The sequence below is a fragment of the Agromyces sp. GXQ0307 genome, assembly GCF_044769845.1.
Lineage (GTDB): Bacteria > Actinomycetota > Actinomycetes > Actinomycetales > Microbacteriaceae > Agromyces.
Window position 1 is genome coordinate 512,124 of record NZ_JBIZVY010000001.1, and the last position, 56,724, is coordinate 568,847.

52 protein-coding genes, 2 tRNA genes and 1 other RNA gene (2 of these 55 running past the window's edge) are annotated in these 56,724 nt (G+C 71.2%); 20 read left to right on the forward strand and 35 right to left on the reverse strand.

Translation table 11 applies throughout. The annotated features are described in order from the left end of the window. Positions 1-773, forward strand: partial view of an acetate--CoA ligase gene (gene acs / locus ACIQH8_RS02365; RefSeq protein WP_400994303.1) — the final stretch only. It extends 1,183 nt beyond the left edge of the window; 773 of the gene's 1,956 nt are visible here — the last part of the coding sequence; its start codon lies off the left edge, out of view; the stop codon is at positions 771-773. A gap of 155 nt (positions 774-928) precedes the next feature. Here acs and ACIQH8_RS02370 read toward each other — a convergent pair whose 3' ends face one another. The 3 genes from ACIQH8_RS02370 to ACIQH8_RS02380 form a co-directional block, all read right to left on the reverse strand. Further along, a complete protein-coding gene (locus tag ACIQH8_RS02370) occupies positions 929-1,693 on the reverse strand; it encodes an endonuclease domain-containing protein (RefSeq protein WP_400994306.1) in 765 nt (254 codons plus the stop codon). A 485-nt stretch (positions 1,694-2,178) separates the two neighbouring features. Then, positions 2,179-2,655, reverse strand: coding sequence for a RidA family protein (locus ACIQH8_RS02375; RefSeq protein WP_400994309.1), 477 nt, complete (start codon positions 2,653-2,655; stop codon positions 2,179-2,181). After that, a complete protein-coding gene (locus ACIQH8_RS02380) occupies positions 2,655-2,882 on the reverse strand; it encodes a hypothetical protein (RefSeq protein WP_400994312.1) in 228 nt (75 codons plus the stop codon). The genes ACIQH8_RS02375 and ACIQH8_RS02380 overlap by 1 nt, the downstream gene beginning before the upstream one ends. Before the next feature lie 134 nt (positions 2,883-3,016). Between ACIQH8_RS02380 and ACIQH8_RS02385 the strand changes: the two genes are divergently transcribed. The 3 genes from ACIQH8_RS02385 (at position 3,017) to ACIQH8_RS02395 (ending at position 6,755) form a co-directional block, all read left to right on the forward strand. Next, a complete protein-coding gene (locus tag ACIQH8_RS02385) occupies positions 3,017-5,620 on the forward strand; it encodes a transglycosylase domain-containing protein (protein ID WP_400994315.1) in 2,604 nt (867 codons plus the stop codon). Further along, positions 5,620-6,594 (forward strand): metallophosphoesterase, encoded by a 975-nt coding sequence (locus tag ACIQH8_RS02390; RefSeq protein WP_400994317.1) that lies wholly within the window; start codon positions 5,620-5,622, stop codon positions 6,592-6,594. Before ACIQH8_RS02385 ends, ACIQH8_RS02390 begins: the two co-directional genes overlap by 1 nt. Positions 6,595-6,681: 87 nt before the next feature. Continuing rightward, positions 6,682-6,755: transfer RNA gene (locus ACIQH8_RS02395), tRNA-Pro, on the forward strand. Between the two features lie 79 nt (positions 6,756-6,834). Here ACIQH8_RS02395 and ACIQH8_RS02400 read toward each other — a convergent pair. From ACIQH8_RS02400 to ACIQH8_RS02410, 3 genes are all read right to left on the reverse strand, one after another. Next, positions 6,835-7,959 carry a DUF418 domain-containing protein gene (locus ACIQH8_RS02400; protein WP_400994319.1) on the reverse strand — a complete coding sequence of 375 codons (1,125 nt, stop codon included), beginning with the start codon at positions 7,957-7,959 and terminating at the stop codon, positions 6,835-6,837. A gap of 102 nt (positions 7,960-8,061) precedes the next feature. Continuing rightward, complete coding sequence (locus ACIQH8_RS02405; protein ID WP_400994321.1) at positions 8,062-9,618, reverse strand: hypothetical protein; 1,557 nt, start codon at positions 9,616-9,618, stop codon at positions 8,062-8,064. Continuing rightward, positions 9,615-10,379 (reverse strand): glycosyltransferase family 2 protein, encoded by a 765-nt coding sequence (locus tag ACIQH8_RS02410; RefSeq protein ID WP_400994324.1) that lies wholly within the window; start codon positions 10,377-10,379, stop codon positions 9,615-9,617. Before ACIQH8_RS02410 ends, ACIQH8_RS02405 begins: the two co-directional genes overlap by 4 nt. 60 nt (positions 10,380-10,439) lie before the next feature. On the opposite strand from ACIQH8_RS02410, the gene ACIQH8_RS02415 reads away from it, so the two are divergent. Then, the gene (locus ACIQH8_RS02415) at positions 10,440-10,937 is read left to right on the forward strand and encodes a GtrA family protein (protein ID WP_400994327.1); all 498 of its coding nucleotides are present in this window, start codon (positions 10,440-10,442) and stop codon (positions 10,935-10,937) included. 52 nt (positions 10,938-10,989) lie between these two features. Here ACIQH8_RS02415 and ACIQH8_RS02420 read toward each other — a convergent pair whose 3' ends face one another. From ACIQH8_RS02420 to ACIQH8_RS02465, 10 genes are all read right to left on the reverse strand, one after another. Continuing rightward, the gene (locus ACIQH8_RS02420; RefSeq protein ID WP_400994329.1) at positions 10,990-12,420 is read right to left on the reverse strand and encodes a sugar nucleotide-binding protein; all 1,431 of its coding nucleotides are present in this window, start codon (positions 12,418-12,420) and stop codon (positions 10,990-10,992) included. Beyond that, entirely contained in the window at positions 12,417-13,427 is a 1,011-nt protein-coding gene (rfbB, locus tag ACIQH8_RS02425; RefSeq protein WP_400994331.1) for a dTDP-glucose 4,6-dehydratase, read from the reverse strand. The genes ACIQH8_RS02420 and rfbB overlap by 4 nt, the downstream gene beginning before the upstream one ends. Beyond that, positions 13,424-14,299 carry a glucose-1-phosphate thymidylyltransferase RfbA gene (gene rfbA, locus ACIQH8_RS02430; protein WP_400994334.1) on the reverse strand — a complete coding sequence of 292 codons (876 nt, stop codon included), beginning with the start codon at positions 14,297-14,299 and terminating at the stop codon, positions 13,424-13,426. Before rfbA ends, rfbB begins: the two co-directional genes overlap by 4 nt. A 26-nt stretch (positions 14,300-14,325) precedes the next feature. After that, on the reverse strand, positions 14,326-16,167 hold the full coding sequence (locus tag ACIQH8_RS02435) for a DUF4012 domain-containing protein (protein WP_400994336.1): 1,842 nt from the start codon (positions 16,165-16,167) through the stop codon (positions 14,326-14,328). Between the two features lie 67 nt (positions 16,168-16,234). After that, the gene (locus tag ACIQH8_RS02440) at positions 16,235-17,713 is read right to left on the reverse strand and encodes a sugar transferase (RefSeq protein ID WP_400994339.1); all 1,479 of its coding nucleotides are present in this window, start codon (positions 17,711-17,713) and stop codon (positions 16,235-16,237) included. A 177-nt stretch (positions 17,714-17,890) separates the two neighbouring features. Continuing rightward, a complete protein-coding gene (locus ACIQH8_RS02445; RefSeq protein ID WP_400994342.1) occupies positions 17,891-18,508 on the reverse strand; it encodes a thymidine kinase in 618 nt (205 codons plus the stop codon). Further along, positions 18,508-19,188, reverse strand: a complete 681-nt coding sequence (locus tag ACIQH8_RS02450) for a response regulator (protein WP_400994345.1) — start codon at positions 19,186-19,188, stop codon at positions 18,508-18,510. Before ACIQH8_RS02450 ends, ACIQH8_RS02445 begins: the two co-directional genes overlap by 1 nt. Then, positions 19,178-20,326, reverse strand: coding sequence for a hypothetical protein (locus tag ACIQH8_RS02455; protein WP_400994347.1), 1,149 nt, complete (start codon positions 20,324-20,326; stop codon positions 19,178-19,180). Before ACIQH8_RS02455 ends, ACIQH8_RS02450 begins: the two co-directional genes overlap by 11 nt. Beyond that, complete coding sequence (locus ACIQH8_RS02460) at positions 20,323-21,654, reverse strand: sensor histidine kinase (protein ID WP_400994349.1); 1,332 nt, start codon at positions 21,652-21,654, stop codon at positions 20,323-20,325. Before ACIQH8_RS02460 ends, ACIQH8_RS02455 begins: the two co-directional genes overlap by 4 nt. Before the next feature lie 85 nt (positions 21,655-21,739). Next, entirely contained in the window at positions 21,740-23,836 is a 2,097-nt protein-coding gene (locus ACIQH8_RS02465) for an intein-containing Rv2578c family radical SAM protein (RefSeq protein WP_400995681.1), read from the reverse strand. Positions 23,837-23,927: 91 nt separating this feature from the next. Here ACIQH8_RS02465 and ACIQH8_RS02470 point away from each other — a divergent pair, with 91 nt between their 5' ends. After that, a complete protein-coding gene (locus tag ACIQH8_RS02470; RefSeq protein WP_400994351.1) occupies positions 23,928-24,419 on the forward strand; it encodes a VanZ family protein in 492 nt (163 codons plus the stop codon). Here ACIQH8_RS02470 and ACIQH8_RS02475 read toward each other — a convergent pair. The 3 genes from ACIQH8_RS02475 to ACIQH8_RS02485 form a co-directional block, all read right to left on the reverse strand. Next, positions 24,367-26,175 (reverse strand): ATP-binding cassette domain-containing protein, encoded by a 1,809-nt coding sequence (locus tag ACIQH8_RS02475; protein ID WP_400994353.1) that lies wholly within the window; start codon positions 26,173-26,175, stop codon positions 24,367-24,369. The genes ACIQH8_RS02470 and ACIQH8_RS02475 overlap by 53 nt on opposite strands. Before the next feature lie 320 nt (positions 26,176-26,495). Continuing rightward, the gene (locus ACIQH8_RS02480; RefSeq protein WP_400994356.1) at positions 26,496-27,974 is read right to left on the reverse strand and encodes a malate:quinone oxidoreductase; all 1,479 of its coding nucleotides are present in this window, start codon (positions 27,972-27,974) and stop codon (positions 26,496-26,498) included. A gap of 85 nt (positions 27,975-28,059) precedes the next feature. Beyond that, positions 28,060-28,506, reverse strand: a complete 447-nt coding sequence (locus tag ACIQH8_RS02485; RefSeq protein ID WP_400994358.1) for a hypothetical protein — start codon at positions 28,504-28,506, stop codon at positions 28,060-28,062. Between the two features lie 60 nt (positions 28,507-28,566). On the opposite strand from ACIQH8_RS02485, the gene ACIQH8_RS02490 reads away from it, so the two are divergent. Next, entirely contained in the window at positions 28,567-29,187 is a 621-nt protein-coding gene (locus tag ACIQH8_RS02490; protein WP_400994360.1) for a MerR family transcriptional regulator, read from the forward strand. Between the two features lie 165 nt (positions 29,188-29,352). Here the strand turns inward: ACIQH8_RS02490 and ACIQH8_RS02495 are convergent, their stop codons facing one another. From ACIQH8_RS02495 to ACIQH8_RS02515, 5 genes are all read right to left on the reverse strand, one after another. Then, on the reverse strand, positions 29,353-30,408 hold the full coding sequence (locus ACIQH8_RS02495) for an aspartate-semialdehyde dehydrogenase (RefSeq protein ID WP_400994362.1): 1,056 nt from the start codon (positions 30,406-30,408) through the stop codon (positions 29,353-29,355). 164 nt (positions 30,409-30,572) lie between these two features. Then, entirely contained in the window at positions 30,573-31,847 is a 1,275-nt protein-coding gene (locus ACIQH8_RS02500) for an aspartate kinase (RefSeq protein WP_400994364.1), read from the reverse strand. Positions 31,848-31,970: 123 nt separating this feature from the next. Beyond that, positions 31,971-32,324, reverse strand: coding sequence for a nuclear transport factor 2 family protein (locus ACIQH8_RS02505; RefSeq protein WP_400994365.1), 354 nt, complete (start codon positions 32,322-32,324; stop codon positions 31,971-31,973). 62 nt (positions 32,325-32,386) lie between these two features. Next, the gene (gene recR / locus ACIQH8_RS02510; RefSeq protein ID WP_166548388.1) at positions 32,387-32,983 is read right to left on the reverse strand and encodes a recombination mediator RecR; all 597 of its coding nucleotides are present in this window, start codon (positions 32,981-32,983) and stop codon (positions 32,387-32,389) included. Positions 32,984-32,986: 3 nt separating this feature from the next. Beyond that, entirely contained in the window at positions 32,987-35,389 is a 2,403-nt protein-coding gene (locus ACIQH8_RS02515; RefSeq protein WP_400994368.1) for a DNA polymerase III subunit gamma and tau, read from the reverse strand. Positions 35,390-35,581: 192 nt separating this feature from the next. On the opposite strand from ACIQH8_RS02515, the gene ACIQH8_RS02520 reads away from it, so the two are divergent. Further along, a complete protein-coding gene (locus ACIQH8_RS02520; RefSeq protein WP_400994370.1) occupies positions 35,582-35,956 on the forward strand; it encodes a TraR/DksA family transcriptional regulator in 375 nt (124 codons plus the stop codon). A gap of 7 nt (positions 35,957-35,963) precedes the next feature. Here the strand turns inward: ACIQH8_RS02520 and ACIQH8_RS02525 are convergent, their stop codons facing one another. The 4 genes from ACIQH8_RS02525 to pta all read right to left on the reverse strand — a co-directional run bounded on the left by ACIQH8_RS02525 (position 35,964) and on the right by pta (position 41,578). Then, positions 35,964-37,409, reverse strand: a complete 1,446-nt coding sequence (locus tag ACIQH8_RS02525; protein ID WP_400994372.1) for an MFS transporter — start codon at positions 37,407-37,409, stop codon at positions 35,964-35,966. Then, entirely contained in the window at positions 37,406-37,996 is a 591-nt protein-coding gene (locus ACIQH8_RS02530) for a helix-turn-helix domain-containing protein (protein WP_400994375.1), read from the reverse strand. The genes ACIQH8_RS02525 and ACIQH8_RS02530 overlap by 4 nt, the downstream gene beginning before the upstream one ends. Positions 37,997-38,166: 170 nt before the next feature. Continuing rightward, a complete protein-coding gene (locus ACIQH8_RS02535; RefSeq protein ID WP_400994378.1) occupies positions 38,167-39,360 on the reverse strand; it encodes an acetate/propionate family kinase in 1,194 nt (397 codons plus the stop codon). 58 nt (positions 39,361-39,418) lie between these two features. Next, positions 39,419-41,578, reverse strand: a complete 2,160-nt coding sequence (pta, locus tag ACIQH8_RS02540; RefSeq protein WP_400994380.1) for a phosphate acetyltransferase — start codon at positions 41,576-41,578, stop codon at positions 39,419-39,421. A gap of 151 nt (positions 41,579-41,729) precedes the next feature. On the opposite strand from pta, the gene ACIQH8_RS02545 reads away from it, so the two are divergent. From ACIQH8_RS02545 to ACIQH8_RS02575, 7 genes are all read left to right on the forward strand, one after another. Continuing rightward, entirely contained in the window at positions 41,730-43,139 is a 1,410-nt protein-coding gene (locus ACIQH8_RS02545) for a flavin-containing monooxygenase (protein WP_400994383.1), read from the forward strand. Beyond that, positions 43,136-44,107 carry a bile acid:sodium symporter family protein gene (locus ACIQH8_RS02550; protein WP_400994385.1) on the forward strand — a complete coding sequence of 324 codons (972 nt, stop codon included), beginning with the start codon at positions 43,136-43,138 and terminating at the stop codon, positions 44,105-44,107. The genes ACIQH8_RS02545 and ACIQH8_RS02550 overlap by 4 nt, the downstream gene beginning before the upstream one ends. After that, on the forward strand, positions 44,104-45,066 hold the full coding sequence (locus ACIQH8_RS02555; protein WP_400994388.1) for an NAD-dependent epimerase/dehydratase family protein: 963 nt from the start codon (positions 44,104-44,106) through the stop codon (positions 45,064-45,066). The genes ACIQH8_RS02550 and ACIQH8_RS02555 overlap by 4 nt, the downstream gene beginning before the upstream one ends. A gap of 6 nt (positions 45,067-45,072) precedes the next feature. After that, positions 45,073-45,169: signal recognition particle sRNA small type (ffs, locus tag ACIQH8_RS02560), an RNA gene on the forward strand. Then, a tRNA-Ser gene (locus tag ACIQH8_RS02565) sits at positions 45,167-45,254 on the forward strand. The genes ffs and ACIQH8_RS02565 overlap by 3 nt, the downstream gene beginning before the upstream one ends. A gap of 168 nt (positions 45,255-45,422) precedes the next feature. Beyond that, on the forward strand, positions 45,423-46,004 hold the full coding sequence (locus tag ACIQH8_RS02570) for a hypothetical protein (RefSeq protein ID WP_400994390.1): 582 nt from the start codon (positions 45,423-45,425) through the stop codon (positions 46,002-46,004). Positions 46,005-46,202: 198 nt separating this feature from the next. After that, a complete protein-coding gene (locus ACIQH8_RS02575; RefSeq protein WP_400994392.1) occupies positions 46,203-46,703 on the forward strand; it encodes a hypothetical protein in 501 nt (166 codons plus the stop codon). Positions 46,704-46,729: 26 nt separating this feature from the next. Here ACIQH8_RS02575 and ACIQH8_RS02580 read toward each other — a convergent pair whose 3' ends face one another. Together ACIQH8_RS02580 and ACIQH8_RS02585 are read right to left on the reverse strand one after the other, a co-directional pair. Continuing rightward, positions 46,730-47,371 (reverse strand): GNAT family N-acetyltransferase, encoded by a 642-nt coding sequence (locus ACIQH8_RS02580; protein ID WP_400994395.1) that lies wholly within the window; start codon positions 47,369-47,371, stop codon positions 46,730-46,732. After that, on the reverse strand, positions 47,368-49,251 hold the full coding sequence (locus ACIQH8_RS02585; RefSeq protein ID WP_400994397.1) for a helicase HerA-like domain-containing protein: 1,884 nt from the start codon (positions 49,249-49,251) through the stop codon (positions 47,368-47,370). The genes ACIQH8_RS02580 and ACIQH8_RS02585 overlap by 4 nt, the downstream gene beginning before the upstream one ends. Positions 49,252-49,300: 49 nt before the next feature. On the opposite strand from ACIQH8_RS02585, the gene ACIQH8_RS02590 reads away from it, so the two are divergent. Then, the gene (locus tag ACIQH8_RS02590) at positions 49,301-50,152 is read left to right on the forward strand and encodes an aminoglycoside phosphotransferase family protein (RefSeq protein ID WP_400994399.1); all 852 of its coding nucleotides are present in this window, start codon (positions 49,301-49,303) and stop codon (positions 50,150-50,152) included. Positions 50,153-50,168: 16 nt separating this feature from the next. Here the strand turns inward: ACIQH8_RS02590 and ACIQH8_RS02595 are convergent, their stop codons facing one another. After that, a complete protein-coding gene (locus ACIQH8_RS02595) occupies positions 50,169-50,594 on the reverse strand; it encodes a rhodanese-like domain-containing protein (protein WP_400994402.1) in 426 nt (141 codons plus the stop codon). Positions 50,595-50,638: 44 nt separating this feature from the next. Between ACIQH8_RS02595 and trxA the strand changes: the two genes are divergently transcribed. From trxA to ACIQH8_RS02615, 4 genes are read left to right on the forward strand one after another with little or no spacing between them, the layout of a single operon-like run. Continuing rightward, positions 50,639-51,019 carry a thioredoxin gene (trxA, locus tag ACIQH8_RS02600; RefSeq protein ID WP_400994404.1) on the forward strand — a complete coding sequence of 127 codons (381 nt, stop codon included), beginning with the start codon at positions 50,639-50,641 and terminating at the stop codon, positions 51,017-51,019. After that, positions 51,016-51,291, forward strand: a complete 276-nt coding sequence (locus tag ACIQH8_RS02605) for a DUF2892 domain-containing protein (RefSeq protein ID WP_400994407.1) — start codon at positions 51,016-51,018, stop codon at positions 51,289-51,291. Before trxA ends, ACIQH8_RS02605 begins: the two co-directional genes overlap by 4 nt. Positions 51,292-51,331: 40 nt before the next feature. Then, positions 51,332-52,213, forward strand: coding sequence for an endonuclease/exonuclease/phosphatase family protein (locus ACIQH8_RS02610; RefSeq protein ID WP_400994409.1), 882 nt, complete (start codon positions 51,332-51,334; stop codon positions 52,211-52,213). Then, positions 52,213-52,821, forward strand: a complete 609-nt coding sequence (locus tag ACIQH8_RS02615) for a hypothetical protein (RefSeq protein WP_400994411.1) — start codon at positions 52,213-52,215, stop codon at positions 52,819-52,821. The genes ACIQH8_RS02610 and ACIQH8_RS02615 overlap by 1 nt, the downstream gene beginning before the upstream one ends. Before the next feature lie 22 nt (positions 52,822-52,843). Here the strand turns inward: ACIQH8_RS02615 and menC are convergent, their stop codons facing one another. From menC to pucL, 4 genes are all read right to left on the reverse strand, one after another. Further along, positions 52,844-54,163, reverse strand: a complete 1,320-nt coding sequence (gene menC, locus ACIQH8_RS02620; RefSeq protein ID WP_400994413.1) for an o-succinylbenzoate synthase — start codon at positions 54,161-54,163, stop codon at positions 52,844-52,846. Between the two features lie 75 nt (positions 54,164-54,238). Further along, positions 54,239-55,060 (reverse strand): hypothetical protein, encoded by an 822-nt coding sequence (locus tag ACIQH8_RS02625; RefSeq protein ID WP_400994415.1) that lies wholly within the window; start codon positions 55,058-55,060, stop codon positions 54,239-54,241. Positions 55,061-55,203: 143 nt separating this feature from the next. Beyond that, positions 55,204-56,481, reverse strand: coding sequence for a saccharopine dehydrogenase family protein (locus ACIQH8_RS02630; protein WP_400994418.1), 1,278 nt, complete (start codon positions 56,479-56,481; stop codon positions 55,204-55,206). 78 nt (positions 56,482-56,559) lie between these two features. Further along, positions 56,560-56,724: the end of a factor-independent urate hydroxylase gene (pucL, locus tag ACIQH8_RS02635; RefSeq protein WP_400994421.1), read on the reverse strand. 735 nt of this gene lie beyond the right edge of the window; only the last 165 of its 900 coding nucleotides appear in the window; its start codon lies off the right edge, out of view; its stop codon occupies positions 56,560-56,562.

Below are 56,724 nucleotides of genomic sequence, written 5' to 3' on the forward strand. Positions count from 1 at the left end.
CCGAGGCCTGGATCTGGTACCGCCACGTGATCGGCGGCGGTTCGATCCCGGTCGTCGACACCTGGTGGCAGACCGAGACGGGCGCGATCATGATCTCGGCGCTGCCGGGCGTGACAGACCTGAAGCCCGGGTCGGCGCAGGTGCCCGTGCCCGGAATCTCGATCGACATCCTCGACGACGACGGCACCGAGGTCGAGGGCGAGGGCGGCGGGCTCCTCGTCGCGACCGAGCCGTGGCCGTCGATGCTCCGCGGCATCTGGGGCGACCCGGAGCGCTTCAAGGAGACGTACTGGGAGAAGTTCGGCGACAAGTACTTCGCCGGCGACGGCGCCCGCCGCGACGAGGACGGCGACATCTGGCTGCTCGGCCGCGTCGACGACGTCATGAACGTCTCGGGGCACCGCCTGTCGACGGCCGAGATCGAGTCGTCGCTCGTCGCCCACCCCTGGACGGCCGAGGCCGCCGTCGTCGGCGCGTCCGACGAGACCACGGGGCAGGCGGTCGTCGCGTTCGTGATCCTCAAGGCCAGCCAGGTCTCGCACGTGACCGACCCGCTCGAGGCCAGCGAGGAGCTGCGCAGGCACGTCGCGACCCAGATCGGTGCGATCGCGCGTCCGCGTCAGGTGTTCATCGTCAACGAACTGCCGAAGACCCGCTCGGGCAAGATCATGCGGCGCCTGCTGCGCGACCTCGCCGAGGGCCGCGAGGTCGGCGACACGACGACCCTCGCCGACACGTCGATCATGGAGGTGATCAGCGCCCAGGTGCGCTGACCCGTTCGAACAGCGGATGCCGCGGCCGGGGGTTCCGGCCGCGGCATCCGTCGTTGGCGGCGCGGGCGCGGCACCGCGCGGCGCCGCCCGCCGCCCCGCCGCCCGCCGCCCCACCGCCCCACGAGCGGTTTACAGGAGCATCAGCGATGCACAGGTCAGCGGAGGCCAGGACCTCCTGTAATTCGAAGGATCTCCTGTGAAGCCGGTCGCAGCTCGAGCGGCCCGGACCACAGATGCAGCCGTTGCGCGACCGCCGAGAGGATCTGGCGCTCCGCCGACTCCCACGTCTGCATCACGTCGTGGGTACCGAACCGGAGGACGGTGAATCCCTGCAGCACCAGTCGAGCGTCCTCGACGCGATCTCGCTGCCGCTGCTCCGTCGTCGAGTGGAATCCATCACCGTCGAACTGGAGGACGAGCCGCTCGCCGACGAGCCCGTCGACCTTGTGATCATCGACACGGACCTGCGGCACCATCGTGACCCCACGCCGAGCGAGCCGAAGCCTCGGCAGGGTCTCGAGTCCGCTGTCGGCGCGAGCATCGGAGGCGGCGACCGCATCGGCGAACGAGCCCCCGATCCTCTCAGCCAGCCGCAGCAGCTGCGACCTCCTGGCCTTCTTCGCATTGAGCGCGGAATCGATGACGGCGACGGCGTTCTCGTGCGGCTGGCATCGGGCGATCGCCACGAGCACGTTCTCCAACGGGTCGATCGCCATGCGGTTGGTCACGTCGACGGGCGGTTCGGACCAGTGCACCGTCTCCGCCGCCGGCCGACCCGACGCGTGCGGGGTCAGCTTCAGTCGGCTCGCCGTCGAGGGTACCGAGACATGGAACCTGCCGTCGTCGATCCTCCAGAGTTTCAGGTGCTCGGCCGCGGAGAGGCAGCTCAATCGACCGCCGATGCGGACGGCGCGAGTCAAAGCGGGATCGCACCCCGGCGTTGCGACCCAGTCTCGGCGGACCCGTATCAGGGTTCCCTTTCGGATCGATGCCTGGACGGAGTCTCGCCTCACGCCCGCTTCGTAGAGATCCGCTCGGTGCGCGATGCCTCCGAGTCGCTCGACGAGGGCACGTGGAGTGATTCGCGTCATCCGCAGATCGTCGCGCCTGCCGGATGCGACCGTATCGACCGCTGGGCACGCTGTGTGCCACCCCGGCTCGATCGGACGTGTGGAGGACACGCGCCCCGTCGCGGCCGCCGCGCCGCGGCATCCGCTCGCCCGCAACGGTTCACAGGAGATCCTCCGATCCACATGACGTTTCCGTGGATACCGTCCTGTAGATCGCGGATTCTCCTGTGAACCGAAGAACCCGGGTGCGGGAGCCCCGGGGCGGGGCGGCGGCGGCGCGGGGCGGAGCCCCTGCCCGCGGCGGGGCGGGCGCGGGGCGGAGCCCCGCCCGCGGGCTACGCGAACTCGACGACGAGCTCGATCTCGACTGGCGCGTCGAGTGGGAGCACGGCGACGCCGACGGCCGAGCGGGCGTGACGGCCGGCATCCGCGAAGACCTCGCCGAGGAACTCCGACGCGCCGTTGACGATGCCCGGCTGCCCGGTGAAGGCCGGATCGGACGCCACGAAGCCGACGACCTTGACCACACGGGTCACGCGATCCAGCGAACCCAGCTCGGCCTTCACCGCGGCCAGGGCGTTCAGCGCGCAGAGTCGGGCGTACTCCTTCGCATCGGACGCGGACACGCGCCCGTCGCCATCGCCGACCTTGCCGGTCGCGGGCAGCGCGCCCGCGACGAACGGCAGCTGGCCCGAGGTGAAGAGGAGGGTGCCCGTCGTGACGGCGGGCACGTAGGCGGCCACGGGGGCCGCGACATCCGGCAGCTCGATACCGAGCTCGGCGAGGCGGGCCTCGGCGGAGACGGCGGCCATCAGGCGTCGCCCTCGAACTGCTTGGCGGCCTGCGCGGCGGCGGCCTGGCCGGCGGATGCCGCAACCGATGACTCCTCGCCGACCGGACGCTTCAGGTAGGCGACGAGCCCGCCCTCGGGCCCCTGCACGACCTGCACGAGCTCCCACCCCTCCGAGCCCCAGTTGTTCAGGATCGCGGCGGTGTTGTGGATGAGCAGCGGGGTGGTGATGTACTCCCATGCGGGCATGGCGACTCCTCGGTGTCGGGACGGGCGGCTATCCTGAGGCTCAGCCGGCCGTGGGCGCTGCCGCCCTGCGGCATGCCGGATTTTGCCAGCCTTCCTCAGTTAGGCTCCACTCTATGTCTGCCCAAAATCGAACGATGAGCGATGCCGCCGCGGGAATCCTCGGCTTCGTCGGCATGAGCGCGCTCGCCGGCATCCTCGTGACCGCCGCGGTGACCCCTGCGCTCGCCGTCACGGGCATGGCCGCGAACAACAGCATCAACATGTTCGAGAACCTCCCGGGGTACCTCGAGATCGACGAGCTCTCGCAGAAGTCGACGATCTACGCCATGGTCGACGGCCGTCCGTCGGCGATGGCGAGCTTCTACGACGAGAACCGGGAAGAGGTCGCCTGGGACTACATCTCCCAGTACCTCAAGGACGCCGCCGTCGCCGGTGAGGACCCCCGTTTCTACTCGCACGGCGGGGTCGACATCCAGGGAACCGTGCGCGGCGCGCTGAGCACCGTCATCGGGCAGGACACCCAGGGCGGCTCGTCGATCACGCAGCAGTACGTGAAGAACGTGCTGATCAACAACGGCGTCTCCGAGGCCACGACCGAGGAGGAGAAGGACGCGGCGTACGCCGCGGCCACCGAGGTCAGCGCCGAGCGCAAGCTCAAGGAGATCCGATACGCGATCGCGCTCGAGAAGAAGTCCTCCAAGGACGACATCCTCCGCGGCTACCTCAACATCGCGCACTTCGGCGGGCGCGTCTACGGCGTGCAGGCCGCCGCACAGTACTACTTCGGAACGAACGCTCACGATCTCACGCTCGCCCAGGCCGCGAGCCTCATCGCGATCGTGAACCATCCCGAGAAGTTCCGTCTCGACTACCCGGAGAGCGAGGAGAACGGGGCGAACTCCGTCGACGCCGCGGGCAACCCCACGCCGTACGCGGCGAACAAGGATCGGCGCGACTACATCCTCCAGGAGATGCTCGACGAGAAGAAGATCTCGCAGGAGGAGTACGACGCCGCCGTCGCCGAGCCGGTCGCCCCCAACCTCTCCCAGCCCAGTACCGGTTGCGCCTCGGTCTCGTCGCGAGGGTACGCGTTCTTCTGCGACTACGTCACGTGGGAGATCAAGAACAAGTTCGACGATCCCGCGACCGAAGATGTCAACGAGGGCCGCGAGCTGCTCCAGAAGGGCGGCCTCGACATCTACACGACGATCGACCTCACGCTGCAGAACGAGGCCGTCAGCGCGCTGAACGACACCGTGCCGAAGGCCACGGACGGGGTCGATATCGGCGGAACGGTGGTGAGCGTCGAAGTCGGCACCGGGCGCATCCTCGCGATGGCGCAGAACAAGGACTACTCGGCCGATCCCGAGGTGCTCGCGACCGGCCGGAACTACTCGGCGGTGAACTACAACACCGACATCGATTACGGCGGCTCGAGCGGATTCCAGCCGGGTTCGACGTACAAGGTCTTCACGCTCGCCGAGTGGCTGAAGGAAGGGCATGCGCTCAACGAGTCCGTCGACGCGCGCTTCCGCGAGAACTGGGGCTCCTTCAACAACAGCTGCGAAGGCACGATGAGCGGCGACGGCTGGGGCCCGAAGAACGACGACTTCAGTCCCGGCGGGTACTGGACCGCCGTCGAGAACACCATGAACTCCTACAACACCGGGTTCGTGGCGATGGCCAAGCAGCTCGACCTCTGCGGCATCGCGAAGACCGCCGAGGCGCTCGGGGTGCACCGCGCAGACCACGACCCGCTCTCGCAGTTCCCGTCGGCCGTGCTCGGCACGAACGAGGTCGCTCCGCTCTCGATGGCCACCGCGTTCGCGGGCATCGCCGGGAACGGCAACTCGTGCTCGCCGATCGCGATCGACAAGATCACCAAGCAGGACGGCAGCGAGGTCGCGCCGCCGAAGTCGGAGTGCACGCAGGCCCTCACTCCCGAGGTCGCCGCCGGTACGGCGTACGCGATGCGGAAGACCATCGAGGGCGGCACCGCAGCGGCATCGGGTGGCAACACCTACCCGTGGGTGCCGATGATCGGCAAGACGGGGACGACCGACAACGCCGAGGCCACCTGGATGAGCGGCGCCTCGACCGAGGTCGCGACGGTCGTCGGCGTGTTCAACGTCACCGGCCACGTGAACCTCCGCGACACGTACTTCGATGCCGGCCAGGCCGCGTCGCTGCGTCACCAGATCTGGCCCCGGGTCATGTCGGTCGCCAATGCCCGCTACGGCGGCGGCGACTTCCCGGAGCCGCCCTCGTCGATGATGAACGCGCCCCAGGTCTCGGTGCCGGATGTGCTCGGTCTCTCGCCGGAGGAGGCGCAGAAGGCGCTCGAGTCCGCCGGATTCGGTTGGCGGATGGATGGCGAGGTCGACTCCGACAAGCCGAAGGGCACGATCGGTGCGCAGTCGCCCTCCGGCGCTGCGAGCCGCGGCGCGATCATCAGCCTCCAAGTCAGCCGGGGCAACCTCTCAGGGCTTCCGGATGTCGTCGGCATGACCGCGGACGAGGCGGAGAACACCCTGAAGGATGCCGGATTCAAGGTCAACCGGCAGGAGCAGGACGTCACCGATCCGACTCAGGACGGCATCGTGATCAGCCAGTCCCCGGGCTCGGGCAGCGCCGTGAAATCCGGGGACCGCGTGCAGATCGTGGTCGGACGACTCGAGGTCGGCAACGGTGGCGGTGGTCCCGGCGTGGGCGGAGACTCCACAGGCCAGGGCGACTGATGGGTCGTGGCCTGACGCCCGTCGCGCGGATCGCACTCGCGGTCGGCGCGGCGGGCGCAGCCGCACTCGCGTGGGGTTCGCTCGTCGAACGTCGCCGCTTCACGCTCCGACGCGTCGAGGTTCCGGTGCTGCCAGCCGGGTCCGAACCGATCCGCGTGCTCCACATCTCCGACCTTCACATGGCGCCCTGGCAGCGAGACAAGCAGGAGTGGATTGCGTCGCTCGCCGACCTCCGGCCCGACCTCGTGATCGACACGGGAGACAACCTCGGGCACCGACGAGGGCTCGAGGGCGTGCGCCGGGCGCTCCAGCCGTTCCGTGGCGTTCCGGGCGTGTTCGTCAACGGGTCGAACGACTACTTCGGCCCGGTCGTGAAGAACCCGTTCTCGTACTTCGGCGGCCCGTCCGGCATCATCAGGCGAGCCGAACGGCTCGACATCGATGCGCTGCACGCGTTCTTCGACGAGCTCGGTTGGCTCGATCTCGACAACGCCGCGGCCTCACTCGAGGTCAATGGCACGCATCTCGAGTTCTTCGGCGTGGACGATCCGCATCGCGGATTCGACCGTCTCGAGGTCGTCGCCGCCGCGATCGACGACCTCCGCGCCGGCGACTCCTTCGGAGACGACGATTGGCCCGACCGTGGGAACGGTGCGCCCCTGCGTCCGTCGGTGACCATCGGCGTGACGCACGCCCCGTATCGACGGGTGCTGAATTCCTTCGTCAACCACGGGGCGCAACTACTCGTCGCCGGCCACACGCACGGCGGGCAGGTGTGCGTCCCCGGCGTCGGCGCGCTCGTCACCAACTGCGACATCCCACGCCGGCAGGCGAGCGGACTGAGCGTCTGGCGTCACGGGCTGCGCAGTGCGTTCCTCAACGTCTCCGCCGGCCTCGGCACGTCGATCACCGCACCGGTTCGATTCGCGTGTCCGCCCGAGGCGACGCTGATGACGCTCGTCGCGAGCCGCTGACGTCGCATCTCGCCGCTGGCCGGCGAGGACGGGGTGGTCGGGAGCACCCGAAATCTCGGCTATGCTTGTGGAGGCCTACGGGCCCCCCGGGGTGTGGCGCAGCTTGGTAGCGCGCTTCGTTCGGGACGAAGAGGTCGCAGGTTCAAATCCTGTCACCCCGACCGGGAGACCGGAGCCGCATGGCGGCCCGGAGTTCGAGCCCCCTCACTGCGAGGGGGCTCGAACTGTTCTCGAAGCTGTTCAGGCGACCGGATCGGAGGTCGGGTCGCCCGGATCCGTTCGACTGCGCCCGCTCGCCCAGCGGAAGAACCGCTCCAGCGGGCCGATGCCGGCGTACCTGCGCCACAGCAGGGCGAACGTGGCGGAACCGACGATGAGCCCGATCAGCAGCGCCCACGAGTCGTCCGTGACGACGCCGTCCTCCCGGACGTACTTCGCGTTCGCAATGACGACCAGGTGCAGGGTGTAGACCGTGAGCGGCATCGCTCCCATCGCGGTGAACGGGGAGAGCGCAACGCCGGCCATGCGGCGCACCGGATCCGCAGCGAGCCCGAGGAGGGCGGTCGTGCCGGCGAGGACGAGAACGCCGACGGCCGTGTTGCCCACCGTCTCGAGCGACGCCCGGACGGGGATGCTCCACGCCGTGGTCTCCGGTACCCGGGCGATATCGGTCGCGCCCGGCAGGAGCACGGCGATCGGCAGGGTCAGCGGCAGGACGGCTGCGGCGGCGATCGCCGCGCGCGCGAGTGTCCCGGCCCGCTCGAGGCCCGCCCTCGCGAGGCCCAGACCGATCAGCATGACCGGGACCCAGATCACGACGGGGTATGCGCCGAGCAGGAACCACTCGACGAGGATGCCGGCCGGGCCGTCAGCGACCTCGGCGAGCCCGCTCGAGCGCCCTGCCAGTTCGACGATCGCCGGCGTGACGACGAGGAGTCCGGCGCCGAGCGGCACCGCAACGCGCGACGGGACGAACAGCAGCGGCAGCATGACGAGGAACGCGACCCCGTAGACGTCGAGGATCACGAACACGAGCGGTCTGAACAGTGCGACGACCAGGACCCCGAGAGCGATGAGCAGGACCGCCCTGATCGCGATCTGGCGCCGGAGGGTCATCCGATCGACCGGTTCGCGCACGGGGTCGATGCCACCTGTCAGGAGTCCGAGCCCAGCCCCGGCGGTGAGGGCGAACAGCAGCCGGGGGCGTTCGTCGGCGATCGCGATGACCGAGTCCCAGAGCTGGTCCCCCGCGCCGGGTGCGACATGGGCCACGAACATGCCGATGAGGGCGAGGCCGCGAGCAGCGTCGACTCCCGCGATCCGCGACCGCATGGCGCGCACGTGGGTCGGACGGGAAACGGCCATGCGCCATCTTCCCATCCGCTTCGGTCGCAGCCGATCCGCTCTCCGTTGCGATCGCGGCCGCGCTCCGTTGCGCTCGCGGCGCATTCCGCGGCACTCCGACGATCAGGGACGCGGCGCGCAGACCGTGTATCGACCCGACTGCAGCTCGACGACGCATTCGTCGAACGGCGGCTCCCCGGCCCAGATGGTGGGGTCGTCGGCGGTCGGTTCGCCGGCGTCGGTCAGCCCGATGTGTGCGCCCGACAGCACGGCGATGCTCACGGCCGCCCCCCACCACGTCGCGAGTCGATCGTGATCGAGCCCGCCGATGTCGGCGGCGGCGGCTCGCTGGTCGGGGAGCGTCTCTCCGGTGGCGCCGGGTCGCGTCCCGACGGTGGCGACGCGCCCCGCGATCGACCATGCGAGTGCCATCACGAGTACCGTGCCGACGACGGCGACGGCCGCACGCGCGAGGATCGAGCGTGAACCGCTCCAGACGATGCGAGCGGCAGGCACGGTGGCCGCGCCGATGACCGGGGCGAATGCGAGGATGCCGGGTGCCGGATGTCGGACCCAACCGGGCGTGTGCCGGGAGACGAGCCACCATCCGAGGAACGTCGCGAGGCCGAGGATCGCGATGATGAGGACGGTGGCGGCCTCGCGCCATCCGACTCGGGCTCGTCCACGGCGGCCGAGCACGTCGGGATCGCGCCGCACGAGGCGCGCTGCGGCGATGAGCAGGGCGCCACCGCCGACCACCGCGAGTGCAGCGAGCGCCGCGACCGCACCCGCGGGAAGGTTCCAGGATCCGAGCAGGACGCCGATCTTCTCGCCCGGCGTGACCACGTACCCGCGCTGCCCGCCCGACAGGAGGAAGTACCCGAAGTCTCGGAGATTCGCCCAGTACCCCCCGAGCCCGAGCGTGAGGAGCTTGGCGAGTTCGAAGGCCAGGGTGGGTGCCGCCGCGGCGGCTGCGGCGACGAGCAACCTCGGCACCGTGGCGCGGAGTCGAGCGGGCAGCGGCCCGGCGGCGTCGAGCAGGACGGCGACCGCGAAGGCCGGAACCGCGAGCAGTGCGATGAACTTCGTCTGGATGGCGAAGCCGACGAGCAGTCCGGCCAGCCACGGTCGCCGATGGACGAAGAGGAGCGCTGCGGCGAGGAACGCGGCGGCGGTCACCTCGCCGAGCACGTCGACGGGAGTCTGGATCGGCGAGGGCAGTGCCGCCGTCTCGAAGGCGAGCGGAACGGCCATCGCCACGAGTGCCGCCCAGCGGCCGCCCAATCGGCGACCGAGCAGCCCGAGCGCCGCGACGAGCCCGACGTAGCCGAGCGTCGCCACGAACCTCCCGGCCAGGACGGGGTCGACTCCGAGCGCCAGCAGCCCGGCGACGGGAAGCAGGACGACCGGACCGGTCGAGATCCGCACGTCGAACGGGGTGAGCGTGCTGCCCGAGAGCGTCCCGTCGCTCGCGTAGCCCAGTCCGCGGACGAGGTTGAGCGGCACGGTCAGATTGAACGCCTCGTCCTCCCAGAGGCGCACGGTGACGATGCCGGGGACGACCACGGCCAGGTTGGCCAGGATCAGCGCCGCGAAGACCACCCACCAGGCCGCACGCATGACGGAGGCGCGGCCGAGCACCGTCGCCGTGCCGCGCCCGGCGTCCGATGCGGTCGTCACCTGGCGGCTCCGGGCCGAAGGGACACCCGCCAGAGCTCGGCCGCCGCAGCGACGGCGAAACGCCTGAGGCGCTTGGGCGGGAGCTTGGGCTGACGCTCGACGCCCCACATCGTGCCCGACTGGTTGGAACCACGTCGGGGCAGGCTCGCGACCTCGACGTAGCGCACGGAGTACCCGCGTCGCACCTCGGCGAGCGAGAAGTGGACGTGCGGAACCAGCGCATCGGTCGGCACCGCGGCGAGCAGCTCGGCCAACGGCGCGGGCCGATAGGCGCGCAGCGGGGTGTTCACGTCGGGCACGCGTCGGCCGACCGCAGCCCACACGACGACACCCACCGCGAACGTGAGCGCCCGGCGGAACCACGGATCCCCACGACCGCGACGAACGCCGTGCACGACATCGGCCGAGGTCGAGACGGAGGCACGCACCGTCTTGGCCAGGTCGGACCCGTGGAACTGACCGTCTCCGTCGACATGGAGGACCAGGTCGGGCGATCGCTCGAGTCCGGCGCGATACGCGGCCAGTGCGCTGGGCCCGTGTCCGCGGTTCTCGTCGGCGCGGATGGGGACGAGCGCCGGCAGTTCGGCTTCGAGTTCGCGGAGCACTCGGAACGTCTCATCCGTCGATCGGTCGTCGACGACCACGATGCTGAGCCGCACGGCGAGCGGTGCGAGGTGCTCGTCGATCTCGGCCAGGAAGCCGGGCAGCCCCTCGGCCTCGTTGTAGGCCGGCATGACGACGACGAGATGGTCCAGCTGCACACGTCCTCCCGACGCTCGACCGGACGCGGGGCGGTGCCGGCTCCGTAGTAGCGTAGTCGAATGTCACAGCACGCTCGTTGGCGCCGTCTCGCCGGTCTCGGGGCTCGATTCCTCACCGTCGGCGCCATCAGCACGATCATCGAGATCGCGGTGTTCAACCTGCTCTACCTCGTGCTCGGCGTCGATGTCGTGGTGGCGAAGGTCGTCGCCTCGCTCGTCGCGCTGGTGAACGCGTACATCGGCAACCGCGAGTGGACGTTCCGGCACCGCGGCGGACACACGAGGGCCGTGGAGATCACGCTGTTCATCGTCGTCAACGCCGTCTGCACGGCGCTCGGCGCACTGCTGGTCTGGGCCGGCGTCGAGGCCGCCTCCGCGATGCTCGGCCGCGAGGCGGGTCCGTTCGTCGTGAACGCCGTGAACCTGGCGAGCATCATCGTCGTCGTCGTGCTGCGCTTCCTGCTGTACCACTACGTCGTGTTCCGGGGAGTTCGGGTCCGCGAGGATGCGGTGACCGCCCCTTCCGCCGCACCGAACAACTCCGCGACGCCGCACTGATCGGGCGACCGGTCGCGCACGGCGCGCGGATTCGCGAGGATCGGCGGTCCGCTCAGTGCGACGACAGGTATCGCTGGAGCGCCGTCGCGGCGGGTTCGGGGTCGAACCCGGTCGCGCGGATCTTCGCGAGGTCGAGTTCGCCGTGCATCGGCCTCGCCGCGATCGCCTGTCCGGCAGCGACACGCTCACCGACGTAGGCGCCCGTGGTCGTCGGCCGAACCCGGCCGGGTTCGTGGCCGACCTCGGCGAAGACGTCGCGCGCGATGTCGAACCAGCTCACCACCGGGCCGCCGTTGGAGAGATGGTACGTCCCGTGCTCGGCGCGGCGGTCGAGCAGGTGGCGGATGCCGCGGGCAAGCTCGTCCGCGAAGGTGAGCCGCCCCGTCTGGTCGGCGACCACCGCGGGGTCGACGCCGTCCTCGGCGAGCCGAGCCATGGTGCGGACGAAGTTCGGGCCGTCGCCGATGAGCCACCCGGTCCGGATCAGGTAGTGCCTCGGCACGAGCTGCACGGCGAGCTCGCCCGCCGCCTTCGAGGCACCGTACGCACCGAGCGGCGCGGGCTGTTCGTGCTCGATGTGGGGAGATGTCGATCCGTCGAAGACGTAGTCGGTCGAGACGTGGACGAGCGTGATGCGCCGTCGTCGCGCGATGTCGGCGAGCACGCCCACAGCGGTGGCGTTCACGGTCCACGCGTCCGCGCGCCCGTCGACCTCGGCTCGATCGACCGCGGTGTAGGCGGCCGCGTTGATGATGGTGCCCACCCCCGACCAGTCGTAGGAGCGGATCGACTCGGGCGAGGCGAGGTCGAGTTCTCCCCGGCCCGGGAAGCGGGCGGGGACCGGGTCACCACCGCCGGCTCCACCGAACGACGCTCGGAGGGCGCGGCCGAGCTGACCGGTGCCTCCGAGCACGACGGTCTCGAGCGGCCGGACCGCCGTCGCCTCGGCGAGGCTCGGGTTCGCGCGGTCCTTGTCCGAGACCACGGCCCGGTCGAGGGGAATCGGCCACTCGACGCCGAGCGCCGGATCGCCGAGGTCGACCGCCGAGTACGCGGCATCCGGCGACCAGTGGTCGTTGACGAGGTACGTGTACGCGGTGTTGGGCTCGAGCGCTTGGAAGGCGTTCGCGATCCCGCGAGGAACGAAGACCGCGGTGCCCGGATCGAGCTCGTGCGTGACGACGCGCCCGAACCCCGACCCCGGCCTGAGGTCGACCCAGGCGCCGAACGCCCGACCCGTGGCGACGCCGAGGTACTTGTCCCACGGTTCGGCGTGGAACCCGCGAGTGGTCCCGACCGCGGCGTTGAAGGACACGTTCTGCTGCACGGGAGCGAAGTCGGGAAGCCCGAGCGCGATCATCTTCTCCCGCTGCCAGTGCTCCTTGAACCACCCGCGTGCGTCGCCGTGAATCGCCAGGTCCACGACGAGCAGCCCCGGGATCGCGGTCTCGCGGACGGCCGGCCGAGGCGACGAGCCGGTCAACGGCCGAGCTCCGCGTATCGAGCCTCGGTGGCGGCCTTCTGGGGTCCCCACCAGGCCTCGTTGTCGCGATACCACTCGATGGTGCGTGCCAGTCCGTCGCGGAAGTCGGTGTACCTCGGCGCCCACCCGGTCTCGGTCCGGAGCTTGGAGGCGTCGATGGCGTACCGCAGGTCGTGTCCCGGCCGGTCGTCGACGAGGTCGTACGCGTCGCGAGGCTGTCCGAGCAGCTCGAGGATCGTCTCGACGACCTGGAGGTTGTTCCGCTCACCGTTCGCGCCGATGAGGTACGTCTCGCCGACACGTCCCCGCTCGAGGATGGCCAGGACGGCGCTGTTGTGATCGTCGACGTGGATCCAGTCGCGCACGTTGCGGCCGGAACCGTACAGCTTCGGCCGCTTCCCGCCGAGCACGTTGGTGATCTGGCGCGGGATGAACTTCTCGACGTGCTGGTACGGCCCGTAGTTGTTGGAGCAGCTGCTGATCGTGGCCCGGAGACCGAAGCTGCGCACCCAGGCGGCGACGAGGAGGTCGGATGCCGCCTTCGTCGAGGAGTACGGGCTGGAGGGTCGGTACGCCGTCGACTCGGTGAACTTCGCGGGGTCGTCGAGCTCGAGATCGCCGTAGACCTCGTCGGTCGAGATGTGATGGAAGCGGAGCTCGCGCTCCCGTGCCGCCTCGATGAGGGTGTACGTGCCCAGGATGTTGGTGTCGACGAAGGGTCTCGGGCCGGCGAGAGAGTTGTCGTTGTGGGACTCGGCGGCGAAGTGCACGATCGCGTCGGTCGCCGGATCGAGCTCGGCCGTGAGTGCGCCCACGAGGCCCGCGTCGCCGATGTCGCCGCGGACGAAACGGAATCGGTCGGAGGGCACGCCCTCGAGCGAGGCGAGGTCGCCGGCGTACGTCAGCTTGTCGAGCACGACGACGTCGTGCCCGGTGTGCTCCAGTGCGTGGCGGACGAAGTTCGAGCCGATGAACCCGGCTCCGCCGGTGACGAGCAGTGTGCTCACGCGGTCCCACCCTGTTCGAGAAGGCCAGCGAGGTACTCGCCGTAGCCGGACTTGTCGAGCGAGGCGGCACGTTCGCGGAGCTCGTCGTCGCTGATCCAGCCCTGACGCCAGGCGACCTCCTCGGGCGCACCGACCTTGAGGTTCTGACGCCGCTCGATGGTGCGAACGAACTCCGTCGCGTCCGACAGCGAGTCGAACGTTCCGGTATCGAGCCAGGCGGTGCCGCGCGGCAGGATCTCGACGCGGAGCCTGCCCTGGGCCAGGTAGGCGGCGTTGACGTCGCTGATCTCGTACTCTCCGCGCGCGGACGGCGAAAGGGACCGGGCGATCGCGACCACATCGTTGTCGTAGAAGTAGATCCCCGGTACCGCGTAGGCGCTCTTCGGGTGCACGGGCTTCTCCTCGAGCGAGCGCACCTGTCCGTCGTCGCCGAACTCGACGACGCCGTACGCCGACGGATCGGCGACCCGATAGGCGAACACCGCAGCACCGTCGAGCCCTCGGAACCGCGAGAGCTGCGTTCCCATGCCGGGGCCGTAGAAGATGTTGTCGCCGAGCACCAGGCACACGTCGTCGTCACCGATGAAGTCGGCGCCGATCACGAACGCCTGCGCGAGGCCGTCGGGGCTGGGCTGCTCGGCGTACGAGATCTCGACGCCGAACTGCGATCCGTCGCCGAGGAGACGATGGAACTGCGGGGCGTCGTGCGGCGTCGTGATGACGAGGATGTCGCGGATCCCGGCGAGCATGAGCGTGCTGAGCGGGTGGTACACCATCGGCTTGTCATAGACGGGAAGCAGCTGCTTGGACACGCCGATCGTGATCGGGTGGAGTCTCGTGCCGGAGCCGCCGGCGAGGATGATGCCCTTCATCGCTTCGATTCTGCCGGACGGACGGATCACCCGTCGCTGCAGCCCGGCGCGTCGATGGTCACGCCGGCGGGCCGCACGAGCGGCGTGTGCCTGACCTCGAGCGGGCCGTACGCCGCATCGGCCTCGCCGCCGAAGGTCGCGACGATCGTGTGGGAGGACGCGGGGACGTTGCGGATGTTGACCTTCACCGCCGGTCGGCCGAGGTGCGGGAGTGGCGTGGCCGCAGCGGGCGCCCCGTCGACCGTCACCGACTGCAGCGTCGCCCCGACCGGGCCGTAGAGGACGACGTCGGTCGAGATGTCGCCCCTCGGGAAGTACTTGCCGGTCGCGACGTACTCGGCGAGTCCGTCGACGTCGCCCGGCTGAACGGTGTTGGTCAAGGTGGCGTTGGTCGTGAACGTGGGGGCCGTGCCCGCACCGACTGTGCACGCGTCGGTGGAGGCGGCGACGTCGAGCTGGAGGTAGTAGTCCATCTTGCCCTGCGTGATGTCGTTGACGTAGACGCCCAGGACGCTCTCCGACGAGTTGTCCGTCGGCAGGATGCCGGTGATGCGCGACTCGGCGATGTACTCGGCCTCAGCGGCGTCGGACGGCACGTACATGAGGCGGTCCTCGTCGACGGAGCGCGTCAGCGCCTCGACGAGCGCGCCCGCGTCTCCGCCGCCCGACGTGAGCACCCTGAACACGGATGCGGCAGCGGCGGCGAAGAAGGCATCCTGGTCCTCCGGCTCGTCGTATCGCGAGTACACCTCGTTGAGCACGAGGCTCGCGGCGTTCTCGGATGTGAGCTTCTCGCCCGTCGGCAGCGCGACGGGACCGGTCGCGCCGAGGATGTAGCCGAGGGCGACCGGGTCGAAGGAGACGACCCCGTCGACCTGGTCGCCGAAGGACTCGTCCCAGAAGGCCCGGATCAGCTCGGAGGTCTCGGGGAAGTCGGGCGTCAGCGTGACATCCATCATGTAGCGGCCGATCTTGTCGCCGTACAGCGCCTCGGTCTCGGCATCGAGCGGGATGATCGGCTCGGCGCGCCCGTTCTGGAAGTCGCTGCTCGACGCCTGCCGGGCGATGCTGATCCGTCCGTCGGTGACGTTCACGAGCAGCAGCGCGGCAGGATTGCCGCCGGTGCCGCGTGCCTCGGCGAGGTTCTGGAACAGGACGAGGTAGTTCCGCGGACCGTCGGCACCGAGTGCGCCGGGCAGGACCGCGAGGGCCTGCTGTGCGGGCAGGATCATCGGCTCGAGCTCGGTCACCGCGCCGTCGAGCTGGTCGACGCCGTCGCGGACCGGACCGATGAGCGCCTCGCGGTCGATCGAATCGAGCTCGGATGCGACGTGGACGATCGTGTCGGCGACGCCGTCGATCTTCGTCGAGAGTTCGGTGAGGGCGACGAGGTCGACAGCGCCGTCGACGGGCTTCAACGCGTCGATGCTGAGCGTCGTGGCGGGTTCGACGACGCCGTCGACGAGGTCGTCGACCGACGCCGACGTGATCCTGACGGCCTGCAGGTTCGCCCCGAGCGTGGGGACCCATTCGAAGGAGCGCCACATCGGATCGTCCGTCAGTTCGCGCGCCTTCGCCGAGTGCGTGCGGAGCTGATCGATCGTCGCGATCGCGCCTTCCTGGTCGCCGTCGAGCACCTGCTGCTGTGCCTGTTTCGCGAGCGGGATCGCCTGCTCGAGTTCGTCCTTCGCCGCGAACCCGCGTTCGGCGACCTGCGCACCGGCCACGCCGATGCCGACGATGAGGATGACGAGCAGCGGCCAGAAGATCGAGTGGAAGATGATGCGACGGCGGCGGCGCTTCCGCTGTCCGCCACCGGAGCTGCGATGATGCCGCTCCGGTGCGAGCACGAAATCGGGGGTCGTCACGATGCCCCATAGTAGATGCGCGTGCCCGTGAATCGACCCGGAGCGGGGTCACGATCCGGACACGCCATCAGTAGGCGCCCTGAGCCCGGAGCACCGCCCGCCCGGTGCGGTAGAGGATGATGACGTCACCGGTCAGCGACCAGTTCTCGACGTAGTAGAGGTCGAGGCGCACGCTGTCGTCCCACGAGAGGTCGGATCGACCCTGCGTCTGCCAGAGGCCGGTGATACCCGGCCGCACGAGCAGGCGCCGACGCGCCCAGTCGTCGTAGCGCTCGACCTCCGCCGCGAGCGGCGGGCGCGGTCCGACGAGGGACATCTCACCGCGCAGCACGTTCACGAACTGCGGCAGTTCGTCGAGGCTGTATCGGCGCAGGATGGCGCCGATGCGGGTCACGCGCGGGTCGGTGCGCATCTTGAAGAGCACGCCGTTGCCGTCGGTGCGGTCGAGGAGCGTCGGCAGCTGCGCCTCGGCGTCGACGACCATCGAGCGGAACTTCAGCATGCGGAAGCGTTCGCCGTTGAGGCCGACGCGCTCCTGCGAGTAGATCGCCGGTCCGTCGCTGTCTCGGCGCACGAGCACGGCGATCGTCAGGAGCACCGGGCTGAGGATGACGAGGGCCAGCGCGGACACGACCACGTCGAACGCGCGCTTGGCCGCGTACTTTCGTCCGGTGAACACGGGGTAGTCGACCTGGATCAGCGGGAGCCCGGCCACGGGTCGCGCGTGGATGCGCGGGCCCGCGACATCCGTCATCGCCGGCGCCACCACGAGGTTCGTCGACGTCGCCTCGAGCTGCCAGCCCAGCTCGCGCATGCCGCGCGGATCGATCGTGTCGGCGCCCGTGAAGACGACCGTGTCGGCGCGCGCATCGCGCAGCGCGTCGTCGATCGCGTCGTACGCGCCGAGGACCGGGATGCCGGGCGCGAGCTCGCGCGCCGCTTCGCCGTGCTCGGTCACGGCGCCGACGATGAGGATGCCGGAGATGCCGTCGCGGGCGATCTGCTCTGCGACGTGCACCGACTTCTGGCGTTCCCCCATGAGGATGGCACGGTGCAGGAAACGGCCCGCGGCACGCTGGCGCAGCAGCCACTTCCGCCACGCCCAGCGCCCGGTGACGAGCAGGACGAGGCCGAGCGGGAAGGCGACGAGCACGTAGGCGCGGCCGATCTCGGATCGGAGCAGGAACGCGAGGATCGCCAGCACCGCGAAGACTCGGATGCTCGCGTCGGCGATGCGCCGGTACTCGGCCGTGCCCGCGCCGATGATCGTACGATCACGCGTCGCGAAGACCGCCAGGGACACGAACCAGCCGGCGGCGAGGAGCGCGGAGACGAGCGCATAGCTGAGGAGGAAATCGGCGTCGCCGTCGAGTCCGGGGATGCGCAGGGACGTGCCCGTCGTACCGAACCGGATGAACTGCGAGCCGTAGACGGCGAACACGATGACGACGAGGTCGGTCACGAGCAGCCGACGCGCGTACGAGCGCTGCCACTCGGCGACCACCTCGGCCGGACTCGTCTCGGTGGACTGCCGCGTGAGGGTCATCAATCACCTCCGCCGCCGCGACTCCAGGGCCCGATGTCGACCCCCGAGCACCCGCCGTTCGGGTCGGCGGGCATGGACAGGCTATCGCCGGATGTCCCCATCTCGGAGGACAGGGTCGAAAGTGTCCCCCGAACTGGGGCGCGCCCCGGAACCGGCGATGCCGACATCAGGGCGCCGTCAGCCGTGCCGGCCGCGCAGCCGTCCCCCACTCTCCTGCAGGTAGCACACGCCGCAGAGCGACTCGTAGGCGACCTCGACGCCGTCGATCGCGACCTGGTCGCCGTCGAACACGTACCGCTCGCCGACGCGACGGCCGTTGAAGATGGCCTTGCGGCCGCACCGGCAGATGGTCTTCAGCTCCTCGAGGCTGTGCGCGACCTCGAGCAGGCGGCGGCTGCCCTCGAACGCGACGGTCTGGAAGTCGGTGCGGATGCCGTACGCGAGGACCGGGATGTCGTCGAGCAGCGCGATCCGCAGCAGGTCGTCGACCTGGTCTCCCGTGAGGAACTGCGCCTCGTCGACGAGCAGGCAGCTCACGTCGCGCCCGCTCGCCTCGATCACGGGCGTGCGGTGACGCTGGAAGAGGTCGAGCGTCTGGTCGTCGGGTGCGATCGTGAAGTCGACTTCGCGCACCACCCCGAGCCTCGAGACGATGTCGCGGTCGCCCTTCGTGTCGACTGCGGGCTTGGCCAGCAGCACCCGGTGACCACGCTCCTCGTAGTTGAAGGCCGCCTGCAGCAGCGCGGTCGACTTGCCCGAGTTCATCGCACCGTACCGGAAGTAGAGCTTGGCCACTACTCGAGCATCCCGTCCTCCGCCGCGCGGCGGATCAGCTCGGCCCGTCGGCTCGCGGGCCGACCGACCTTGGCGTACTTGTCGCGCGCGCGGCGCAGGTACGTCTTCGCGGTCTCGTAGCCGACCTCCATGCCGGCGGCGACCTCGGCCGTCGACATCCCCTGGACGTAGAGCTGGACGGCGCGACGCTCGGCGGCGCTGAGCGCGGCCTCCGGAGGTGCCGAGACCGACGGGCCCGCCTCGCCCGGGTCGGAGGCGGCGGACCGGTCACCGGACGCGCGAACGGCACGCTCGCCCCGGAGCGCGCGCCGGGCCGCCGAGACCACGGCGTCGACGGGCAGCGTCTTCGAGACGAAGGCGTCCGCTCCGGCGGCCAGGCAGCGGGCACGCGATGCCTCGTCGTCGACCGCCGTGACCACGACCACGATGGCTCCGGCGGCGCGGCACGCACGGATCCGCGACTCGATGGAGACCGTGTCGCCGAGCTGGAGGTCCATGAGCACGAGGTCGACGGGGAAGTCGGGATGTCGGATGAGGTCGAGCCACTGCGTCGTCCGGATGACGACCTCCAGGTCGGGTGAGTGATCGGCGATCCAGCTCGAGATGCCGTCGACGATGACGGCGTGGTCGTCGAGGATCGCGACCCGGACGACGTCGGCGGCGTCGGGTTCAGGCGTCATATCGGAACTCCACCCGCACATTCTCTCGCGCCATCTCGAGGTCGCCGCGCACGCCGACGGCACGGGCGACGGCGAGGAACCGTTCGACCTCCCGTCGCGACGGCGCCGAGCCGCCGTCGGCGTCGACGATCGCGACCACGCTCACGATCGCGCCGCCGCCCTCCGCATCAACGGAGATCCGGATGGCGTCCGAGCGCCCGCCGCTGCTCAGCCAGGAGAGCAGCGCCGTGAGCGGCGGCCGTTGTTCGCTGCGCAGTCGTCCGGCGGTCGCTCCCGGATCCTGCACCGTGATCGGAACCCGACGGGCGGCCTCGATCGAGGCGGCGAGGTCGTCGAGCCAGGTCGATTCGATGCCGGCCTTCAGTGCTCGACGCAGCAGTTCCGCGAGTTCGCGGGCCCGGTCCGCATCCGCGACGCTGATCCGCTCCGAGTTCGTGATGTCCGCGAGGAACGGGAGCACCTCCCGGCTCAGGACCGAGACGCGACCCTGCTGCACCGAGCGAACGATTCCGGCGCGCATCCCCCCGTCGCGCTCGAGTGCGATCGAGTTCGCGTGTCGCTGCCATGCGAGGCTCTCGCGGACGATCGTCGCCGAGTACGCGGCTCCCGCCGCGGAGAGCGCCAGCACCGCGACCGAGTTGACGGCGACGAGGGCGGCGGCGTTCGCCTGGGTCGCGCTCGCTCCGGCCGATCCGACCGCGAGGATGGCGAGCACGGCTGCGGCGACCGTTCCGGCCGCGAGCAACGACACCCAGGTACTGAACGGTGCGAGGGAGAGGATCATCATGCCCACGACGAGGGGACCGTAGTCGTCGTACAGGTACCGGTCGGCGCCGACCGTGCTCACGTATTCGGCGATCGCCCCGCCGACGGCGAGCGCGACCGTGAACCACAGCCGGTCCACCGTGAACGGCGCACGGGCCGGGAGTGCCGACACGGTCGCCACCCCTCCCGCGGCCGCGACGAGGACGATGCCGACGATCGCGGCGAGCGGGGAGCCCACCTCGCCCCAGTGCCACCCGGTCAGGCCGATCGCGGTCGCGACCGACAGGATCGAGCCGATGAGGACGAGCGGCGCCGCCGCGACACCGCCGATCGGGTCGACCTCCTGTTGCGTGAGCCGCAGCGCAGTACTCATTCGCCCCCCTCCGGGACCGCGAGCATCACGGTCGTGCCGACGCCCGGCCGCGACCAGACCCGTGCGCGACCGCCCTCCTGCTCGATGCGGCCCTTGATCGAGGTGCGGAGCCCGATGCGATCCTCCGGCACGCGGTCGGGGTCGAAGCCGCGTCCGTCGTCGACGACCACGACGGTGACCTCCCCGTCCGCACGCCCCAGGGCGACCTCGACGTCGTCGACGCCGGCGTGGCGGGCCACGTTCATGAGGCACTGCGCGACGGCGGCCTCGATCGCGGCGCGGCGCCGGGGACCGACGGCGGTCAGGGCGTCAGCCGCGCCGGACACGTTGACGGACAGTCCGGCGTCGCGAGCGACATCGAGCGCGTCCGCGAGCGGTTCGGTGCGACCCGGTGTCGCGACGGTCGAGGTCGTGCCGGCCCGGCCCGGTCGCGCCGGGTGCCCGCTCGAGGCGTCGGATGGCTCGTGGCCGCCCGCCGCACGGACCACTGCGGCGACCGGCCCCCCGGTTCCGGTCGGCGCGGCGACCGCCTCGGCGTCGTCGACGTGCTCGGTCGCCCAGTCGCGCCCGACGATCAGCGTGAGGTCGTGGCCGATCGCGGCGCGGAGGCGCTCGTCGACCGGGCCCGAGCCCGATGCCGCGATCGCGACGAGGTGGCTGAGTGCGGTGTCGTGCAGGCGCGCGATGGCGCGCAGCTCGTAGTCGTGACGGATGACGAGCTCGCGCGTCTGCTGACTTGCCCGGTGCAGCGCCGTCTCGCGTCGTGCGTCGCTGCGGGTCATGCCGTCGAAGACCCTTGTGACGATCACGATGCCGAGCGCGGCGGCCGCTGCCGCGCTCGGCGCCCAGGCCGCGCCCGCGGTCGCGGCACCGAGGAACGACGCGGCCTCGCCGAGTCCCCAGCCGAGCACCGCCCAGGTGATCGCGATCCGTGATCCGATGCCGGCGCCGCCGACGAGCAGCAGCGCGGTGCGCGGCATGGCGAGCACCGCGTTGTTCGTCGTCTCGAAGCCGTTGCCCGGGGCCATCACGAGCACGGTGAGTCCGTAGACGACGGCGGTCCCGCCGAGCAGGTACACGACGGTGAGGGTGACGCTCGGCCGGAGCGCCACGAGCGCGAACAACGCGGCCTGCACGCCGACGAGGACGAGCGCCGCGATCGCGGCCTGCCGATCCGATCCGGCCTCGCCGGTCGGCTCGAGCGCGATCGACGCGATCGCGATCACGAGGGCCGATGCGAGGCACACCGCTCCGGCGGCATGCCCGGCGCTCGCGAGCGCCCGACTCAGGGACGCCTTCGCGAGATGCTCGGGCAGACCAAGCGTCATGTGTGCTCCGATCCGGCCGTCGGGGAAACGGCACTGGCCGGATTATCGCATTCGGCAGGCGTTCGGCCCAGTCGGACAACCGCCGTCAGAACAGCATCGCGGGTGCGGCGGAATCGAGCGTGCGTTCGGCTGACGACGCAACGGACGCAGTCGACCGGACCCCGCCGGTGACCGCGTCCTCGCGGCCGCGCTCGAGCCGGTGCGCGCGCATGAGCGGTCGGATCCGCGCCGCGAGCCAGCTGCGGTACTCCTTCGGCGCATAGGCGGTGGACCCGGGGAACATCGCCCGGTACTTCGGCACGAGTTCGGGGTGCTCGCGCGCGAGCCAGGCGAGGAACCACGGCTTCACGGCGCCTCGCAGGTGGAGTGCCGAGTAGACGACGCTCGTCGCCCCGGCGGCCTTCGCGCGTCGCAACGCGTCGTCGAGGTGCGCCGTCGTGTCGGTGAGGAACGGGAGGATCGGCATGAGGAAGACGGTGCACTCGAACCCGGCGTCGCGCACGGCCGTGACCACCGCGAGGCGAGCCGCGGTCGTCGGGGTGCCCGGCTCGATCGAGCGCTGGAGTTCGTCGTCGTACACCGCGATGGACATCGCGAGGTCGATCGGAACGTGTTCGCGTGCGCGAGCGAGGAGGGGCAGGTCGCGGCGGAGCAGCGTGCCCTTCGTGAGCACGCTGAACGGGGTGCCACTGCCGGCGAGCGCTTCGATGATGCCCGGCATGAGCGCGTACCGTCCCTCAGCGCGCTGGTAGGGGTCGGTGTTCGTGCCGAGCGCGACCGGTTCGTGCCGCCAGGACGGCTTCGCGAGCTCGCGCCGCAGGACGTCGGCGACGTTGACCTTGACGATCAGCTGTCGATCGAAGTCGTCGCCGGCGCCGAGGTCGAGGTACTCGTGGGTCGGCCGTGCAAAGCAGTTGTGGCTGACCACGCCGTTCGCAATGAAGTCCTCGGTAGTCGTCGTGATGTCGAGCATCTCGATCTCGGTGCCGAGCGGTTCGACGGCGACGACGCGCAGATCAGCGTGCGTCTTCACCATCGTTCCGAGTATCGAGCGCTTGCGGAGGATCGCTGGGTCGGTGAAGTCGAAGAATCGCTGTCGAGCCGCCACTCCCCCACGTAGTCGGACATTCCGAACACCATTCGCCGCCGGACCTTCGACCACGGCATCGAACCCGAACTTCTCGAGCGACGTCGCCGTCGCCTCGATCATGCGGATGTCGCGGTTGGAGATGCGGAGGATGCCACGGGAATTCGACCCCTCGGCATCGAAGACACCGGCGAGGAATCCGGCGTGCCAGGCTGCGCTCGGATCAGCTGGCCACTCGATGAGCTCGGTGATCCGCGAGTGGTCGGCCCGACGGTTCGTCCGAATCGCCATCATCGGGCGTCTCGTGGCCGTCGCCGTCGAGAACTCGAACGTCGTTGTGGCCACCCCGAACCCGAGCAGGTACTCGCGACTCCGATCGAGCGCTTCGCCATCCGCCAGCGCAAGACGGAAGCGATATGCGCGGTAGGACTGATCTGGCCTCCCGGTGCGCGGATCGTCTCGTTCGAGCAGCATCCCATCGCCGCGAATCATCCCGGTGAGGTAACCCTGACGATACTCCTCCGTCCGTTCGAAGTCCGGCCCGGTGGCTCCACGACCGAACCCGATCAATGAATTCCCGGTGGTGATGTACGGACGCCGATTCGCTCCATGCATCGCGCCGGTGACGTGCTTCCACCCGCGCTCGGTCAGGAAGCGGTGATCGCCACTCGCCACCAGCGTCGTACCGTCGGCCAAGGTGATCCGGTAGGCGCGCTTTCGCGTCGACCACTTGGCAAGCACCGTAGATGGCGCATAGCGCCGGTATCCGTCTCGCCGCGCGGTCCCGACCACTGTGTCGCCTGGTTCGACATCGCGCAGTTCGCGCACCGATCCGTCCGCCATCGTGATCCGCGTACTCGGATCCAGGCAGTAGACGCAGGCATGACTGCATCCCCGATAGGGATTGATGGTCCAGCCGAACGGAACGTACGACTGGCCCGGCACTCTGTTCAGCGCGGACTTCGCGAGCACCTCGTGGAATGTCACGCCGGCGAACTCGGGGGTCTGCACCGACCTGACGAGGTTGTTCAGGCGAGCCAGGCCCGGCAGCGCGTCCTGCTGTTCGACGCCGAGTTCCTGCCCGTTCCACCGCACACGTTCATTCGAACACATGTTCGAATCCGTCGCAAGCGGGCGCACCGCGAGAGGACACGTCGACGCGACGTCTCCGGGCTACGCTGTGGCGATGTCCCGGACGTCGGATCACGAGCACCGCGGCCCGTCGCGCCGCGCGCTCGCGTGGCGGCGGGTCGTGCTGACCGTCGTCGGCATCGGATACGGCATCGGCCTGTGGACGGTGCTCTTCTGGCCCGTGCACGTCGACGGCGAGGGCGGGCTCATCCGAGTCGACGGGATCATCGACCTCCTGGCGCGGATGGGGATGCCGGCGGGCATCCGCTACCCCCTGGTGCAGAGCGGTCTGAACGCCGTCCTCTTCCTGCCGTTCGGCGCGCTGTGGGCGGCGTGGTTCCGTCGCCAGCGCCTGCACCTGGTGATCTCGGCGACGCTGCTCGCATCGGCCGCGAGCCTCGCCGCCGAGATCGCCCAGGCGCGCTACCTCCCCGAGCGCACGTACGACCTCCGCGATGTGGTCGCGAACGGGATCGGCGCGGGCATCGGCGCGCTCATCGTGGTCCTCGCGGCACGGCGCCCGCCGGAGCGCGCTCCGACGACGTGACGACGGACGCCGCAGCGCCGCGGCGCGCGCCGAGCTCGAGCTCCTCCCCCAGCCAGCGTCGCCGCAGCCATCGGTCGTGACTGGCGACGACCACTGCGCCGGGGAACCCGCCGAGCGCGTCCTCGAGCTCGCCCGCGAGGGCGAGCGAGAGGTGATTCGTCGGCTCGTCGAGGAGGAACACGTGCGGCGGCGCGGCGATCACGAGCGCGAGTGCGAGTCGACGCTGCTGACCGACCGAGAGCCGCCCGACCGGGCGATCCAGGTCGCGCGGCGCGAAGAGTCCGAGCCCGTCGAGCGGGACCCGTTCGGCGCGCCGCTCCCCCAGGGTGCGCGCATAGATCGCGCGCGGCGAGGCATCCGGGTCGGCGAACCGCACGTCCTGCTCGAGCAGGCCGACGCGGAGGCCACGCCGTCGATGCACGGTGCCGTCATCCACGCCGAGGCGCCCGGCGAGCACCGCGAGGAGCGTCGACTTGCCCGCCCCGTTCGCCCCGGTCACGAGCAGCCGTGTGCCCGGCGTGACCCGGAGTGCCGGGACGTCGAGACGACCGCGCACCGACACGTCCGTCAGGTGCAGGAGCGGCCCCGCATCCTCGGCCGGCGCGGTCGCACCCGTGGGGATGCCCGAGAAGGCGAGCGGTGCAGGCGGACGGGCCACCTGCGTCCGCTCGAGGTCGTCGAGCCGGAGCTCGGCGTTCCGCACCCGCCGCGAGACCGCCTGCTCGACGTTCTCGCGCTTGAAGTGCTTGAGGAACTTGTCGTTGTCGGTGGCCGCTCGGCCGTGGGCGACGTTCCGCGCGCGCTCGGCGACCACCAGGCGGAGCCGCGTGAGCTCCGACTGCTCGTCCTCGTACTGGCGACGCCAGCGCTCGCGCTCCGCTGCCCGGACGGCGAGGTACTCGGTGAACGAGCCGCCGAAGGCGGTACCGGCGGATGCCGCGAGCGCGCCGTCCCGATCGCCTGAGCCCGGCACACCCGAGCCTGCGCGGGCGAGCGCGACGGCGCCGCCGCGTCCCGGATCGAGGTCGAGCAGGCCGGTGGCGACCCGGTCGAGGAACTCGCGGTCGTGGCTCGCGAACGCGACCGGTCCCCGCCAGGCGCGAAGCCGCTCCTCGAGGAAGGCCGCGGCATCGTCGTCGAGGTGGTTCGTCGGCTCGTCGAGCAGCAGAGCCTCGGGCGCCGACAGGAGGAGCGCGGCGAGCGCGAACCGGCTGCGCTGACCGCCCGACAGCTCGTCGATCCGGCGTCCGAGGCCGAGGCCGCCGATGCCGAGCCCGTCGAGCAGCTCATCGCGCCGCCGCTCGACCGACCAGACGTCGGCGCGCTCCGCCGCCTCGAGGGCGCGCGCGTAGCGTTCGGCCGCGAGGTCGGGCGGGACGTCGACGCGCTCGTCGGCGTCGCCGCCGCCGAGCGCATGCGCTGCGTCGTCGAGCTCACGCTCGATCGCCCGGACCTCGGCGATCGCCGCCTCGATCACGTCGTCGACGCGATCGTCCGGCGCGAACGGCAGTTCCTGCCGGAGCAGCCCGGTCCGCTGCGGCCGCACGATACGGCCCTGCACGGCGGCACCGGGAAGGTCCGCCCCGGCGAGCAGGCGGAGGAGGGTCGACTTGCCGGCGCCGTTCTCGCCGATGAGTCCCAGGCGATGGCCCGGGGCGACCGCGAGGCCGAGGTCGGAGACGACACGACGATCGCCGAACGCGACGGAGAGCCCGTCGCCGCGGAGGTGGGTGGAATGGGTGACAGTGGCAGACATGCGGAAGGAATCCCTTCGCGAGGTGCCCCCGGACCGTCGGCAGGCGCCCGCGCGCTTCGGCGAGCACGGACGACGCGTCGACCGGCGGTCGTCGCGCGAGAGCGGCGCCGACGGCCCGGGAGCGAGGTGGATCCCGCCGGGCATGTGCCGTCGTCAGGGCGTGCGCGAACACGGTCGCGATCAGTGCTGGAGCGCACACCCCGGTGTCGACGGCGCCTCGGGCGCGGGACGGTGGGATGTACTCACTTCATAGCGCGGTCGAGGGTAGCAGAACTCGAGGCGCTTGAGAAGAGCGGATGCCGCGGCATCCGCTGTTCGGATCACGCCGTGATCTGCAGCGCGGCCGCGGTCCTGGCGAGCGAGGCCGCCGCGGCATCCGGGTCGTCGGAGAGCGTGGCGCCGTACGACGGGATCATCTCGCGGATCTTCGGCTCCCAGTCGGCCATGTGCTCGGGGAAGCACTTCTGCATGACCTCGAGCATGATCGGCACCGCGGTCGAGGCACCCGGCGAGGCGCCGAGGAGGCCGGCGATCGAGCCGTCGGCACCGCTGATCACCTCGGTGCCGAACTGGAGCACGCCGCCCTTCTTCGGGTCCTTCTTCATGACCTGCACACGCTGGCCGGCGGTGATGAGCTCCCAGTCCTCCGACTTCGCGGTCGGCATGAACTCGCGGAGCGCCTTCATCTTCTTGTCGCGCGAGGCGAGCAGCTCGGAGACGAGGTAGCGCACGAGGTCGAAGTTGCGCAGGCCCACCTGGAGCATCGGGACGAGGTTGTGCAGGCGGATCGAGAACGGCAGGTCGAACCACGTGCTCGTCTTGAGGAACTTCGGCGTGAAGCCCGCGTACGGGCCGAACAGCAGCGACGTCTCACCGTCGACGACGCGCGTGTCGAGGTGGGGGACCGACATCGGCGGGGCGCCGACGGCGGCCTTGCCGTAGACCTTCGCCTGGTGCTGGGCGACGAGCTTCGGGTTCGTGGTGCGGAGGAACTGGCCCGAGATCGGGAACCCGCCGTAGCCCTTGATCTCGGGGATGCCCGAGTGCTGCAGCAGCGCGAGCGCGCCGCCGCCCGCGCCGACGAACACGAATCGCGCGCGCACGGTCTCGGGAGTGTTGCCGACGAGGTTGCGGATCTTCAGCTTCCAGGTGCCGTCCTTCTGGCGCTTGAGCCAGGTGACCTGGTGGTCGGTGCGGATCTCTGCGCCGCGCGACTCGATGTCACGGAGCAGCTGCACGGTGAGCGCGCCGTAGTCGACGTCGGTGCCCGATTCGATGCGGGTCGCGGCGATCTTCGCCTTCGGGTTGCGCTTCTTGGCGAGGAGCGGCGCCCACTCGGCGATCGTGTCGAGGTCCTCCGAGTACTCCATGCCGGCGAACAGCGGTTCGCCCTCGAGCGCGTCGACGCGCTTCTTCAGGTACTCGATGTTCGACCGGCCGCGGACGAACGTCATGTGCGGCGTCGAGTTGATGAACGTGCTCGGGTCGGGCAGTGCGCCCGTCTCGACGAGGTGCGCCCAGAACTGACGGCTGACCTGGAACTGCTCGTTGATCGAGACGGCCTTCTCGGCGCTGACGGTGCCGTCGGCGGCCTCGGGCATGTAATTGAGCTCGCAGAGCGCGGCGTGGCCGGTGCCCGCGTTGTTCCACGGGTTCGAGGATTCCTGGGCGACGCGACCGAGGCGCTCGTAGAGCCGGATGCTCCAGTCGGGCTGCAGCCTCGAGATCAGGGAGCCGAGCGTGGCGCTCATGATGCCCCCGCCGATCAAGACGACGTCGACGGTTTCCTCGGAATTCACGCGTTCCAGTGTATGGGCGGTCGGATGGACGCGATGACCACCGCGTCTCCGCCGGATGTACGCGCTGACCAGCCCGGTCGCGTGATCAGAGCGCCTGCACGCCACCCGCGATGATCCCGACCCCGGCCGTGACGAGACCGATCGTGAGCGAGGCGGCGCCGATCCAGAGCAGCAGGATGGCGCGGCCAGGCCTCTGCGGGTCGCGACCGAGCACGGAGAGGAAGAACCCCGCCGGCATGAGGATCGCCGCGATGGGGACGCCGAGCCTCGCGATCCACAGCCAGCCGTCGGCGAGGGCCGCGTACGGCAGCACGGCGAGGATCGCGACCGAGAGCACGATGAGCACGGCGGCGTGCGCGTGCCCGGCTCGGAAGAACGACTGCTGCAGCGGGTTCGCGGGCGCGAGACCGCGGACGACGCGGGTGAGGAACCATCCGCCACTCTCGACGGTGACGAGCGCGAGCAGGAGCGCTCCGATGAGGATGAGGTCGATCGGCGACGGCATGGCGCGACCCTCCGGGTTCGATGGCATGATTAGATAGTCTGACTCTCCAATATTAGAGAGCATCGCTATCCAAAGCAAGGGGTTCGCATGCGCATCTCCGGACTCGCCGACGCCTCGGGCGTCGCCGTCGCGACGATCAAGTTCTACCTGCGCGAGGGGCTCCTGCACCCGGGCGTCGCGACCTCCGCCACGCAGGCGACCTACGACGACTCGCACGTGCGCCGACTGCGGCTCATCCGGGCACTCACGGGCCCGGTCGGGCTGAGCGTGCAGCAGGCGCGCGCCATCCTGACCCTCATCGACGAACCCGGCGACGACCTCTACTCGACCCTCGGCCGCGCCGTCGGCGCCCTCCCTCCGCCCACGCTGCCGCCATCGGCAGCCGATCCCGACCCGTACCCGCGCGCCCGCGCCGCACTCGAGGCGCTCGGGCAGGTGTACGACCCCCGCTTCCCCGCGGTCGCGCAGCTCGAGACGGCGCTCGCGGCCGCCGAGGATGCCGGGCTGCCGATGAGCGACGAGCGGCTGCTCGCGTACGGCCGCTCGCTCCGTGAACTCGCGGCCTACGACCTCGAGCGGATGCCGGCGGATCCGCGCGCCGCGATCGAGTACACGGTGCTCGGCACGGCGCTGTACGAACCGGTCATCCTCGCGCTGCGGCGGCTCGCGCACCAGGACCTCGCGGCACGGCTCGACCTTTCGGACTGAGGCGCGGCTCGCGGCATCCGCCCTCGCTCGATATCGCGCCCGGCCAGGTGCGGCACGCGGCATCCGCCCTCGCTCGACATCGCGTCCGGGCCGGGCGCGGCATCCGCCCTAATACGACGAGACCCGGCCGTCGTCGCGACGGCCGGGTCTCGGAGGCGGGTCGGGTCAGACCGACGCCGGCAGCTTCGCTGCGACGAGCTCGGCGATCTGCACCGCGTTCAGCGCGGCGCCCTTGCGGAGGTTGTCGTTCGAGACGAAGAGCACGAGGCCCTTGCCCTCGGGGGCCGACTGGTCCTGGCGGATGCGGCCGACGTAGCTCGGGTCGGTGCCCGCGGCCTGCAGCGGCGTGGGGATGTCGCTGAGCGCGACGCCCGGGGCATCCGCCAGCAGCTCGGTCGCGCGCTCGGGCGTGATGTCGTTCGCGAACTCGGCGTGGATCGACAGCGAGTGGCCGGTGAACACCGGCACGCGCACGCACGTGCCCGCGACGCGCAGGCCAGGCAGCTCGAGGATCTTGCGGCTCTCGTTGCGGAGCTTCTTCTCTTCATCGGTCTCGAGGTCGCCGTCTTCGACGATCGAGCCGGCGAGCGGGATCACGTCGAACGCGATCGGCCGCGGGAACTTCTGCGGGTCGGGCATCGTCACGGCGCCGCCGTCGTGGACGAGGCCGATCGCATCCTGCGCGACGGCGGCCTTCGCCTGCTCGAGCAGCTCCTCGCCGCCCGCGAGGCCCGCGCCCGAGACGGCCTGGTAGGTCGAGACCATGAGGCGCTCGAGGCCGGCCTCGTCGTGCAGCACCTTGAGCACCGGCATCGCGGCCATCGTCGTGCAGTTCGGGTTCGCGATGATGCCCTTCTTCGCCTCGTCGATGGCGTGCGGGTTCACCTCGCTGACGACCAGCGGCACCTCGGGGTCCATGCGCCAGCCGCTCGAGTTGTCGATGACCGTGACGCCGGCGGCCGCGAACCGCGGGGCCTGCGCCTTCGAGAGCGTCGCGCCCGCGGAGAAGATCGCGATGTCGAGGCCCGTCGGGTCGGCGGTCGAGGCGTCCTCGACGACGATCTCCTCGCCCTTGAACGGCAGGGTCGTACCCGCGGAGCGGGCCGACGCGAAGTAGCGGATCGACGCAACCGGGAAGTCGCGCTCCTCGAGGAGGCGGCGCACGACCGCGCCGACCTGTCCGGTGGCGCCGACGACGCCGATGTTCACTCCAGTGCTCATGTGCTCGTGCTTCCTCTCGTGGAATCCAGTGTGCAGGAGATCCCGCGGTGTACAGGAGCCGATCGGGCTGATCGTCCTGTAATGGCAGGGTTCTCCTGTAAACCGGCAGTCAGTGACGGATGCAGCGTGCGCGGCGCGCCGCGACATCCGCTCGGTTCAGCGCGTCAGCGACCGGTGCCGGCGTAGACGACCGCGTCGTCGTCGCCGTCGAGGTCGAAGGCCGTGTGCACCGCGCGGGCCGCCGCATTGACGCTGTCGGCGCGCGTGACCACCGAGATGCGGATCTCGGAGGTCGAGATCATCTCGATGTTGATGCCGGCCTCGTACAGGGCTTCGAACAGCCGCGCCGAGATGCCGGCCGCCGACCGCATCGCGGCGCCGACGAGCGAGAGCTTGCCGATCTGGTCGTCGTACTGCAGCGACTCGAACCCGAGCGAGTCCTGCGCGTCCGAGAGGGCCTTCAGCGCCTTCTCGCCGTCCGACTTCGGCACCGTGAACGAGATGTCGGTGCGGCCGGTCGACGCGGCGGAGACGTTCTGGACGATCATGTCGACGTTCGCGTCGGTCCGCGCGACGATCTTGAAGATCTTGGCGGCCGCGCCCGGCACGTCGGGCACCCCGACGACCGTGATCTTGACCTGCCCGAGGTCGACGGCCACACCGGCGATGACGGACTCTTCCACAGCTTCTCCTTCGGGAAGGCGCTCGGGGTCGTAGACGATCGTCCCCTCGCTGTTGTTGAACGACGAGCGCACATGCAGCTTCACACCGTGACGGCGCGCGTACTCGACGGCACGGATGTGGAGCACTTTGGCGCCGGAACCGGCGAGCTCGAGCATCTCCTCGCTCGTGATGCGGTCGAGCTTGTGCGCCTTCTTCACGACGCGCGGGTCGGACGTGAACACGCCGTCGACGTCGGTGTAGATCTCGCAGACGTCGGCACCCAGGGCGGCGGCGAGCGCGACCGCCGTGGTGTCGCTGCCGCCGCGGCCGAGCGTGGTGATGTCGCGCGACTCGCGACTGAAGCCCTGGAACCCGGCGACGATGACGACCGCGCCCTCGTCGAGCGCCTCGCGCAGGCGCACCGGAGTGACCTCGACGATGCGCGCGGCGCCATGCGTGGCATCCGTGATCATGCCGGCCTGGCTGCCCGTGAACGAGCGGGCGTCGTGGCCGAGGCTCTTGATCGCCATTGCGAGCAGTGCCATCGAGATGCGCTCGCCCGACGAGAGCAGCATGTCGAGCTCGCGGGGCGCCTGGATCGGGGTGACCTCGTTGGCGAGGTCCATGAGCTCGTCGGTCGTGTCGCCCATCGCGGAGACCGCGACGACCACGGCGTTGCCCGCCTTGCGCGTCTCGACGATGCGCTTGGCGACCCGCTTGATGCTCTCCGCGTCGGCGACGGACGATCCGCCGTATTTCTGCACGATCAAGCTCACGTGGGCACTCCCGGGGGTGTCTGGACCGGGGAAACGTTCACCCGGTTACCGGAAGGTCCATCATACGGCGGGGTGCATACGCGGCCCGCCATGTGACGGCGCGCTGCCGCGGCTGCGCGGGCGTCAGCGGTCGCGTTCCATGTACCACTCGGTGAACCGCGTGGCGCGGCCGTCGGACGTCATCCGGATCACCCAGAGGTTGTCGTAGAGCTTGGCCGCCGGGTAGTCGGTGCGACCCTGCACGACGACGAGGTCGGCGGTTTCGGTGAGCACCTCCCAGTCGAAGTGCCAGTCGCCGGGCTCGTCGCGCGAGTCGAGCCAGCCGGCAATGATCGCCTCGCGACCGCGGAGCGCGTCGGGGTCGTCGGGGCTGAACTCGTAGACGGCGTCATCGGTGAAGAGGGCCGCGATGTCGTCGGCATCGTTCGACTCCCACGCCCTGACGTACCCGGCGACCCACTCTGTGCCTGCGCTCATGGGGTCCGTTCTACTGGCACCGGCCGACATCGTCAACGGATGGCGCGGGCCCGACGACCGGGTCAGCCGACGACGCGGCGGCCCTCGAACGCGCGGCCGAGGGTGACCTCGTCGGCGTACTCGAGGTCGCCGCCGACCGGGAGGCCGGAGGCGAGGCGGGTGACGCGGATCTCGAGGGTCGTGAGGAGGCGGCTGAGGTAGGTCGCGGTCGCCTCGCCCTCGAGGTTGGGGTCGGTCGCGATGATGACCTCGGAGACCGTTCCGTCGGCGAGGCGCTGCATGAGCTGGCGGATGCGGAGCTCGTCGGGGCCGATGCCGTCGATCGGACTGATGGCGCCGCCGAGCACGTGGTAGAGCCCGCGGAACTCGCGCGTGCGCTCGATGGCGACGACGTCCTTCGCCTCTTCGACGACGCAGATGAGGCTCGCGTCGCGGCGCGGGTCACGGCAGATCGAGCAGGTCGACTGCTCGGCGACGTTGCCGCAGATCTCGCAGAACTTCACCTTGTCGCGCACCTCGATCAGGATCTCGGCGAGGCGGGAGACGTCGAACTGCTCCGTCTGGACGATGTGGAACGCGATGCGCTGCGCCGACTTCGGACCGATGCCCGGGAGCCGGCCGAGTTCGTCGATGAGTTCCTGGACGATGCCCTCGTACACGCGCTACCCCCGCTCGCCGAATCGGGCCTGCGGCGCGTCGACCTCTTCGAGGAAGGTGGCGCCGAGCAGGTCGCGCACGACCGCCTCGCCGTAGCGCTGGATGGGCGGTGCGGATCCGGCGGGCGCTGCCTGGACGGGACGGGAGGCCGGCTTCCGCCCGCCGTCACGGGATGGTGCCCGGGCGACCCGGTCCGGGCGTACGTCGGCCTCGGGTCCGGGCGCGTCGTCGGGCTCGGGCTCGAGCGGAGGCGCGTCAGCGTCGTCGAGGGGCGGCACGTCGTCATCGATCGCAGGAGCAGGAGCCGACGCGCGCTCGGGGGACGTCGGCCGCTCTGCGATCGCCGTGCGCGCCGCCGAGCTCGCCACCGAACCGGAGGTCGCGCCGGGCTCGGCGGCCGGTGCCGTCACGGTCGGGTCCGACGCCGGGATGGCGACGGTCGCCCACGAGTCGACCGGCCCGCTGGAGGCGACCGGGCTCGCGTCGGCCGGTCGTGCGGCCTCGCGTCGCCCGGGTGCGGACGGCAGCGACGTCGCCCCGCCTGCCGGACCCGACGCACGCGGTGCGGGCTCGGACGACGGCGACGCCGGAGTCGACCGAGCCGGCCCACCGTCGCGCGACGTCGACGCGGGCGAGGCCGACGGGCCGCGATCCGCTCCGCCGCCGGCGGCCACGACACGGGCGAGGAACTTCACGCGCACGCCGAGCACCTCGATGATCGCTGCGCGCAGGAGGTCGCCGACGCTCTGCCCGGGCGGGCCCGAGCGGAAGCTGCCCATGTCCGACTCGCTGGGGAAGCCGAGGACGAGCACGTCGTCGTCGCGGTACTCGAGCACCTGCGCGGTGAACGCGACCATCCACGCGCTCCGCTTGGTGCGCTGCAGCGACGAGAGCACCTCGGGCCAGGCGTCGCGCATCTGCTCGACCGTCACCGGACCGACCGGGCGGACGGGCGTCGGCGGAGCGGTCGACGGCGCAGGACCTGCGGCTGCAGGCTCGGATGGCGACGAGGCCGCCGCCGGAGCGGGGGTCGTGGCCGCCTGCTCCGACGGCGTCTCCCACGTCGGTGGCGTGGCGGATGCGGTACGGCCGGTCGTGGGTCGCTCAGCGGATGGCGCTTCATCGGGCGATGCGGCGGCGGGCTCGGGCGCCGGCGTCGGCGCCCCCGCGGGCGGAGCGGCGACGGGGACACGGGCGGCGGGGGCGGCCGAGCCGACCGCAGGCGCGTCGCCCGCCGCATCCGTCACCCCCACGCGACGCTCGAGACGCTCGACGCGCGCCAGCGCACCGCGCTCGGTCTCGTCGCTCGAGGGCACGAGCACGCGGGCGAGCATGAGCTCGAGGTGCAGCCGAGGGGAGGTCGCTCCCGTCATCTCGGTGAGGGTCTGGTTGACGAGATCGGCGACGCGCGACAGCTCGGCGGCGCCGAACACCGACGCCTGGGTCGCCATGCGCGCGAGTTCGTCTGCGGGGACGCCGCGCAGCACCGCGGCCGCAGCCTCCGGCGTCGTCGCGGCGACGACGATGAGGTCGCGCAGCCGCTCGAGCAGGTCCTCCACGAAGCGGCGCGGGTCCTGCCCGGTCTGCATGACGCGGTCGGCCGCGGCGAACGCGCGCGCCGCGTCGGCGGCCCCGACCGCCTCGACGACGTCGTCGAGCAGGGCGCCGTGCGTGTAGCCGAGCAGTGCGACCGCGCGCTCGTAGCCGACCGTGGCCCCCTCGGACCCGGCGATGAGCTGGTCGAGCAGCGACAGCGTGTCTCGCGGCGAGCCGCCGCCGGCGCGGACGACGAGCGAGAGCACGCCGGGCTCGACCTGCACTCCCTCGTCGTCGCAGAGCTTCTGCACGTAGTCGAGCATCGGCGCGGGCGGCACGAGCCGGAACGGGTAGTGATGCGTGCGCGAACGGATCGTGCCGAGCACCTTGTCGGGCTCGGTCGTCGCGAAGATGAACTTCACGTGCTCGGGCGGTTCTTCGACGAGCTTCAGCAGCGCGTTGAAGCCCTGCGGCGTCACCATGTGCGCCTCGTCGAGGATGAAGATCTTGTACCGGTCGCGCGCCGGCGCGAAGACGGCGCGCTCGCGCAGGTCGCGCGCATCGTCGACGCCGTTGTGGCTTGCCGCGTCGATCTCGACGACGTCGAGCGACCCGCCGCCCGCTCGCGACAGCTCGACGCAGCTGGGGCAGACGCCGCAGGGAGTGTCGGTCGGCCCCTCGGCACAGTTCAGGCACCGCGCGAGAATGCGCGCCGAGGTCGTCTTGCCGCAGCCGCGCGGCCCCGAGAAGAGGTACGCGTGGTTCACCCGATCGGTGCGGAGCGCCGTCATGAGCGGCTCGGTGACCTGCGACTGGCCGATCATCTCGGCGAAGGTCTCGGGCCGGTAGCGGCGATAGAGGGCGGTGACCACGCGTCAATGGTAGTCGCGGCCTCCGACACGTCCGCCGGACCGCCCGTCGATGCCGGTGGATGCTCCGTCGATGCCCGGGCGTGGCGCGCCGGGCCGTTCGACCCGGCCGCGATGTCGGCGGACGGGCATAGGATCGGTGGACCGCACCGGCGCGGACGCTCCGTCCCGGTGCACGACGACGGAGGTGGTCACGTGACGACGGGGGTCAGCACAGCGGCGCAGCTCGAGCGGTTCCGAGAGCTCCTGCTCGCGGAACGGCGAGAGGCCGAGGAGCGCCTCGCCGAGCAGAGCGAGGGGATTACCGCGGTCCGCGAAGCCAGATCCGACACGTCGATCGACGACGAGCACGACCCCGACGGGCCGACGATGAGCCAGGAGTGGTCGCAGCGCACCGCCGTGCTGCACGACGTCGAGCACGAGCTCGCCGACATCGACCAGGCCCTCGCCCGCATCGACGACGGCACCTACGGCGTCTGCGAGCGCTGCGGCGAGAAGATCACCGTCGCTCGCCTCGAGGCGCGGCCGACCGCGACGCGCTGCATCGACTGCGCGCGGCTCGTGCACTGACGCGACCTCAGGGTCGCGGTTCGGGCTCCGAGTCGGCGGCGGCGGCGCGAGCGACGACGACGGGTTCGACCGCGGCGATCGGCGCATCGGGTACGGATGCCGCGTGCGGCGCGCCGGCGTCGGGGGCCGCGCCCCGCGCCCCCGACAACCCGTCGAATGCGCGCAGCACCAGCGGGCTGGCTCCGAGCACCGCGTAGAGCGCGGCGGCGCCCGCCACGACGGGCACGAATCCGAACGCGTCGACCGCAGCGCCGGCGGCGAACGCTCCGATGGGCATCGACGCCGCGACCCCCGAGGTCATCGCGCCGAACACGCGCGCCCGCATGCCGTCGGGAACGACGCCGAACAGCGCGGTCGAGATCATCGGGTTCAGCGCGCCCGCCGCGAGGCCCGACAGAGCGAGCACCGCGAACAGCACCTCGACCGGCACGCCGAGCGCCATCGCCGCGTACGGCGGCGCCCCCGCCAGGACGAAGCACGCGGCGAACATGAGCCGGCCCGACGCCCGGTGCCCGACGAGCCCGAACACGGTCGAGCCCGTCAGTGCGCCGGCGGCGAAGCATCCGATCATGAAGCCCAGCGCCGCCGGGTCGCCCAGCACCTGCGCCGCGTACACCGGCTTCAGCACCATCATGCCCGCCGCATCGATCGCGTTGGTGAGCGTGACGAGGAGGACGACGGCGAGCGCCAGCGGCGTCCTCCCGATGAACCGGATGCCCGCGACGAAGCCCGCGGCGCTCTCCGCGGCGGCGACCCGGCCGGCATCCGGGCCGCCGTCGTCGCCCTCCGCGCCGGTCACGGTGCCGGATGCCTCGACGGCGACCCGCGCATCGACGGCGACCCGCGCATCGGTCCCGAGCAGCTCCGCGACCCGCGGCCGCGCGGGTACGAGCAGCGCGACCAGGATCGCGGAGATCGCGAAGCCCGCGGCATCCGCCAGCAGGGCCGTCATGGGGCCGGCGAACGCGACGAGCGCGCCGGCCGTGCCCGCGCCGACCATGGTCGCCGTGCGCTGCACGGCCGACTGGGCCCCTGCGGCGCGCGCGAGCGGGATGCGCGCGAGCGCGGCGAGGTCGGGCATGAGCACCGTCTTCGCCGTGTCGCCCGGCGGGTCGAGGAGGCCGCCGAGGAACACGAGCGCGAGGAGGATCGGGAACGACAGGACGCCGGCGGCGTCGAGCATCGGGATCGCGACGACGGTGAGGCCGCTCGCGACATCCGCTGCGATGCTCGAGGCCCGGTAGCCGAAGCGGTCGACGAGTACGCCGCCGAGGGCGCCGCCGATGACGAGCGGCACGGTCGCGAAGATGCCGGCGACGCCCGCGGCGAGCGGCGAGCCCGTCTGCTGCAGGACGATGAGGGGCACGGCGACGATCGCGATCGCGTTGCCGCCGAGCGAGAACAGCTGCGCGACGAACAGGGCGACGAGGGGCAGCCGGCGTCGCGGGCTCATGCGTCGCTCCTCGGGAAGACGTGCGTGATCCAGCGCACGAGGCGGGTGCCCTCGGCCGGTTCACGGCGGCGGCCCCACCACTTCTCGCGCACGGCGGCGAGGTCCGCCGACAGCTCGCGGAACTCCTCGAGCGTGAGGTGCGCGGCGCCGTCGGACGAGTCGGACGGCTCGATCCACTCGGGCGGCAGGCCCGCCTCGGCGTCGATGGCGGCGAGCAGTTCGCGGTGGTACCCCTCGAGCACGGTGCGCCGCAGGGCCTCGGATGCCGCGTGCCGCGCCGGATCGTCGAGGAACTCCACGGTGCTCCAGCTCGTCATCTCGTGCGCGGCGCGCCACCAGCGTTCGCGACGGTCGCGCGCGAGCTCGGGCGCCTCCTCGACGAAGCCGTGCCTGGCGAGGGTCGCCATGTGGTAACTGACCGACCCGGCGGACTCCCCCGTTCGCTGGGCGAGCATGCCGACCGTGGCGGGGCCCTCCATCCGGAGGATGCCGATGATCCGCAGCCGCATCGGGTGCGCCATCGCGCGCATGGGGCCCGGATCGTGCAGGTGCACGTGCGATTCGGCGGGTCGGTCGGCGTCGCTCATGCCGCCAGCCTAGATCCACAAGACTCCTTGTACAAGGGTTCTTGTACACCCACATCTGCGGATATACGATCCGCCGCGCCGCGCACCCCGGCTCGAGGTCGGGGTTGCGGATCGTATATCCGCAGATGTGGATGGTGAGGCAGGCAGCGGGTGCCGACCGGCGAGCGGCGTCAGCCGGCGACGACCTCGACCGTCTGCCGGGCGATCTCGAGCTCCTCGTTCGTGGGGACCACGAGCACCGCGGTGCGCGAGCCGTCCGTCGAGATGCGGCGCGCCTCACCCGACCGCACCGCGTTCCGCGCGGCATCCACCTCCACGCCGAAGCCCTCGAGGCCGGCGAGCGACCTCGCGCGCACGTCGGCCGCATTCTCCCCCACCCCGGCGGTGAACACGATCGCGTCGACCCGGCCGAGCTGCGCCGCGTACGCGCCCACATACGAGCGGACGCGGTGCGCGTAGACCTCGAGCGCGACGCGCGCGCGTTCGTCGCCGGATGCGGCGGCCTCGGTCAGGTCGCGCATGTCGCCGTGCCCTCCGAGTCCGAGCATGCCGCTCCGCTTGTTGAGCAGGTCGTCGACCTCGTCGACGCGGAGCCCCGCGCGACGCTGCAGGTGCAGCACGACGGCAGGATCGAGATCACCCGAGCGCGTGCCCATCGCGAGCCCTTCGAGCGGGGTCATGCCCATGCTCGTCTCGACCGAGCGCCCGCCGTCGACCGCGCAGGCGGAGGCGCCGTTGCCGAGGTGCAGCACGATGAGCTTCAGCTCCTCGGTCGGCCGGCCGAGGAAGGCCGCCGCCGCCCGGGAGACGTAGCGGTGCGAGGTCCCGTGGAATCCGTACCGGCGGATCCGGTGCTTCTCGGCGAGGTCGCGGTCGAGTGCGTAGAGGTAGGCGTCGGGCGGCATCGTCTGGTGGAAGGCGGTGTCGAAGACCGCGACATGCGGCACCGACGGGAACGCGCGTTCCGCCGCGACGATGCCCGCGAGGTTCGCGGGGTTGTGCAGCGGCGCGAGCACCGACAGCTCGTCGATGTTGATCTTCACGAGCTCGGTGATGACGGTCGGCTCGAAGAACCTGGCGCCGCCCTGCACCACGCGGTGGCCCACGGCCACCGGCGGATGCGCGTCGAGCGACGGGCCGTGCTCGGCGAACGCCCGCAGCATCCATGCGAACGCGGCGTGGTGGTCGGCGACCGAGACCTCCTCGCGGTGCGCTCGGCCCGAGGCATCCGTATGGGTGGCGCGGCCCTCGCCCGCGCCGATGCGCTCGACGAGGCCCGAGGCGAGCGCCGCCCCCGCCGTCACGTCGACGAGCTGGTACTTCAGCGACGACGACCCGGAGTTGACGACGAGGACGGTGGTCATGCGGCGCTCCCGGGTCTCGATACGCGCGCTTCACGTGCTACTCGACCACCGGGCACGCTCACGACGCCGCCTGGATCGCCGTGATCGCGACCGTGTTCACGATGTCCTGCACGAGCGCGCCGCGCGAGAGGTCGTTCACCGGCTTCCTGAGCCCCTGCAGCACCGGGCCGATGGCGACCGCACCGGCCGAGCGCTGCACGGCCTTGTAGGTGTTGTTGCCGGTGTTGAGGTCGGGGAAGACGAAGACCGTCGCGCGCCCCGCGACCGTCGAGCCCGGAAGTTTGGTGCGCGCGACCGCGGCATCTGCGGCCGCGTCGTACTGGATCGGCCCCTCGACCGGCAGCTCCGGCGCCCGCTCGCGCACGAGCGCCGTCGCGCGGCGCACCTTGTCGACATCCGCCCCCGACCCGGACTCGCCGGTCGAGTACGACAGCATCGCCACGCGCGGCTCGATGCCGAACTGCTCGGCCGTCTTCGCCGACGAGATGGCGATGTCGGCGAGCTGCTCGGCGGTCGGGTCCGGCACGACCGCGCAATCGCCGTAGACGAGCACGCGATCGGCGAGCGCCATCAGGAACACGCTCGAGACGACGTTCACGTCGGGCTTCGTCTTGATGATCTCGAAGGCCGGCCGGATGGTGTGGGCCGTCGTGTGCATCGCCCCGGACACCATGCCGTCGGCGAGCCCGAGCTCGACCATCATCGTGCCGAAGTACGAGACGTCCTGCACGGTGTCGCGGGCCTGCTCGAGCGTCACGCCCTTGTGCGCGCGGCGGCGCTGGTACTCGTCGGCGAACCGGTACACGAGCACGTGGTCGTGGTTGGAGAGCACCGTCGCCCGCGAGATGTCGAGGCCGAGGCCGATCGCGCGCGAGCGGACCTCGATCTCCTCGCCGAGGATCGTGAGGTCGGCGACGTCGCGGGCGAGGAGCGTGGCCGCCGCCCGCAGGATGCGGTCGTCGTACCCCTCGGGCAGCACGATGTGCTTGCGCGCGTCGCGCGCTCGGGCGAGCAGGCCGTACTCGAACATGAGCGGCGTGACGACGTCGGTCCGGGCCACGTCGAGGCGGTCGAGGAGCTCGACCCCGTCCACGTGCTTCTCGAAGAGCGCCAGCGCGGTGTCGCGCTTGCGCTGCGACTCGGCGGCGAGCTTGCCACGCGTCTGCGTGATCGCGAGCGCGGTGTCGTAGCTGCTCAACTCGGTGCGGATGATCGGCAGGCCCGACTTCAGGCCCTCGATCAGCCGCTCCACCGTCTCGGAGACGGGGAACCCGCCGTTGAGGACGATGCCCGCGATCGACGGGAACGTCGCCGATGAGTGTGCGGTGAGCACGCCGAGCAGCACCTCGCTGCGGTCGCCCGGCACGACCACGACGGCGCCCTCGGTGAGCCACGCCAGCACGTTCTCCATCGACATCGCGGCGACGACGACGCCGAGCGCCTCGCGCTCCAGCAGTTCGGGATCGCCCGCGTAGAGCGTTCCGTCGACGGCGCGCATGATCGAGCGCATCGAGGGCGCGACGAGGTACTGGTCCTCGGGGATCGCCCAGACCGCGACGGATGACTCGGTGCCGCCGGTCGCGCCCCTGCCGCCCATCGTCACGGCTCCGCCCGACGCGGACCGCACGGCCGCCACGATCGCGTCGAGCCGATCGGGGTCGGCCCGGTTCGCGACGACGCCGAGGAGCGACGCGTGCTCGCGCTGGAGCTCCTCGACGGCGAGCTCGGTGATCTGGGCGAGTTCGTCGGGCGTGCGGGCATCCGTGTAGCCGAGCCGCTCGCTCGCCCCGCGTCCCTGGGTGACCCGCCCGCCGACGACGAGGAGCACGGGCGCGCCGAGGTTCGCCGCGATGCGCGCGTTGAAGGCCAACTCGGTGGGGCTTCCGACATCCGTGTAGTCGGACCCGATCACCACCACCACGTCGCAGCGGGCCTCGATCGCCTTGAACCGTCGGACGATCGTGGCGAGCGCGGCCTCGGGATCGCCGTGCACGTCGTCGTAGGTGACGCCGATCGCCTCGTCGTACCCGAGTTCGATCACGCCGTCGTGGGCGAGCAGCAGCTCGAGCACGTAGTCGCGCTCCTCGGTCGAGCGCGCGATCGGGCGGAAGACGCCCACTCGTGTGGCCCGTCGACTCAGGGTGTCGAGCGTCCCGAGCGCCACCGTGGACTTGCCGGTGTTCCCCTCGGCGGAGCAGATGTAGATGCTGTGCGCCACTCGGCCAGCCTACCGAGGCGGTTCCCGACGGCGCAGTGCACCCACCGGAGCCCCGCCGCGGTTCAGGAACCCGAGCACCATTCGCTTATGCTGTTCGGACCCGACGCGGCGTCGGCCCCCGACGACGTCGCCCACGTACCAGGAACCACCCGTGAACCCCATCGCCCTCATCGGAGCGGGCCCATCCGGTCTCGCCGGTGCCCGCGCGCTCAGTCGCGCCGGCATCCCCTTCATCGTCTTCGAGGCCGGCCCCGACGTCGGCGGCCTCTGGAACATCGACAACCCGCGCTCGACCATGTACGAGTCGGCGCACCTCATCTCGTCGCGCACGACGACCGAGTTCGCCGAGTTCCCGATGGACTCGACGGCCGACTACCCCGGCCATCGCGAGCTGCACCGCTACTTCCGCGAGTACGCCGACGCGTACGGCCTGCGCGAGCACATCCGGTTCGAGACGAGGGTCACCTCGGTCGAGCCGGTCGACGGCGACGCGACGGGGTCGAGCGGATGGCGCGTGACCGCCGCCTCCCCGGACGGCACGACGACCACGACCGAGCACCCGGCCGTGATCCTCGCCAACGGCACGCTCGCCGAGCCCAACATCCCGACCTTCCGCGGCGACTTCGCCGGCGAGCTCATGCACACGAGCGCCTACAAGAGCCCGAAGGTGTTCAAGGGCAGGCGCGTGCTCATCATCGGCGCCGGCAACTCCGGCTGCGACATCGCCGTCGACGCGGTGCACCACGCGGCATCCGTCGACCTCTCGGTGCGCCGCGGCTACTACTTCGTGCCCCGCTACCTCTTCGGCCGCCCGTCGGACACCCTCAACCAGGGCCGGCCGCTGCCCGCCCGCATCAAGCAGTTCGTCGACACGCGCGTGCTGCGCGCGTTCACGGGCGACCCGGTCCGGTTCGGCTTCCCGAAGCCCGACTACCGGATCTACGAGTCGCACCCGATCGTGAACACGCTGATCCTGAACCACCTCGGCCAGGGCGACCTGCGGGTCGTCGGCGACGTCGACCGGTTCGACGGGTCGACCGTGCACTTCGCCGACGGCAGCGCCGCGGACTACGACCTCGTGATGCTCGCGACCGGCTACCGTCTGGACTACCCGTTCGTCGACCGCGCCCATCTCAACTGGACGACCGCGGCCCCCGAGCTCTACCTCAACGTCTTCCCGCCGAGCTTCAACGGCCTGTTCGTGCTCGGCATGATCGAGGCGTCCGGCATCGGCTGGCAGGGCCGGTACGAGCAGGCCGAGCTGATCGCCGCGTACCTGGCGGCCGTGCGCGACGAGCCGGATGCCGCGTCCCGCTTCCGCGCCGACGCCGCGAAGCCGTGGCCCGACCTCACGGGCGGGTACCGCTACCTCGGGCTCGACCGCATGTCGTACTACGTGAACAAGGACGCGTATCGGCGGACGGTCAAGCGGATGCTGCGGACGCTCCCGTCGCCCGCGGCATCCGGTGCGCCCGCGGCATCCGGTGCGCCCGCGGCATCCGGTGCGCCCGCGGCATCCGCGCCCACGAGCGGCACCCCGACGGCGAGGACCCGCGCATGAACATCGACGACGTCGTCCTGAACTTCGCGCCCGGCTCGATGATCGCGCTGAACGTCGTGCTCGGCTTCATCATGTTCGGCATCGCGCTCGACACCTCGCCGGCCGACTTCCGTGCCGTCGCGCGGGCCCCGAAGGCGATGCTCATCGCGCTCCTCGCGCAGATCATCCTGCTGCCCGCCGTCACCTTCGGGTTGACGCTGCTGCTCGACGTGCAGGCGTCGGTCGCGCTCGGGATGCTGCTCGTGGCCGCATGCCCGCCCGGGAACATCTCGCAGGTGCTGACCTACCGCGCGCGCGGCAACGTCGCACTGTCGGTGTCGATGACCGCGGTCGCGAACGTGATCTACATCTTCGTGCTGCCGCTCAGCGTCGCGTTCTGGGGCAGCATCCACCCGAAGGCATCGGAACTCGTGCGGGCCGTGAGCCTCGACGGCTGGCAGATGCTGCTCGACATCTTCCTCATCATCGGGTTGCCCTTCATCGCGGGCTTCCTCATCCGTGCGATCTGGCCGCGCTTCGCGGCGCGCGTGCAGCCGTACGCGCGCTGGATCAGCCTGCTCGCGCTCGTCGGGTTCATCGTCGCCGCCCTCGTCGGCAACTGGGCGATCTTCATGGCCTACATCGGCGTGGTGCTGCTCGCCGTCTTCCTGCACGACGCGATCGCGCTCGGCCTCGGCTACGCGAGCGCCCGCATCGGGGGCCTCGGCGTGCGCGACCGCAAGGCGATCACGTTCGAGGTCGGCATCCGCAACGCCGGCCTCGGCCTCGGCCTCGTCTTCTCGTTCTTCGGCGGGATCGGCGGCATGGCGATCGTCGCCGGCTGGTGGGGCATCTGGGACATCATCGCCGGGCTCGCGCTCGCGACGGTGTGGGCGCGGCGCACGAGGCGAGCGGATGCCGCGGCCGACGCCGAGGCGGACGCCGATGCCGCCTCCGGTCCGGCGACCCCGTCCGGGGCGGCGTCGTGAAGCGGCGCATCCTCGTCACCGGCGGCAGCGGGTTCCTCGGCTCGAATGCGGTCCGCGCCCTGGCGTGGGACCCGGAGGTCGAGCTCGTCGTCTCGGGCGACGTGCGCCCACCGGCGGCCCCGGTGCCCGCCGGCGTCGTCGTCGAGTCGTGCGATGTGACCGATGCCGCAGCCGTCGCCGCCGTCGTCGAGCGTCACGCGATCGACACGATCGTGCACCTCGCCGCGATCGTGAACCCCGGCGGACTCAGCGAAGACGTCGAGTACCGGGTCGACGTCGAGGGCACCCGCAACGTGCTCGACGCGGCCGTCGCGCACGGCGTGCGCCGCATCGTCGTGTCGTCGTCGGGCGCCGCCTACGGCTACCACGCGGACAACCCCGAGTGGTTGTCCGAGGACGACCCGATCCGCGGCAACCAGGAGTTCAGCTACTCCCGGCACAAGCGGCTCGTCGAGGAGATGCTGGCCGACTACCGCGCGAGCCACCCCGAGCTCGGCCAGGTCGTGCTCCGGATCGGCACCATCCTCGGGCCGAGCGTCGCGAACCAGATCACGGCGCTCTGGGAGGCGAAGCGCATCCTGCGGATCGCCGGATCGGAGAGCCCGTTCGTGTTCGTCTGGGTCGACGACGTGGTCGGCGCGATCGTGCGCGGGGCGACCGGCGAGGTCACGGGCGCCTTCAACGTCGCCGGCGACGGACGCGTGACCGTGACGGAGATCGCCGATGCGCTCGGCAAGCCGACCGTCACGGTCTCGGCGCGGCTGCTCACCGCGGTGCTGCGCGTCGGGCACGCATTGCGCCTCACCGTGCACGGCCCCGAGCGGGTCGGGTTCCTGCGCTACCGCCCGGTGCTCGACAACACGCGTCTCAAGCGCGTGCTCGGCTACTCGCCCGAGCGGACGAGCCGCGAGGCGTTCGAGGAGTACCTCGCGGTTCGACGCGCCCGTTCCCTCGGGTAGACTGTCCGAGGCTCCTCACGTGGCGCCATCCAGGCCAACTCCCCCAGGGCGGAAACGCAGCAAGGGTAACCGGGCTCTGGCGGGTGCGTGAGGGGTCCCAGGAGGATTCGCCTAGTGGCCTATGGCGCACGCTTGGAAAGCGTGTTGGGTGAAAGCCCTCGGGGGTTCGAATCCCCCATCCTCCGCCATGTGAAACGGCGCCGTGCCCGAAGGGTGCGGCGCCGTTTCCGTTCTTCGGTTTCCGCCCCCGAACGGGCGTCGCCGCGCACGCAGGAACGCGGGATGATTCGCCCAGCCCGGACTCTGCTGCGCTGCGATGCCACGGGCATCGCATGCCACACAGGAAGGGGAATCCCGTGTCCGCATCCACCTCGCTCCACCGTCGCGGCCTGATCGCCGCCACCGCCGCCGCCGCGTTCGCGGCGTCGCTGCTCGCCGCACCGCCGGCCACCGCCCGTCCGCTCGAGAACGTGCGGTTCGTCGAGGAGGACTCGTTCACCGACGAGAACTTCTGCGATGCCGGTATCACCGTCGAGATCGAATTCCTGAACGAGGTCCACGTGCTGTTCAACTCGCGCAAGCCGGGTTCCGCGCCGTACTGGATGGCGAACGTCGAGTTCCACGGCACCTACAGTGGGCCGGGCGGGACCGTCACCGAGACCGGCAAGACGGTCGACAAGGATCTCGCGATCACCGATAACGGCGATGGCACGATGACCATCCTCGTGCTCGCGACCGGCAGCGCGAACGCCTACGACGAGTCGGGGAAGGCGATCGCGCGCAATCCCGGACAGGTCAGGTACGAGGTCCTGATCGACTACGGAGACGACATCAGCGACCCGTCCGATGACGAGTTCGTCGAGTTCCTCGGCGAGGTCAAGGGGTCAACGGGTCGGTCGGACGACTTCTGCGAGGCGGTGCTGCCCGCCGTCTCCTGAGGCGCGAGCCCGGGCACGACTCGGCGGCCGGGCGCAAGTCCCCCTTAATGCCGATAGCGACATCCGTGCCGACGACACAGGATGGTTCCGATGTCAGTGGCAGCGATGAGAACGGGATACGGGGACGCAGGGGAATCCCGCATCGGCCAGGCAGGGGGCGGGGGTCTCAGGGTACTCACCCTGAGACCCCGTCGCTCCTTGACCCGGGCCGTGGGGCTCCCGGTGGTCGCCCTCCTGGTGCCCGTGATCCTCACGGTCGCCTGGCTCGTCTCTCCGCTCGGCAGTGCCGCGGTGGGCCTCACGGCGGTGGTCGTGGTCGTGCTCGCCGCCCTCGGCGTCGCCGCGTACATCAGCTACCAGCGCACCGAGGTCGTCGTCAGCCCGCACGGCATCGTCGAGCGCGGGTTCCTGGGGCGCCTCCACAGCGTCGCCCGTCGCGACATGGCCGACGTGCTCCGCATCGACACGTATCGGGGCGACACGCTCGAGACCGTCCACCAGCTGTTCGTCGTCGACGCCGACGGCCGCTGCCTCTTCCGCATGCGCGGCACGTTCTGGGACGATCAGTCGCTCGATGCGATCGCCGAGGTCCTCGCGCTCGAGGAGACCGTCCGCAGCGAGCCGGTGACGCTGACCGAGTTGCGGGCCTCGGATCCGCACCTGCTGTACTGGTTCGAGGGGCGCGGGCTCCGCGGCTGATCCGTCGGCGGCGGTACGACCCCGACTCAGCGCGTCGTGATGCCGAACCGCGGCGCGTCGGGGCGACTCGAGGGCAGTTCGTGGAAGCCCAGCCGTTCGTAGAACGCGCGCGCACCGACGTTCGCCGCGTCGATCCCGAGGTGCAGCGCCGGGACGTCGCGTTCGGCCAGTGCCGCTCGGAGGGTGTCGATCAGCCGCCGGCCGAGCCCGCGACCCTGCAGCTCGGGCAGCAGATCGATGTGCAGGTGGGCGGGGTACTCGTCGAGTTCGGGGATCCGCATGCGCTCCGCGTTGCCGCCGTCCGCGAGGAGGTGCGGCTCCGAGTACGCCGGTCGATGCGCCGTCGGCGCGCCGGCACGGGGGTGGCGCGCCCGGAATCCCGGCGCCCAGTCGCGTGCGTACCAGTCGATGAAGGCCGCGGTGTCGGCGACGCCGAGCACGTACCCGGCGACGCGCCCGCCCAGATCGACGACGAAGGCGAGGTCGGGGGCGTAGTCGACGTACGGCAGGGCGTAGACCTCGGGCATCAGGGTGTCGTCGGAGTAGACACCGGTGGCATCGCGCCCCGCGGCGGCGGTGCGCAGGCACACCTCGGCGACGGCGGACCGGTCCGCGTCGCGATACGGGCGGATGACCGGCTCCTCCTCGGTCCGGCTCGACGCGCTCACCGCCGTTTCGCCATGCCGAAGAGGCCCGTCAGGACCTGCGTGATCACCTTCTGCGTGGTCTTGGAACCGAGGACCTCCTCGAGCGCCGACCGTTGCGGCGTGCGCGAACGCGAGCGGGACGTACTCGAAGTCTTCTTCAGGAGGCGGTCGTACTCGGCCTGCGCCTTCTTCTCCGCCTTCGCCTCGTCGGCGTCGATCTTCGCTCGCATCTTCTCGTACTCGGCGTCGGCCTTCGCCTGCGCCTCGGCGGCTTCGGCCGCGTCGGCGGCGGCCGCGGCATCCGCCATGCGCTTGGTCAGCAGTTCGTGCGCGGATTCGCGGTCGATCGCGGTGCCGTACTTCGCCGAGAGGGGGGATGCCGCGACGGCGGCGTCGATCGCGGCATCCGGGCTCGGCGACATCGACGCCTGCGGCGCACGCAGGCGCGTCCAGGCCACGGGGCTCGGGGCCCCCTTCTCGTTCATGACCGTGACGATCGCCTCGCCCGTGCCGAGCACGGTGAGCGTCTCCTCGAGGTCGTACCCCGAGTTCGGGTACGTCGAGACCGTCGCGCGCAGGGCCTTCGCGTCGTCGGGCGTGAAGGCGCGCAGCTGGTGCTGCACGCGCGAGCCGAGCTGGGCGAGCACGTCGCCCGGCACGTCCTTCGGGGTCTGCGTGACGAAGAACACGCCGACGCCCTTCGAGCGGATGAGCCGCACGGTCTGCACGACCTGGGCGAGGAACTCCTTCGACGCATCGCGGAAGAGCAGGTGCGCCTCGTCGAAGAAGAACACGAGCTTCGGCCGGTCGAGGTCGCCGACCTCGGGCAGGCCGCCGTAGAGGTCGGCGAGCAGCCACATCAGGAACGTCGAGTACAGCGCCGGCTTGTCGGCGACGCCCGGCACCTCGAGCAGGCTGATCACGCCGCGGCCGTCGGCTGCCGTGCGCAGGAACTCGGCCGTGTCGATCTCGGGCTCGCCGAAGAACACGTCGGCGCCCTGGTCGGCGAAGGCGATGAGCTCGCGCAGGATGACGCCGACCGTCGCCTTCGACAGGCCGCCGAGCCCCTCGAGCTCGCCCTTGCCCTCGTCGCTCACGAGGTAGGCGAGAACCGCGCGCAGGTCGTCGAGATCGAGCAGGGCGAGCCCGTTCCGGTTGGCGTAGTGGAAGACGAGGCCGAGGCTGGACTCCTGCGTCTCGTTGAGGCCGAGCACCTTGCTGAGCAGCAGCGGGCCGAAGCCCGAGATCGTCGCGCGGATCGGCACGCCCCGCCCCACTCCCCCGAGCGAGAAGAACTCGGTCGGGAAGCTCGCCGCCTCCCACGCCTGGCCGATGCCGTCGGTGCGCTTCAGCAGCTTCTCGCTGCTCGTACCGGGTGTCGCGACGCCCGACAGGTCGCCCTTGATGTCGGCCGCGAACACGGCGACGCCCGCGGCGGCGAGCTGCTCGGCGAGCACCTGGAGCGTACGGGTCTTGCCCGTGCCGGTCGCGCCGGCGACGAGGCCGTGCCGGTTGGTCATCGCGAGCGGGATGCGCACGGGGACGTCGGGCAGCGCCTCGCCGTTGACGAGCGCGCCCATCTCGAGTGCTGCGCCCTCGAAGGCGTAGCCGGCGCGGATGCGGTCGACCTCGTCGGCGTCGAGTGGCCCGTGGGGCGCCTCGACCGAGGGGGACGAAGCGGATGCCGCGGAGTCGGCCGGTGCGGCGGAACCCCGTTCGGCCCCCTCCGCCGGTTCGGGAGCGGACGCGGCATCCGTCGCCGCCTCGGCCGCCGCCTTCGCGAGGGCGGCCGCCTCCTCCGCCCTGCGGATCGCCTCAGCGGCCTGCTCCTGCAGCGCGGCCGCCGCTGCCGCCGCGGCCTCCGCCGCCTCCTGTGCCCGCTTCACCGCGTCGTCCGACATGGGGCCGATCCTAACGGCGACCCTCGCCCCGCGCCGCGATACTGGGCGGATGAGCGATCTCGGACCTGTGGACCCCGGGAGGGCCGACGAGGCCGCCTGGATGCGGCGGTGGCGACTCCGCCCGGACGGGGACCCGTCGACCACGACGACGAGCCGGCTGATCCCCGTTCGCACGGAGGACGGCACGGCCGCGATGCTGAAGATCGCGCACGAACCCGAGGAGGCGAGGGGCGCGGCCCTCCTCACCGCGCTCGACGGGCGCGGAGCGGTCCGAGTCCTCCGCCGCGACCATCAGGCCCTGCTCATGGAGCGTGCGATGGGGCGGCGCGACCTCGTCTCGATGGTCCGGTCGGGCGAGGACGACGCCGCGACGCGCATCGTCTGCGACGTCGCCGGGCGACTGCACGGTGAGACCGATCGCGTGCTGGCCGGGTCCGATCCGCCGGCGCTCGTGACGCTGGCGGACTGGTTCCGGCAGCTGTTCGCGCATGCGGACGAACTCGGTCCGCTCCACCGTGCGGGCGCCGATCTCGCGCGACGGCGATTCGACGACGGTCGCGAGCCCGTGGTGCTGCACGGCGACCTGCACCACGGGAACGTGCTCGACTTCGGCGAGCGCGGCTGGCTCGCGATCGACCCGAAGGGCCTCGTCGGCGACGCCGAGTTCGACGTGTGCAACCTGCTCTGCAACCCGTCGCACGAGCGCGCGCTCGCGCCGGGACGCCTTGCACGGCAGTTCGGTGTCGCCGTCGACGCGACGGGCTTCGAGCCCCGGCGCCTGCGCGACTGGCTCGTCGCATGGAGCGCGCTGTCGTCGACGTGGTTCGAGCTCGACGGGCGGCCCGAGCGCGCGGCGACGGCCGAGCGCATCGGCGAGGCGGCAGCGGGGCTCGCGGTCTGAGTTCCGCGGAACGCGGCTACTGCACGATCGGCAGCCCCGTGGCATCCGCCGCCTGCTGCATCGAGCCCGCGTCGGTCACGTCGAGGCCGGCCTCCTCCATGAGCCGGGTCGCCTGGGCCGAGCGGTTTCCCGACTTGCAGTAGACGACGTACTCGCCGTCGGCGTCGAGGGCGGGGATCTCTGCGGCGAGCTGCCCCGAGGTGAGGTCGAGGTTGACGGCGCCGTCGAGGTGGCCGGCGGCGTATTCGGCCGGCGTACGCACGTCGACGACGACGGTGTCGGTGCCGAGCTCGATGGGCTCGGTCGTCGCGCAGCCGCTGAGGGCGAGTGCGGTCGCACCGGCGGCGGCGATCAGGGCGGTGCGGATGCCGCGTGCGCGGCGGACTGAGCGGGTGGATCGGGTGGCCGGGGCGTCCGAGGGACGGTGGATCGTGGTCTGCATACGTCGAATGATACCCCAGGGGTATCTTCTGATAGAATCGGGGCATGGCTTCCGTGAACATCACCCACGACACGATCGAGTCGACCATCAAGGACAGCGACATCGTGCTCCTCGACTTCTGGGCCGAGTGGTGCGGACCCTGCCGCATGTTCGGCCCGATCTTCGAGCGCGCGTCCGAGCAGCACACCGACGTCGTCTTCGGCAAGGTCGACACCGAGGCGGAGCAGGCCCTCGCCGCCGGCTTCCGCATCACCTCCATCCCGACGCTCGTCGTGTTCCGCGAGGGCATCATCGTCTTCGCCCAGCCCGGCGCACTGAACGCCGCCCAGCTCGAGCAGGTCATCGAGGGCACCAAGGCCCTCGACATGGACGACGTGCGCCGCCAGCTCGCCGAGCAGCAGGCCGCCGCCGCCGCGCAGGCGTGAACCGCCTCGCCCGCTCGCTCGCCTCGCGCGCCTGCGCGGTGAGCCGCGGAGAACGGGTCCTGCGGGGCGTCATCGCGGTGTTCCTCGCCGCGTTCGCCGCGTCGAACCTCGAGAACCTGTGGTGCGCGATCCCCGCGGGCATCTGCGCCACATTCCTCGCGATCGGCGCGATCACCGGATGGTGCCCGACCGACCTGCTCACGCGTTCCGCCGCCACGACCGAGCCGAACGTGCTCGGCTACCCCGAGGCGCGGCGCGAACTGCTGGGCTGAACGGCCCGGCCGCCGCTGCGGCCGGGCGTACGCTGGGCGCATGACGACGGACGAGCCGCTCATCGGCCCGGTCGAGGCGCCCGACCTGCACGTGATGTCGTTCAACGTCCGGCGACGGATGCCGCGCAACCGCCCGGGCAGCCCCGACCGCTGGGCGACGCGCAAGCCGCTCGTGCGGCGACTCCTCGCCGCCGAGCGGCCGACGGTGCTCGGCGTCCAGGAGGCCCTCGACGAGCAGGTCGAGGTCGTCGGCCACGCGCTCGGCCGGAGCCATCGCTGGGTCGGCACCGGGCGCGATCCCGGCGGCCATGGTGAAGCGTGCCCCGTCTACTACGACGACGACCGTCTCGAGCTCACCGACTGGCGGCAGCTCGCCCTCTCCGCGACGCCCGACGAGCACGGCTCGCGGTCGTGGGGCAACCTGACACGTCGGCTCGTCGTCGCCGCCGAGTTCACCGACCGCGAGACGGGCGCCCGACTCCGGGTTCTCAACACCCACCTCGATCACCTCTCGCGCCGTTCCCGGCTGCAGTCGGCGCTCATGATCGCCGGACTCGCGCACGCCGCGCACCTCGACGAGCCCGACGCCGCGATCGTCGTCACCGGCGATTTCAACGCCGACGAACGATCGGCCGTGCACCGCAGGCTCACCGGTGACGGCGTCCTCCGCGACGCCTGGGACGCCACCGCGGAGCGGCTGACGCCCGAGTGGGGCACGTTCTCGAACTACGGGCCGCGCAGGCGCGGAGGACGCCGTATCGACCTGATCCTCGTCGGCGGTGCCGCCGAGGTCACGCACGCCGGCATCAACGCGACGAGGTTCGAGGGGCGCGCGGCATCCGACCACGAGCCCGTGCAGGCGGTGCTCCGGCACCGCTCGAGCGACGACACGGCGACCGTCCGTCCGAAGGAGGCAGGGTGATGCGGAGCATCTGGAGCGGACTCGCGCGGCGCGCGGAGGGCCCCGGCGAGATCGCCGGCGACGTGCTGCGGCTCATCGCACTGATCTGCATCCCGATCGCCGGCATCGGGTGGGGTCCGCTCGGGGTCGTCAGCCTCGCGTTCGTCTCGGCCGCGATGGTGCTGCCGCGGGTGCTGCACGTCCGCCCCGCGCTCGACCTCTCATTCGGCCTCATCGCGCTCGTCTCCGTGTGGAGCAGCGTGACCGACCTCTACGTGACCGTCCGCTGGTGGGACATCCCGATGCACTTCCTCATGAACGGGCTCGCCGCCGTGATCGCGGTGCTCCTGTTCGTGCGCCTCCACCTCATCGCCGACCCGCAGCGGCTGCCCCGGCCCGTGCTCGCCGCCGTCCTCGTCACGACGGCGTTCGGGCTCGGACTCGCGGTGGTCTGGGAGGTCTTCGAGTGGTTCGGCAAGAACTTCATCGACGACGACATCTACGTCGACTACCGCGACACGATCGGCGACCTCGTCTGGGGCGGCCTCGGCTCGGCGCTCGGCGGGCTCGCGCTGCCGGTGCTGGCGCCGAGATCCCAGCCGCTCGCAGCCCCGGCCGAGACGGCGTGAGGCGTCCGCGGCGTCCGCGCCGTCACGTGCCGATCGTCACCACCGCGCGGGACGCCCAGGCGCGCACGAGTTCCTGACGCACCGTGACCCCCGTGCCCGCGGCATCCGGAACCCTGATCTGCCCGCGGTGCTCACCGGTGCCGAGCACGAACGGCTCGGTGACATCCTCGGCGAAGTAGCGGCCCGACGCCGACGTGTCGCCCGGCAGCACGAACCCCGGCAGCGCGGCGATCGCGACGTTCGCCGCCCGGCCGACGCCGGTCTCGAGCATGCCACCGCACCACACCGGCACCTCGCGTGCCCGGCAAGCGTCGTGCACGCGCAGCGCCTCGAGGAATCCGCCCATCCGCCCGGGCTTGATGTTGACGATGCTCGTCGCGCCGCGCTCGATCGCGTCGACCGCGGTGGAGACGCCGAGGATCGACTCGTCGAGGCACACGGGCGTCTCGGCGGCCTGCGCCAGCGCCACGTGCGTCGCGAGGTCCTCCTCGGCGAAGGGCTGCTCGATCAGGAGGAGGTCGAACGGATCGAGGCTCGCCAGCAGCGGGATGTCGTCGGCGGTGTAGGCGGTGTTCGCGTCGACCTGCAGCATCGCGTCGCGACCGATGAGCTCGCGCACGGCGGCGACCGGCACGAGGTCCCAGCCGGGCTTGATCTTCAGCTTGATGCGGCGGTAGCCCTCCTCGAGGTAGCCGGTGACCTCGTCCAGGAGCTCCTCGAGGGTCGGCGCGATCCCGACCGAGACGCCGCAGTCGACCCAGTCGCGCACCGCGCCGAAGCTCTCCGCCATCGAGCGCGCCTGCGCGCGCAGTTCGGCGTCGAGCACGGCCGCCTCCAGTGCGCCCTTCGCCATGCGGTGGCCCGCGACGAACGACAGGGTCGAGGCGACGGATGCCGCGAGCGGCACGCTCGCGATCGACGCGGCCGCGCCGCCGGGCGTGCCGGCTCCGGCCTCCGCCGCCGCGCCGACATGCTGCTCGCGGTCGTCGACCCAGACGCCGGTCGGATGCGCGGGGTCCTCGATGAGCACGCCGCTGACGTGGCCGTCGTCGACGACGCGCGATGCGGGGGCGGTGAGCAGTGCGGGCGCGAGGTAGTGCTCGATGACGGATGCCGCACCGTCGACGTACTCCCCCGAATAGAACGGGTCGCGGCCCGCCACGCACTCGCCCCACCCGTCGCCGCGGTCGGTGCGGACGTGCACGAGCAGCACCTCCCGCGCCGTCTCGCGGCCGAACGACGTCTCGAACGGACGGACGAGCGGGACCTCGAGGCGGTGCAGCTCGATCGCCTCGATGCGAGGGGCACCGGATTCGGCATCGGTTGCGAGGTCGTCGGTCATGGATCCTCCCTCGGGTCCGGGGCGCACCGGAGACGTCTCGAGCGGCGCCCACGACGACGCTAGCGCGCCGAGGCGTCAGCCCGCGCGATCGGGGTCGTCGGCGGTGAAGACGTAGTCGCCGTTCGCGTCGAGCTCCGGGCGGAGCCGACCGTCGGCCAGCGCGACGAAGGCCGCACGCGACGCGTCGCGGAGCGCCGAGGCGATGTCGGGGTCGGCGGCGCGCACGGCCTCGAAGTCGGCTACGAGGGGCAGGCCGCCGTCGGCGCGCCACGCCGGCTGCGGCATCCGTTCGAGCGCTCGCGTCGTGCGCGGCGAGGAGAGTCGCCAGCGCACCTCGAAGCGGTCGCTCCGGTCGCCGCCCGAGATCGCGTCGCGCAGCTCGCCGTAGAAGTCGGGGTGGTAGGCGGCGACCTCGGCGCCGAGCCGAACGAGGTTCATGCGCGCGTTGCGGCGGATGAGCGGGTCGTACGTCCAGCGGACCTCGTCGACGCCGTGGTCGAGGCAGATCGCCCGCTGGCGGAGCTTCAGCGCGACGCCGATGCCTCGCCCGCGCGCGGCGGGGTCGACGGCGTTCATGTGCGAGTGGACGTGCAGCCCGCCCTCCCAGCCGAGGAAGCCCAGCGCCGCGCCGAGCGGCGGATCGGCGCGATCGGGGCGCTCGCCCGCGGCATCCGCTCGGCCCTGCGCGGGCACGGCGACGAGCACGGTGTTTCCGGCGTGGGCGACGGCCTTCAGCGAGGCGACGTCGAACGAGCGCCCGGCGCCCCACGTCGCGTCGAAGCGCGCGAGCACGCCCGCGAGTTCGTCGGGCCGAGCGTCGCGCGTCACGACGCCGGCGCGGCGGTCCTCCTCGTCGGCGAGCTCGTGCGCGCGGGCGAGGGTCGCGACATCCGTCATGGTCCGGACCCTATCGCGTGCCCGCGGGCGGACCCATTCGAGTGCGGTTTCTTCGGTGGAGACCGGATTCGGACGGCACTCCACCGCAGAAACCGCACTCGAACGTGGCGCGAGGCGCGAGGCGCGAGGCGCGAGGCGCGAGGTCAGCGGGCCAGGCGGTCCTCCATGCCCCAGGGCTGACCGTAGCCGCCCTCGGCTTCGGCGCGGGCCATGAGGTCGAGGAACGGCCGGGCGTCGAACGCCTCGGGGCCGAGCACGCCGACGCCCGACCAGGCGCCGGTCGCGAGCAGCTCGAGTGCGATCACCGGGTTCAGCGCGGTCTGCCAGACCACGCACTGCGCCTCGTACTCGCGCATCGTCCACTCGTTGTCGCTCACGTGGTAGAGGTACACCTCGCGCGGCTCGCCGTCGGTGCCGCGGCCGGTGACCCAGAGGCCGGCGCAGGTCTTGCCGGTCATCCGCGGGCCGATCGTGGCGGGGTCGGGCAGCGCCGCGGCGACCACATCGCGCGGAGCGACCTCGACCGGGCCGTTCGCGCTGCGCACGCGGATCGGCGTGGTCGAGTCGAGGCCGAGCAGGTGCAGCGTCTTCAGGACGTTGATGAACTCATCGCCGAGGCCGTACTTGAACGTCACGCGCTTCGCGTCGACCCAGCGCGGCATGAGAAGCACCTCTTCATGCTCGACGTTCACGCACTCGACCGGGCCGATGCCCTCGGGGAACTCGAACACCTCGGGCTCGCTGAACGGCGGGGTCGTGTACCAGCCGCGCTCCTGCTCCCACACGACGGGCGGGTTCAGGCACTCCTCGATGGTGGTCCAGATCGAGAACGAGGGCGCGAAGATCTCGTTGCCCTCCTCGTCGCGCACCACGAGGTTGGCGCCGTCGCGCGTGCCGAGCTCGTCGATCTCGCTGAAGAGGTGGTCGGCCGCGTAGCGCGCGAACACGTCGGAGAGGCCGGGCTCGACGCCCATGCCCACGAGTGCGAGGCGACCCGCCTTCTCCCAGTCGTCGGCCTGCGCGAACTGGTCGTCGCCGAGCTTCACGCCGGTCTCGGCGTACGGGTCGGTCGGGTGCGGCTCCGACAGGCTCATGGCCATGTCGAGGTAGTCGGCGCCCGCGGCGAGCGCGCCGCGGAAGATCGAGGGCACGAACTTCGGCTCGACCGCGTTCATGACGTGGGTGGCGCCGTGGGCGCGGGCGACGGATGCCACGACCTCGGGGTCGCTCGCGTCGACCTGTGCGGTGGTGAACCGGGCCGCCACGGCGTCGCCGTGCTTCGCGGCGATCCAGTCGACCGTACGGCGGGCGCGGGACTCGTCGTAGTCGCTCACGACGATGAGTTCGTAGAAGTCGCGGCGGGCGGCGATCTTGGCGATGGCATCGCCGACGCCCCCCGCACCGATGAGGAGGATTCGCATGCTCGGTACGGTAGCCGCCCCGACGACAATTGTCCAGTTGGACAATTGTGCCGATGCCCACGCGCCCGCGTCCGCGGCTCAGCAGAATCCGGCGATGCCCTCCCAGGCGGCCGCGGGGCTCGCGACGCCCTCGCGTTCGACCGCCGCCTCGATGAGCCCGTACGGGCGATCGGCGGCGTGGAACACCTCGTTCGGGTTGTCGAGTCCGAAAGGCGAAAGGTCGACCACGAAGTGGTGGTTGTT

What these genes read in the sequence shown, in the direction of transcription:
- ACIQH8_RS02380 (WP_400994312.1), bottom strand. Translation starts at nt 2,882, where the DNA reads ATGCCCGCATGGGAGTACATCACCACCCCGCTGCTCATCCACAACACC.
- ACIQH8_RS02390 (WP_400994317.1), top strand. Translation starts at nt 5,620, where the DNA reads ATGGGTCGTGGCCTGACGCCCGTCGCGCGGATCGCACTCGCGGTCGGC.
- ACIQH8_RS02610 (WP_400994409.1), top strand. Translation starts at nt 51,332, where the DNA reads ATGACGACGGACGAGCCGCTCATCGGCCCGGTCGAGGCGCCCGACCTG.
- ACIQH8_RS02490 (WP_400994360.1), top strand. Translation starts at nt 28,567, where the DNA reads ATGCGCATCTCCGGACTCGCCGACGCCTCGGGCGTCGCCGTCGCGACG.
- ACIQH8_RS02530 (WP_400994375.1), bottom strand. Translation starts at nt 37,996, where the DNA reads ATGAGCGACGCCGACCGACCCGCCGAATCGCACGTGCACCTGCACGAT.
- ACIQH8_RS02615 (WP_400994411.1), top strand. Translation starts at nt 52,213, where the DNA reads ATGCGGAGCATCTGGAGCGGACTCGCGCGGCGCGCGGAGGGCCCCGGC.
- ACIQH8_RS02595 (WP_400994402.1), bottom strand. Translation starts at nt 50,594, where the DNA reads ATGCAGACCACGATCCACCGTCCCTCGGACGCCCCGGCCACCCGATCC.
- ACIQH8_RS02485 (WP_400994358.1), bottom strand. Translation starts at nt 28,506, where the DNA reads ATGCCATCGAACCCGGAGGGTCGCGCCATGCCGTCGCCGATCGACCTC.
- ACIQH8_RS02550 (WP_400994385.1), top strand. Translation starts at nt 43,136, where the DNA reads ATGAACATCGACGACGTCGTCCTGAACTTCGCGCCCGGCTCGATGATC.
- ACIQH8_RS02630 (WP_400994418.1), bottom strand. Translation starts at nt 56,481, where the DNA reads ATGCGAATCCTCCTCATCGGTGCGGGGGGCGTCGGCGATGCCATCGCC.
- ACIQH8_RS02455 (WP_400994347.1), bottom strand. Translation starts at nt 20,326, where the DNA reads ATGAGTACTGCGCTGCGGCTCACGCAACAGGAGGTCGACCCGATCGGC.
- menC (WP_400994413.1), bottom strand. Translation starts at nt 54,163, where the DNA reads ATGACCGACGACCTCGCAACCGATGCCGAATCCGGTGCCCCTCGCATC.
- ACIQH8_RS02585 (WP_400994397.1), bottom strand. Translation starts at nt 49,251, where the DNA reads ATGTCGGACGACGCGGTGAAGCGGGCACAGGAGGCGGCGGAGGCCGCG.
- trxA (WP_400994404.1), top strand. Translation starts at nt 50,639, where the DNA reads ATGGCTTCCGTGAACATCACCCACGACACGATCGAGTCGACCATCAAG.
- ACIQH8_RS02460 (WP_400994349.1), bottom strand. Translation starts at nt 21,654, where the DNA reads ATGACGCTTGGTCTGCCCGAGCATCTCGCGAAGGCGTCCCTGAGTCGG.
- rfbA (WP_400994334.1), bottom strand. Translation starts at nt 14,299, where the DNA reads ATGAAGGGCATCATCCTCGCCGGCGGCTCCGGCACGAGACTCCACCCG.
- ACIQH8_RS02475 (WP_400994353.1), bottom strand. Translation starts at nt 26,175, where the DNA reads ATGTCTGCCACTGTCACCCATTCCACCCACCTCCGCGGCGACGGGCTC.
- ACIQH8_RS02385 (WP_400994315.1), top strand. Translation starts at nt 3,017, where the DNA reads ATGAGCGATGCCGCCGCGGGAATCCTCGGCTTCGTCGGCATGAGCGCG.
- ACIQH8_RS02415 (WP_400994327.1), top strand. Translation starts at nt 10,440, where the DNA reads ATGTCACAGCACGCTCGTTGGCGCCGTCTCGCCGGTCTCGGGGCTCGA.
- ACIQH8_RS02625 (WP_400994415.1), bottom strand. Translation starts at nt 55,060, where the DNA reads ATGACGGATGTCGCGACCCTCGCCCGCGCGCACGAGCTCGCCGACGAG.
- ACIQH8_RS02525 (WP_400994372.1), bottom strand. Translation starts at nt 37,409, where the DNA reads ATGAGCCCGCGACGCCGGCTGCCCCTCGTCGCCCTGTTCGTCGCGCAG.
- ACIQH8_RS02495 (WP_400994362.1), bottom strand. Translation starts at nt 30,408, where the DNA reads ATGAGCACTGGAGTGAACATCGGCGTCGTCGGCGCCACCGGACAGGTC.
- ACIQH8_RS02400 (WP_400994319.1), bottom strand. Translation starts at nt 7,959, where the DNA reads ATGGCCGTTTCCCGTCCGACCCACGTGCGCGCCATGCGGTCGCGGATC.
- ACIQH8_RS02505 (WP_400994365.1), bottom strand. Translation starts at nt 32,324, where the DNA reads ATGAGCGCAGGCACAGAGTGGGTCGCCGGGTACGTCAGGGCGTGGGAG.
- ACIQH8_RS02450 (WP_400994345.1), bottom strand. Translation starts at nt 19,188, where the DNA reads ATGACGCCTGAACCCGACGCCGCCGACGTCGTCCGGGTCGCGATCCTC.
- ACIQH8_RS02470 (WP_400994351.1), top strand. Translation starts at nt 23,928, where the DNA reads ATGTCCCGGACGTCGGATCACGAGCACCGCGGCCCGTCGCGCCGCGCG.
- ACIQH8_RS02375 (WP_400994309.1), bottom strand. Translation starts at nt 2,655, where the DNA reads ATGGCCGCCGTCTCCGCCGAGGCCCGCCTCGCCGAGCTCGGTATCGAG.
- ACIQH8_RS02440 (WP_400994339.1), bottom strand. Translation starts at nt 17,713, where the DNA reads ATGACCCTCACGCGGCAGTCCACCGAGACGAGTCCGGCCGAGGTGGTC.
- ACIQH8_RS02590 (WP_400994399.1), top strand. Translation starts at nt 49,301, where the DNA reads ATGAGCGATCTCGGACCTGTGGACCCCGGGAGGGCCGACGAGGCCGCC.
- ACIQH8_RS02535 (WP_400994378.1), bottom strand. Translation starts at nt 39,360, where the DNA reads ATGACCACCGTCCTCGTCGTCAACTCCGGGTCGTCGTCGCTGAAGTAC.